The 43,856-nt window shown below is 63.7% G+C and carries 40 protein-coding genes and 2 pseudogenes; 14 read left to right on the top strand and 28 right to left on the bottom strand.

What is annotated here, in order from left to right; all coding sequences use genetic code 11:
* From ACFWAY_RS39910 to ACFWAY_RS39840, 15 genes are all read right to left on the bottom strand, one after another.
* A partial coding sequence (locus ACFWAY_RS39910) for an SDR family NAD(P)-dependent oxidoreductase (protein ID WP_378514442.1) occupies positions 1-358 on the bottom strand: 358 nt, incomplete at its 3' end.
* A gap of 286 nt (positions 359-644) precedes the next feature.
* Positions 645-1,403, bottom strand: a complete 759-nt coding sequence (locus ACFWAY_RS39905; RefSeq protein ID WP_378458340.1) for an SDR family NAD(P)-dependent oxidoreductase — start codon at positions 1,401-1,403, stop codon at positions 645-647.
* 25 nt (positions 1,404-1,428) lie between these two features.
* Positions 1,429-1,923, bottom strand: a complete 495-nt coding sequence (locus ACFWAY_RS39900) for a nuclear transport factor 2 family protein (protein ID WP_378514441.1) — start codon at positions 1,921-1,923, stop codon at positions 1,429-1,431.
* Positions 1,924-2,141: 218 nt separating this feature from the next.
* Positions 2,142-2,936, bottom strand: a complete 795-nt coding sequence (locus ACFWAY_RS39895; RefSeq protein ID WP_378514440.1) for an SDR family oxidoreductase — start codon at positions 2,934-2,936, stop codon at positions 2,142-2,144.
* Positions 2,933-3,430, bottom strand: coding sequence for a hypothetical protein (locus tag ACFWAY_RS39890; RefSeq protein WP_378514439.1), 498 nt, complete (start codon positions 3,428-3,430; stop codon positions 2,933-2,935). Before ACFWAY_RS39890 ends, ACFWAY_RS39895 begins: the two co-directional genes overlap by 4 nt.
* Positions 3,427-4,572: a thiolase family protein gene (locus ACFWAY_RS39885; RefSeq protein ID WP_378458336.1), complete on the bottom strand. Its 1,146-nt coding sequence runs from the start codon at positions 4,570-4,572 to the stop codon at positions 3,427-3,429. Before ACFWAY_RS39885 ends, ACFWAY_RS39890 begins: the two co-directional genes overlap by 4 nt.
* Positions 4,569-4,961, bottom strand: coding sequence for a Zn-ribbon domain-containing OB-fold protein (locus ACFWAY_RS39880; protein WP_378514438.1), 393 nt, complete (start codon positions 4,959-4,961; stop codon positions 4,569-4,571). Before ACFWAY_RS39880 ends, ACFWAY_RS39885 begins: the two co-directional genes overlap by 4 nt.
* Before the next feature lie 3 nt (positions 4,962-4,964).
* On the bottom strand, positions 4,965-6,131 hold the full coding sequence (locus ACFWAY_RS39875; RefSeq protein ID WP_378514437.1) for an acyl-CoA dehydrogenase family protein: 1,167 nt from the start codon (positions 6,129-6,131) through the stop codon (positions 4,965-4,967).
* A 3-nt stretch (positions 6,132-6,134) separates the two neighbouring features.
* On the bottom strand, positions 6,135-7,811 hold the full coding sequence (locus tag ACFWAY_RS39870; protein WP_378514436.1) for an AMP-binding protein: 1,677 nt from the start codon (positions 7,809-7,811) through the stop codon (positions 6,135-6,137).
* Positions 7,808-8,743 (bottom strand): SMP-30/gluconolactonase/LRE family protein, encoded by a 936-nt coding sequence (locus ACFWAY_RS39865; RefSeq protein ID WP_378458333.1) that lies wholly within the window; start codon positions 8,741-8,743, stop codon positions 7,808-7,810. Before ACFWAY_RS39865 ends, ACFWAY_RS39870 begins: the two co-directional genes overlap by 4 nt.
* Positions 8,743-9,876 (bottom strand): CaiB/BaiF CoA transferase family protein, encoded by a 1,134-nt coding sequence (locus tag ACFWAY_RS39860; protein ID WP_378458332.1) that lies wholly within the window; start codon positions 9,874-9,876, stop codon positions 8,743-8,745. The genes ACFWAY_RS39865 and ACFWAY_RS39860 overlap by 1 nt, the downstream gene beginning before the upstream one ends.
* A complete protein-coding gene (locus tag ACFWAY_RS39855; RefSeq protein WP_378514435.1) occupies positions 9,873-10,277 on the bottom strand; it encodes a Zn-ribbon domain-containing OB-fold protein in 405 nt (134 codons plus the stop codon). The genes ACFWAY_RS39860 and ACFWAY_RS39855 overlap by 4 nt, the downstream gene beginning before the upstream one ends.
* Positions 10,274-11,449, bottom strand: coding sequence for a thiolase family protein (locus ACFWAY_RS39850; RefSeq protein WP_378514434.1), 1,176 nt, complete (start codon positions 11,447-11,449; stop codon positions 10,274-10,276). Before ACFWAY_RS39850 ends, ACFWAY_RS39855 begins: the two co-directional genes overlap by 4 nt.
* 230 nt (positions 11,450-11,679) lie before the next feature.
* Positions 11,680-12,792: an NDMA-dependent alcohol dehydrogenase gene (locus ACFWAY_RS39845; protein WP_095869761.1), complete on the bottom strand. Its 1,113-nt coding sequence runs from the start codon at positions 12,790-12,792 to the stop codon at positions 11,680-11,682.
* A gap of 26 nt (positions 12,793-12,818) precedes the next feature.
* Positions 12,819-14,321, bottom strand: a complete 1,503-nt coding sequence (locus ACFWAY_RS39840; RefSeq protein ID WP_378458328.1) for an aldehyde dehydrogenase family protein — start codon at positions 14,319-14,321, stop codon at positions 12,819-12,821.
* 243 nt (positions 14,322-14,564) lie between these two features.
* Here ACFWAY_RS39840 and ACFWAY_RS39835 point away from each other — a divergent pair, with 243 nt between their 5' ends.
* On the top strand, positions 14,565-15,323 hold the full coding sequence (locus ACFWAY_RS39835) for a GntR family transcriptional regulator (protein WP_378458327.1): 759 nt from the start codon (positions 14,565-14,567) through the stop codon (positions 15,321-15,323).
* A gap of 94 nt (positions 15,324-15,417) precedes the next feature.
* On the opposite strand, the gene ACFWAY_RS39830 is transcribed toward ACFWAY_RS39835, so the two are convergent.
* On the bottom strand, positions 15,418-15,747 hold the full coding sequence (locus ACFWAY_RS39830) for a LuxR C-terminal-related transcriptional regulator (protein ID WP_378514433.1): 330 nt from the start codon (positions 15,745-15,747) through the stop codon (positions 15,418-15,420).
* A 350-nt stretch (positions 15,748-16,097) separates the two neighbouring features.
* Between ACFWAY_RS39830 and ACFWAY_RS39825 the strand changes: the two genes are divergently transcribed.
* The 3 genes from ACFWAY_RS39825 (at position 16,098) to ACFWAY_RS39815 (ending at position 19,879) form a co-directional block, all read left to right on the top strand.
* Positions 16,098-17,417 carry an MFS transporter gene (locus tag ACFWAY_RS39825; RefSeq protein WP_378514432.1) on the top strand — a complete coding sequence of 440 codons (1,320 nt, stop codon included), beginning with the start codon at positions 16,098-16,100 and terminating at the stop codon, positions 17,415-17,417.
* A gap of 126 nt (positions 17,418-17,543) precedes the next feature.
* The gene (locus ACFWAY_RS39820; protein ID WP_378458324.1) at positions 17,544-18,323 is read left to right on the top strand and encodes an alpha/beta fold hydrolase; all 780 of its coding nucleotides are present in this window, start codon (positions 17,544-17,546) and stop codon (positions 18,321-18,323) included.
* Between the two features lie 191 nt (positions 18,324-18,514).
* Positions 18,515-19,879 carry an MFS transporter gene (locus ACFWAY_RS39815; protein ID WP_378514431.1) on the top strand — a complete coding sequence of 455 codons (1,365 nt, stop codon included), beginning with the start codon at positions 18,515-18,517 and terminating at the stop codon, positions 19,877-19,879.
* A gap of 43 nt (positions 19,880-19,922) precedes the next feature.
* Here ACFWAY_RS39815 and alr read toward each other — a convergent pair whose 3' ends face one another.
* Entirely contained in the window at positions 19,923-21,116 is a 1,194-nt protein-coding gene (gene alr / locus ACFWAY_RS39810; protein WP_378514430.1) for an alanine racemase, read from the bottom strand.
* A gap of 243 nt (positions 21,117-21,359) precedes the next feature.
* On the opposite strand from alr, the gene ACFWAY_RS39805 reads away from it, so the two are divergent.
* Positions 21,360-24,842, top strand: a complete 3,483-nt coding sequence (locus ACFWAY_RS39805) for a protein kinase (protein ID WP_378514429.1) — start codon at positions 21,360-21,362, stop codon at positions 24,840-24,842.
* A gap of 5 nt (positions 24,843-24,847) precedes the next feature.
* Here ACFWAY_RS39805 and ACFWAY_RS39800 read toward each other — a convergent pair whose 3' ends face one another.
* The 3 genes from ACFWAY_RS39800 to ACFWAY_RS39790 form a co-directional block, all read right to left on the bottom strand.
* On the bottom strand, positions 24,848-26,107 hold the full coding sequence (locus ACFWAY_RS39800; RefSeq protein ID WP_378514428.1) for an MFS transporter: 1,260 nt from the start codon (positions 26,105-26,107) through the stop codon (positions 24,848-24,850).
* 88 nt (positions 26,108-26,195) lie between these two features.
* Positions 26,196-26,936 (bottom strand): GntR family transcriptional regulator, encoded by a 741-nt coding sequence (locus ACFWAY_RS39795; protein ID WP_378458651.1) that lies wholly within the window; start codon positions 26,934-26,936, stop codon positions 26,196-26,198.
* A 15-nt stretch (positions 26,937-26,951) separates the two neighbouring features.
* Positions 26,952-28,337, bottom strand: coding sequence for an MFS transporter (locus ACFWAY_RS39790; RefSeq protein WP_378458652.1), 1,386 nt, complete (start codon positions 28,335-28,337; stop codon positions 26,952-26,954).
* A gap of 445 nt (positions 28,338-28,782) precedes the next feature.
* On the opposite strand from ACFWAY_RS39790, the gene ACFWAY_RS39785 reads away from it, so the two are divergent.
* The 5 genes from ACFWAY_RS39785 (at position 28,783) to ACFWAY_RS39765 (ending at position 35,222) form a co-directional block, all read left to right on the top strand.
* Positions 28,783-30,153 (top strand): MmgE/PrpD family protein, encoded by a 1,371-nt coding sequence (locus ACFWAY_RS39785; protein WP_378458653.1) that lies wholly within the window; start codon positions 28,783-28,785, stop codon positions 30,151-30,153.
* Between the two features lie 110 nt (positions 30,154-30,263).
* A complete protein-coding gene (locus tag ACFWAY_RS39780; RefSeq protein WP_378514427.1) occupies positions 30,264-31,781 on the top strand; it encodes an aldehyde dehydrogenase in 1,518 nt (505 codons plus the stop codon).
* Positions 31,782-31,802: 21 nt separating this feature from the next.
* Entirely contained in the window at positions 31,803-32,954 is a 1,152-nt protein-coding gene (locus ACFWAY_RS39775) for a zinc-binding dehydrogenase (protein ID WP_378458655.1), read from the top strand.
* 1 nt (position 32,955) lies between these two features.
* Positions 32,956-34,122, top strand: coding sequence for a CaiB/BaiF CoA transferase family protein (locus tag ACFWAY_RS39770; RefSeq protein ID WP_378514426.1), 1,167 nt, complete (start codon positions 32,956-32,958; stop codon positions 34,120-34,122).
* Between the two features lie 344 nt (positions 34,123-34,466).
* Positions 34,467-35,222 carry a GntR family transcriptional regulator gene (locus tag ACFWAY_RS39765; protein ID WP_378514425.1) on the top strand — a complete coding sequence of 252 codons (756 nt, stop codon included), beginning with the start codon at positions 34,467-34,469 and terminating at the stop codon, positions 35,220-35,222.
* A 312-nt stretch (positions 35,223-35,534) separates the two neighbouring features.
* Here the strand turns inward: ACFWAY_RS39765 and ACFWAY_RS39760 are convergent, their stop codons facing one another.
* The 3 genes and pseudogenes from ACFWAY_RS39760 to ACFWAY_RS39750 form a co-directional block, all read right to left on the bottom strand.
* Positions 35,535-35,885: a hypothetical protein gene (locus ACFWAY_RS39760; protein WP_378514443.1), complete on the bottom strand. Its 351-nt coding sequence runs from the start codon at positions 35,883-35,885 to the stop codon at positions 35,535-35,537.
* Positions 35,886-35,946: 61 nt separating this feature from the next.
* Positions 35,947-37,029, bottom strand: a pseudogene (locus ACFWAY_RS39755) (Na+/H+ antiporter); the annotation flags it as partial.
* 303 nt (positions 37,030-37,332) lie between these two features.
* Positions 37,333-38,109, bottom strand: coding sequence for an SDR family oxidoreductase (locus ACFWAY_RS39750; RefSeq protein ID WP_378458658.1), 777 nt, complete (start codon positions 38,107-38,109; stop codon positions 37,333-37,335).
* Between the two features lie 400 nt (positions 38,110-38,509).
* On the opposite strand from ACFWAY_RS39750, the pseudogene ACFWAY_RS39745 reads away from it, so the two are divergent.
* A pseudogene (locus ACFWAY_RS39745) lies at positions 38,510-38,678 on the top strand (acyl dehydratase); the annotation flags it as partial.
* Positions 38,679-38,743: 65 nt separating this feature from the next.
* Here the strand turns inward: ACFWAY_RS39745 and ACFWAY_RS39740 are convergent.
* Positions 38,744-39,352 carry an XRE family transcriptional regulator gene (locus ACFWAY_RS39740; protein ID WP_378514424.1) on the bottom strand — a complete coding sequence of 203 codons (609 nt, stop codon included), beginning with the start codon at positions 39,350-39,352 and terminating at the stop codon, positions 38,744-38,746.
* Positions 39,289-39,618 (bottom strand): helix-turn-helix domain-containing protein, encoded by a 330-nt coding sequence (locus ACFWAY_RS39735; protein ID WP_378514423.1) that lies wholly within the window; start codon positions 39,616-39,618, stop codon positions 39,289-39,291. Before ACFWAY_RS39735 ends, ACFWAY_RS39740 begins: the two co-directional genes overlap by 64 nt.
* A gap of 114 nt (positions 39,619-39,732) precedes the next feature.
* Between ACFWAY_RS39735 and ACFWAY_RS39730 the strand changes: the two genes are divergently transcribed.
* Complete coding sequence (locus ACFWAY_RS39730) at positions 39,733-40,299, top strand: flavin reductase family protein (RefSeq protein WP_378514422.1); 567 nt, start codon at positions 39,733-39,735, stop codon at positions 40,297-40,299.
* A gap of 82 nt (positions 40,300-40,381) precedes the next feature.
* On the opposite strand, the gene ACFWAY_RS39725 is transcribed toward ACFWAY_RS39730, so the two are convergent.
* Positions 40,382-41,239, bottom strand: coding sequence for a helix-turn-helix transcriptional regulator (locus ACFWAY_RS39725; RefSeq protein ID WP_378458661.1), 858 nt, complete (start codon positions 41,237-41,239; stop codon positions 40,382-40,384).
* 158 nt (positions 41,240-41,397) lie between these two features.
* Here ACFWAY_RS39725 and ACFWAY_RS39720 point away from each other — a divergent pair, with 158 nt between their 5' ends.
* Positions 41,398-41,799, top strand: a complete 402-nt coding sequence (locus ACFWAY_RS39720; protein WP_378458662.1) for an SRPBCC family protein — start codon at positions 41,398-41,400, stop codon at positions 41,797-41,799.
* Positions 41,800-42,395: 596 nt separating this feature from the next.
* Here ACFWAY_RS39720 and ACFWAY_RS39715 read toward each other — a convergent pair.
* Together ACFWAY_RS39715 and ACFWAY_RS39710 are read right to left on the bottom strand one after the other, a co-directional pair.
* On the bottom strand, positions 42,396-43,127 hold the full coding sequence (locus ACFWAY_RS39715; protein ID WP_378458665.1) for an SDR family oxidoreductase: 732 nt from the start codon (positions 43,125-43,127) through the stop codon (positions 42,396-42,398).
* On the bottom strand, positions 43,124-43,393 hold the full coding sequence (locus ACFWAY_RS39710; protein ID WP_378458666.1) for an Atu4866 domain-containing protein: 270 nt from the start codon (positions 43,391-43,393) through the stop codon (positions 43,124-43,126). Before ACFWAY_RS39710 ends, ACFWAY_RS39715 begins: the two co-directional genes overlap by 4 nt.
* 174 nt (positions 43,394-43,567) lie before the next feature.
* On the opposite strand from ACFWAY_RS39710, the gene ACFWAY_RS39705 reads away from it, so the two are divergent.
* Positions 43,568-43,856: transposase (locus tag ACFWAY_RS39705; RefSeq protein WP_378514421.1), on the top strand; the 289-nt coding region annotated here is incomplete at its 3' end.

The raw sequence follows: 43,856 nt of genomic DNA, 5'->3' as shown, positions 1-43,856 counted from the left end.
CACGAGAGGTCGGACGATCACCGATGCCCGCACCCCACACGCTGCCGCACACCACATTCACACCGACCTCATCAGTTGATCGGTGCATCTGGGCTAAGTCTTCCCGGACTCGGGAGAGGAGTGTCTCCCAGGACTGTTCGGAGCTGACGTCGTGGGGCAAGTAGTGGCAGCCTAGCTCGGCGGCTAGGTCGCGGCCGTGTTTTTCCGAGCCGCCGGCGATCACGACAGTGGCTCGGGCACCTACAAGCGCTTTGACGATCGCAGCTCCGATGCCGCGGCTGCCGCCGGTGACGATGGCGGTCTCGGCGCTCAGGTCGGGCGTCGAGGCAGTTGTGTCTGTGGACGGATTGGCGTTCATTGACATTCCTCCCCAAGGGGTGATCGAGTCGAGGAAGGGTGGCTAGCGCTGCTGTGAGTGCGACCGCTGCCCTCGGTGACGAGATAGTTGGAGTTGGGTTGGCTATGGGCGCGAACGTGCCGTTGCGTAAGCACTCCGCGGCCGAGTGTGTGGTTTATAGCGAGCGCGGGACCGATGCCGACGGCGACGACGAATCGGGCGGTGGTTCCAGTGTCATCGAGCTCCGGATCAACAAGTTCTCGGCGACTCGACGTGGTGGCGGCCCGCCCCCTTCCGCACCTGGTCATCATCCGGCGGCGACGCTCATCCCGCCGTCGGCCATGACGATCGATCCGACGAGATACGCTGCTTGTTCCGAGGCCAGAAATGCTATGACTTGCGCGATTTCGCGTGGCTGGGCGGCGCGGCCGATCGGCGTCCCGCTGCCGTGCTCGGCGAGGAAGCCCGATCCGTCTTCGTGTATCTCATCGAGGATGTGGGTGATCACGTCGCCCGACCCGACGGCGTTGACGCGGATTCCGTGTTCGATGACTTCGAGGGCCAGCGCGCGAGTCAGCTGAGCGAGTGCGCCTTTCGAGGCTGCATATGCCGCGATTGTGGGAAAAGCTTGGAAGCACGCGTAGGAACCGACGTTGACAATCGCACCCGACTTCTGCGGCGTCATAGTCCGTACGGCTTCTCGGGAGTGCAGAAATGCGCCCGTGGCGTTGACCGCGAGTATCGAATTCCAGTCGTCGAGGGTCATATCGGCGACGGTTTTGTTGATGATGATCCCGGCGTTGTTGACCAGAATGTCGAGCCCGCCGAATCGCTGCTGGGCGAGCGCAACGGCACGGCGGGCACTGTCCTCGTCGGTGACATCGGCGACTAGCGGGGCGACGCTCGGGCTAGCTAGCGCCTCGACGGCAACGTTGCGGTCTTCAGCGACGACCCGGACCCCGCGCTCTACCAACAATTCCACGGTGGCTCGCCCAATACCGCTGGCTGCGCCGGTGACGATTGCGACTTTGTCACTGAGATCGTTTGTTTGGACGGGAGTAGTCATGTTGATGCCTTTCGTGTTGGTATGACTAGCGAGGGTCAGGTACCGACAGCGGAGTTGTTTCGCTGCCGTGCGCCGGTGTCCAGCTCTTGATCGGCGTGAAGTAGTGCAGGTCGAAGACACGCTCGACCATGCCCCATTGACCGTCTTGTCGCTCGAATCGGTCGTGGTAATTACCGCCCACCTGTGTAGGGCCCGACTCGATGTTGGTGACGAAGCAATCGAGGGCGGTCGTGGCTGTGGCAGTGTCGCCGTCGATGTCGATCACAGCGTTCGACATCCAATGATGCATCCGCGGGCTCTGGGACCAGAGCTGGTGGGCCGCGCCTACGATCGCATCCACACCTGTGAAGTTGCCGAAGGGTTCGCCGAGGCTTAGCGTTGCGCCTTCGTGCCAGATGCTTCGCAGTGTGTCGATGTCTTGCAGGTCAAAGGCATGGGCGTACTGCCCGATGAGGCGTTCGATGGCACGTTGGCTTTCAAGGCGGTCGATTCGGGCTTCAATGTCAGGAACTTGCGGCATCTCTTCCTCCGTGTCCTTAGGGTAGTTGGATTTCCGCGAACGATCGTGGCGTCGCCCAGACCACATACTTACTGTCAATCTCGTCGAGCGTGTAGCGACGGGCGGTCATTCGTCTCGCTCTAGCTGACCGTGCCTCGTTTATTCGCAGCACCAGGCGATGCAGTCCCTCGGGAGACTCGCCGAACACTTCGGCCTATTCATTCTCTGCACCCGTCTTGTTACGACGAAACGGTGTCTTTCCTCATCGAGCCGCTAATGCTTCGTCCTCCGCATACCGGAATGCTCTGCCCGGTAACGTAACCGGCATCGGCGTCGGCAAGGAACGCAACGGCCCGTGCGACATCGACGGGCTGTCCCACTCGGCCGACCGGGATGGATTGACGCACCCGCTCGATAATCTCGTCGGGCATCGAATTCGACATCGGTGTTTCGATGAACCCGGGCGCAATGCAGTTGACGGTGATGCCGTCGGTTGCAAGACCCAGCGAGAGGCTTCTACTCACGCCGGCGATCCCGCCCTTGGAGGCGGCGTAGTTGGTGGAGCCGAAGTTGCCCAGCCAGGCGCGTGAGGTCAGCGAAATGATACGGCCGGTTCCCGAGCGGCGCAGCGCCGGCAATGCGGCGGCAGTGGTGGTCAGCATTCCGATCAGATTGACCTCGAGAACCTGCCGGAAGACCGCGGGATCCATCTTCTCGATTCGGGCGTCCTTGAGGATCCCCGCACAGTTCACCAGAACATCGAGCCCACCGAGCCGGGAGACGGTGGCATCGACCGCGGCTTGCACGGATTCCCGGTCGGCGAGGTCCGCGGCGCGGACGGACACAGCGGCACCGGTGGCCTCAGTGATGTCGCTCGCTACTGCTCGCAATCCGGTTTCGGAGATGTCTGAAAGGCCGATGCTGTATCCGAGTTCGGCCAAGTGTTCGGCGATGCCCCGCCCGATACCGCCCGCAGCGCCGGTGATGAAGGCGACGCGAGGCCGTTCTGCAACTCTCTGGTCGTCGGATCTCATGGGTGCAGCCTTCCGAGGTCGGTGCCGTTGGCGGCGTAAATTTCCTGACCGGTCACCGTAGCGGCATGCTCGGCGGTGAGCGCCGCGATCAGCTCGGTAACGGCTGGTTCGTTGGGATCGGTGTCGTAGAAGACTGCGTTCGCGGCGCCGCCGTGCCGCTGCAACTCGATTGCGACAGACCGGACGAAACTGATCAGAGCCCCGGTAACCGCGCAGTCCAACGGCCTGAGCGGGTCTCCCAGTGCCGCCGTCGCCGGGGCGAGGACGACAACCCGGCCACGATGGCGTGCTTCGGTGATGGCCGGCCAGTGATGCTGAACGGCGGAAAAGGCAGCCATCAGCGGATGCGCCACCGTCTGCTCCAGGTCCGCGGTGTCGATCGTCTGGTCACTTTCTGTGCCGCGGTAGACGAGCACCACGACCGAGGAGGCGGGTGCGCCGGCGGGCCGGGCGGTGTCGGTGAGATCGATCGTGGTGAACGTGGAGGTGGTCATCGCGTCACCAGCAGTACTGTGACAGAGCCGCCGTCGGTGCCGCTGACGGTGCCTCCCTTGCAGTAGGCGAGCCCGATATTCGCTTTGTCGACCTGCCGTTGACCGGCACGGTCAGTGAGTTGCCAGGTGAGCTCGCAGATTTGCGCGACACCGGTGGCACCTACTGGGTGTCCACGACTGAGGAGGCCACCGCTGGCGTTGACGGGGAGTTTGCCGCCGATCGAGGTGTTACCGTTCTCGGCCCACCTACCTCCCTCGCCGACGGGGACAACGCCGAGGCCTTCCAGGCGGACGATCTCGGCGATCGTGAAGCAGTCGTGCATTTCTACCAGGTCGATGTCTTCGGGCCCGTATCCGCTGATGTCCCAGGCCTGTTCGCCCGCGCGGCGGGACACGTCCTCGTCGTTGAGGTTGGTGTCGGCAGTGACGACCTTGCCGCTGACCAGGGCACAGCCGGCGACGCGCGGAGCTGATGATCGCCCGAGTTTGGCGAGTCCGGCAGCACTGCACAGCACCACCGCGGCGGCGCCGTCGCTGATGGGACTGCAATCGAGCAGTCCCAGTGGATCGGCGATGGTGCGGGCGTCGACGACTTCCTGCAAACTGATCGGCCGCTGGTATTGAGCGAACGGGTTGTGTACCGAGTGGGCGTGATTTTTCACGGCCACCGCGGCAATCTGCTCGCGGGTGGCACCGTGGTCGGACATGTACCGCCGAGCGCTCATCCCGTGATTGGCGGCCATGACAAGGCCGTTGATGGCATCGAGGTCCGTGGGGTCGGGCATGACCCCACCGGAGACACGGTCGGTCATCTTCTCCGCACCGATGACCAGCACGATGTCGTACAGGCCGGCCTTGATTGCGATCCAGGCTTCGCGGATCGCGGTCGCACCGCTGGCGCAATAGTTTTCGTGGTTGGAGACGGGAAGTCCGCCCAGGCCCATCTGCGCCGCGACGCGTTGGCCGGCAACCGGACCGCCGAAGACATGCCCGACGTAGACGGATTCGATGTCCTTGGTGCTCACGCCCGCATCGGACATCGCTTCGCGCGCTGCGCCGACGGCAAGTTTCTCGAACGTGACGTCGACGGGGTACTTGCCGAATCGCACCATGCCGGCGCCGGCAATGTAAGTCTCGCTCATCGGTTCTCCTCGGTGCCCCGGAAGCGGTACCACCACAGTGGTTCTCCGGTGGAATCGGTCTTCAATGTGAACAACTCGACAGCAACTTCGTCGTCGATCTCGACGGCACCTGTCGCCGCGCCCAACAATCGGACACCGTCGTCGAGATCGACGGTCACCAGGGTGTACGGCGTCTGCAACGGCGGCGGGGCTTGGTGCACGACGGTCCAGCTGGTGACTCGACCCCGGCCGGCCAGCATGACGTTGTCGACAGCGTCAGACCCGCAATGAGGGCACAGTGACCGCTCCGGGAAGGAGCGTCGGCTGCACACCCGGCAGGCGACACCCTTGAGGCCCTGCGGCTCCAAACTGACGACATCGCTTCTCAGTGGTAAACCTATGGAAGTCATGGACTACACTCCGCCTCTCTGAACTAGCTGCGCTGCAATGACATTCTTCTGGATTTCGTTCGTGCCCTCACCGACGATCATCAAGGGGGCGTCGCGGAAGTACCGCTCGACGTCGTACTCGGTCGAGTAGCCGTATCCGCCGTGAATACGCAACGCGGACAATGCGATCTCCATCGCTGTCTCGGAGGCGAACAACTTCGCCATTCCAGCCTCCATATCACAGCGGAGCCCCGCGTCGAATCGACGTGCCGCGAACAGGGTCAGCTGACGTGCGGCGGTGAGTTTGGTTGCCATGTCGGCGAGTTGGTGACCGATGGCTTGATGCTTCCAGATCGGCTTACCGAATGACTGTCGATCCTGTGCGTATTGCAGTGCGTCTTCGAGCGCGGCGCGGCCAACACCAAGGGCGCGGGAGGCGACCTGGATGCGACCGGTCTCGAGGCCCTGCATCATCTGGGCGAAACCGTGTCCCTCGGCGCCGCCGAGTACCGCCGACGAGGGAACTCGGAAGTTGTCGAAGGAGATCTCGCAGGTCTCCACACCCTTGTACCCAAGCTTGGGGAGATCACGGGAGACGGTCAGACCGGGGCCGTGCTCGACGAGCAGGATGGAGATGCCCTTGTGCTTCGGGGTGGCCTGGGGGTCAGTCTTGCAGAGCAGGGCGATGAGCCCGGACCGGCGCGCATTGCTGATCCAGGTCTTCGAACCGCTGACGAGGTATTCGTCTCCGGCGAGGCGTGCATGGGTGCGCATCGCCTGGAGGTCGGAGCCGCCGCCGGGCTCGGTCAGGGCCATGGTCGCGCGCAGTTCGCCGGTGGCCATCCGCGGAAGGTAGGTGGCCTTCTGCTCGGCGGTTCCGAAGGTGGTGAGCAGTTTCGCGACGACGGTGTGACCGCCCATCGCGCCGGCCAAGCTCATCCAGCCGCGCGAGAGTTCCTCGGTGACCTGGACATAGCACGGCATCGAAACCGGGGCGCCCCCGAATTCTTCGGGAACGGCCAGCCCGTAGATGCCGATTTCCTTCATCTGTTCGATGAATTTCTCGGGGTACTCGTTCCGGTGTTCCATCTCGTTCACGACGGGCTTCACATCACGGTCGATGAAGTCGCGGACAGTCTGGATGAGGAGTTGTTCTTCCTCGGGGATTTCGAAATTCACGTGAGAGTCCATCTGTCAGTGGTCGGCGAGCGGAGCCGCCGGGGTGGGCATCCCGGTGGCGTCGAGCCCGAGTTCGATGAGCGCACGTTCGCGTAGCCGGGCCTTGGGTACCTTGCCGCTGGCGACCCGCGGGAAGCCGGCGCTGGTTCCGAAGATCACATGATGCGGGGCTTTGTACTTGGCGGCCTTGCTGCGGACGTGGTCCTGGATCCGGGCGAGGGTGACGTCGTCGCGGTCGGCGTCGACGAAGACGACGATCGCCTCACCGCGGACGATGTCGGGGATGCCCACGGCATGCACTTCACGGACGCCGGCGATCTCCCCGACCAGTAGTTCTACTTCGAGGGGGCTGACGTTGATGCCGCCGGGTTTCATCATCTCCGAGAGCCGGGAGTGGAAGTGCAGGTACCCGTGCCGGTCCATGTATCCGAGGTCGCCGGTGCGGAAGAAGCCGTCGGTGGTCATGACCTCGCGATTGCGGTCGGGATCCTTGTAATACCCGCGCATGACGTGTCCGCGGATCAGGATCTGTCCGATTTCACCGGCCGGTAGCGGGTCGTCGGTTTCCGGGTCGGCGACGCGGATGTCCCAGTCGGGGAGGGGGCGGCCGATGGTGCCCTCGGCCCGCTCGACGGGGTCGTGGGCATCGGTCAGCGCGCACAACCCGTAGGACTCGGTCAATCCGTAGATGCTGGTACCCAGGGTCAGTCCGAGTGCGGCGCGGGCGAGTTGACGGTCTGCTTTGCTCAGGCCGAGGACACCCTTGCGAAGGCTGAGTTGGCGGCGAGCGCGGTCGGGATGGTCGACGAGGCTCCGGGTCATGTTGCCCAATCCGTAGTAGGCGGTGCAGCGTTCACGTTCGAGCAGTTCGAGGGCTCGGCCGGGTTCGTACACCTCCATGAGAACCACGCACGCGCCGTGGGTCCAGGTCGCGCCGAGGGCCTGGACGACACCGAGTCCGTAGAACAGCGGTGTCGCGAGAAATGACCGGTCCTGCTCGTCGAGCGCCTGCCGTTCGCCGATGTTGAAGGTATTGACGATGGCGTGGTGGTGTTCGAGCGCGACACACTTCGGTCGCGCCGTGCTGCCACTGGTGTAGATGAGGTACACGAGGTCGTCCGGCTCGACAGCGGCTTCGGCGCCGGCCAGTACCGCATCGCTGATCTGCTCTCCGCGCCCGAGGAACTGGTGTAGCGGTACCGCAGCCGGGAGGCGGTGCTCTCCGAGCTCGACGACCTGGCGCAACGCCGGCAATGCCGTGTCGTGGAGTACGCCGTCGGTGCCGGGTTCCTTGGCGGCCGCCGCGACGGTGCCCGCGACGATGGGCACATAGTCCGTGCCGCGCAGCCGGTCGAAGAACAGCAGGGCCTTCACATCGCCGTGGTCGAGCGCGTACGAGAGCTCATCGGTCTTGTACCAGGTGTTGATCGGCACGACGGCGGCGCCTATCCGGGCCCCGGCCATCGCGGTGTACAGCCATTCGGGTCGGTTACCTGCCAAGATGGCGATCGAGTCACCGCGGCCGATCCCTATGGCTAGCAGTGCCTTCGACCATCGGCTGACCTCGTGATCGAGCTCGGCGAAGGTGATATCGGTGCCTTCGAAAGAGATCGCGGCGCGGGTGGGGAAGCGGTCGGCCATTTCGTGCAGCAATGCCCCCCAGGTGTGTGCGGTAGGAGCTGATGCGGTCATTGGAGTTCCTCGGGTTGTGCAGGCGATGAAACGATTGGGGCAGCTGCAGGTGGGGTGGGGGAGCCGGGGATTTCGACGGGAAAGGCGAGCACGCGCCCGCCCTTGGCGACGGTGACAATGAGACGGTCGAGCGCGGGGCCGGCGAAGCAGACGCTGGTGGGCATCGTTCCTTCACCGATCGCCAACTGCTCACGCATCTGCCCGGCCGGGTCGAAGTAGGTGACGGTTCCCGATTTGCTGCCCGCCACCCACAGCCCGCCCTGCGCGTCGATGGTGATGCCGTCGGGGGTGGAGACAGCGATCTGCGGGAAGTCATGATCGACGGTCGCGGTGTGGGCGGTGACCAGGTAGCGGCGTACCCGGTTTCGGGCGGTCTCGGCGACGTACAGGTGTTCCGGGTAGGGCCCGAACGCGATGCCATTGGGGAAGAAGACGTCGTCGAGAACGACTGTTGCGTGATCGGCCGCGGGATCGTATCTCCAGACGCGACCTGGCAGGGCCGCGTCGCCGAAGCCGTGTCCGTTCGGGTCGGTGAACCAGAGGGCGCCGTCCGGCCCGAACGTGCAGTCCGACGGGGCGTCTACATTTCCGCTGGAGATGATGCTCGGCGTGGCGGGAGCACGGTAGTCCCAGACTTGGATGGACGGAGAGACCGGCAGCTGTGATCGGGTAGGCATCACGTCGCCACCATTCTGGGTGATCCACAGTCGCCCGTCGCGCCCGAGCGTCATGCCGTTCGGTCCGCCACCGGTTTCGGCGGCCGCCACAGCCGGGCGACCGTCGAGGAAGACCTCGTACAGCGCGCCGCGGCTGAGGCTCGTGACGAACAATCGGCCGTCGGTGGTCCACACCGGTCCCTCGGTAAAGCCGATGTTCTCTGCGAGGGTCAGGCCATCGTCGATCGTTCTGGTGGTGATCGAGGGTGCCGCCATCAGTGCTGTCCTGTTCTGGTTGTCGCCGCCGTCGCGCAGATGGTCGACGCCCACTGCGTCATCAAGGTCTCTGCGGGCTTGCTCTCGCCGCCGTTGGCGGCGCCCGGTGTTCTGCTGTATCGGGGAGCGGGCGCCGGTTCGACGCGATCCTCCCGGAGAAGGGTGCCCCGGGACTGCATGTGCGGGTCGGTCACCGCCTCGTCGAGCGTGAGGACGGGGGATACGCACGCGTCGAGTTCGGCGAAGACCGCCGTCCATTCTTCGCGGGTTTTCGTCCGGAAGATACTCGCGAACCGATCCTTCATGGCCGGCCACTGCGCCTGGTCCTGTTGTGCCGGCAGGTCGGTGTCGGCGAGCCCGAGACCGCGGAGTAGCCGCTGGTAGAACTGCGGCTCGATACTGCCCACGGCCATGAAAGCGTCGTCTGCGGTTCGGTAGACGTTGTAGAAGTGCGAACCGCTGTCGATGCTGTTCGTGCCGGGTTCGCTCGACCAGTTCCCGGTGGACTTCCGATTCCAGATACCGCTCATCAGCAGGCTGGTTCCGTCGATCATCGCGGCGTCGACGACCTGACCGACATTGCTCGTCACCCGCTCGTAGAGCGCGGCGAGTATTCCTGTGACCAGAAGCATCCCGCCGCCGCCGTAATCACCTACGAGGTTGAGCGGCGGAACGGGAACTTCCCCCTGGCGGGTGATGGACCGGAGGGCACCGGTCAGCGCGAGATAGTTGATATCGTGCCCAGCGGTATTCGCGAGCGGTCCGTCCTGCCCCCAGCCGGTCATCCTGGCGTAGATCAATGCAGGATTTCGTCCCAGGCAGATGTCAGGCCCCAGTCCAAGACGTTCCATCACACCCGGCCGGAATCCTTCGATGAGCACGTCGGCGTGTCCGATGGCATCGAGAGCACGGTCGCGTTCGTGTGGATCCTTCAAATCGAGACTCAGTTCGCCGGCCCGGCATCGTCCGAGGATGCCGACGTCGTTTGTGTTCTGGCCGGGCCGGTTGATGCGCAAAACTTCCGCGCCGGCGTCGGCGAGCATCATCGCGGCGAACGGTGCCGACCCGAGCGCGGCGATCTCGACAACGCGTAATCCACGGAGCGGGCCGCGAGAGGGGGCTGTGTGGGTCATGTGCCTTCCTTGTCGGCTGGGACGAAGATCAGGTGTGACTCTCCGTCGTCGGTGGTAGTGAATTCGGCGCGGACTCGCTGCCCGATCCGGAGCGAGGAGGACGTTGGCACCCCGGCGAGGTTCCCGTAGATCTTGGCGCCCTCGTCGAGTTCGATGACTGCGACGACGTACGGGTTCGGTAGGTGGAAACCGGTCAGGTAGGTCTTGTGGAAGGTTGCACACGTCCACAACTGTCCCTCGCCGCTCACCCGGTTCCACCGGGGGCTCTCCGTGCTTCCGCATCGAGTGCAGACCGCTTTCGGCGGAAATTGCTGGGTTCCGCAGGCCGCGCAGATGCTGATCAACAGCTCATGGCGGGCCAGCCCCTCGAGGTGGGCGGTCAACAGATATCGGGGGTTCATGCCTGCGCTCCGTACACGACCGAGGTCACTACGGGAGCGGCGCACAGGTATTGGGCGATGGTCGCATCCTGTACCTGGCGGTCTCCGCAGGTTCTCCTCAGCTGGCGGACGGCCTCGACGTTCAGCGCCCACCCTTGCATGTAACTTTCCGACAGATGACCGCCGGAGGTGTTGATCGGCAGCTCACCGCGCAGCCCGATTCGGCCGTCTTGGATCCATGCTCCGGACTCGCCCGGTGCACAGAATCCGAGGCCCTCCAGGGTGAAAAGCACATTGGGGCTGAAGTTGTCGTATGCCATCAGGACATCGACGTCGGCCCGGCTGCAATCGGCCATTGTGTACGCCTGCTGCCCTGCGGTGGCGATCGCCTCGCGCCAGAAGTCGTCCGGGGGGAAATCGGAGTTGCGTAGCTGACCTTGTTGTCCGAACCCCAGGACATGCACGGGCGGTTGAGCGCAGTCTCGGGCTCTCTCAGCAGATGTGAGGATCATGGCCACCCCGCCGTCGTTGATCAGGCAGTAGTCGTAGATCTTCAGCGGTTCGACGATGAATCGGGACTCGAGGTAGATCTCGCGTGAGATGGGATCTTTGAACACGGCGTGCGGATTCAGCGATGCGTGGTCTCGCAGGGTGACCGCGACCTGCGCCAGTTGTTCGGCGGTGGTGCCGTACTGCGCACAGTGCCGCTGGAACATCATCGCGTAGAAAGCTCCGGGCGAGGTCATCCCGTACGGCAAGGTCAGCGCCGGATTGGTGCCGTATCCCTCGGCGGCCGCGCTGGCGCTCGCGCCGCCGCCTCCATAGGTGTGCCCACCCGAGCGCCCATTGTTGCCGTACACCAGCGCGATGGTGGAGGCCATTCCGGTCGTGATGGCCAGTACCGCCATCTGGATGGCGATGCCGGTCATACGTCCCTCTGCCGGCAGCTGCGCCGTCCAACGTGGCTCGATTCCCATCCGCGAGGCCACCGTCTCGTAACTGCTCACCCGGTTCACGATCAACCCGTCGAGGTCGCGCGCGGTCAATCCGGCATCGGCGAGTGCGGCCTCGAGTGCGGTCAAGGCCAAATCGTCGGCGGAGGAACCCGGTAGATTGCCGAATTCGGTCGTGCCGACCCCGACCACCGCGGTGGCCGCGCGAAGTGCGGCGCGATCTGCGCGATGAACCTGCACTGAAACTCCATTTGATAATTGATACATACGGACAACTTACAAATTACTGTGTCATTTCCGGCAGTGTTTCGCAAGAGGGGATGGGGTCGGTGGTGTTCCGAATACTTCTGTGCTGCTGGGGGATCGGCGCGCGGCAGAGTGGGGTTTACCGGGTTTACCGGATGCGCGGGCATGCCAAGGCGCCTCCCGGGCTAGAGGAGCCCGGAAGGCGCCGAAGTGCTGGCTGGCGCTCAGAGTGAGAAGTCGATGATTCCGCGGATGTTCTTTCCGTCCCGCAAGTCCTGATAGCCCTGGTTGATCTCGTCGAGCTTGTAGCGGGTGGTGATGAGCTCGTCGAGCTTGAGCTGACCTGCATCATAGAGTCGCAGCAGCCGGACGATGTCGTACTGCGGGTTCGACGAACCGAACAGAGTGCCCTTGATGGTCTTCTCCATGAACACCATTTCCTGGCCTGACACGTGGACAGTGAGGTTGGCGGCGTTGGACACGCCCGTGACCACCACTGTCGAGCCCTTTCCGATCACCTTGAATGCCGCCGTAATGGTTTCCTCGTCCATGGTGCCGATGAGCACGAGGGCCTGGTCGGCGCCCTGGCCCCAGGTGAGTTCGGTGACCTTTTCCTGTGCTTCCTCGGCGCTGGAGAAGACATGGGTCGCTCCGAATTTGAGCGCGGTGTCTCGCTTGAATTCGACCGGATCGACGCACACGACGTACTTCGCTCCGGCGTGCACCGCACCCTGGACCGCGTTGGTGCCCAGTCCGCCGATCCCGTAAATGACGGTGGTGTCTCCGGGGCGAACGTTGCCGGCGTTGACTGCGGTGCCCCATCCGGTCGGGACGCCGCACCCGACGAGCACCGCGCTGTCGAGTGGAAGCCAGTCGTCGACCTTTACGACCGAGTACTCAGACACGGTGGCGAATTCGGAGAAGGCCCCGAGCATGCAGAAGGCACTGTAGTCGGTGCCGTCCTTGTGCAGCCGGAAAGTGCCGTCCGGCATGCTGCCTTCGAGAATTGTGGATCCGGCATCGCAGAGGTTCTGGCGTCCGGTCGAGCAGTACCGGCAGATGCCGCAACTCGGTGTGAAGCTGCAGACCACATGGTCACCGACCACGACCTTCTTCACCCCGGGGCCGATCTTCTCGACGATGCCCGCTGCTTCGTGTCCGCCCACCATCGGATAGCGCACGGCTAGATCGCCGTCCATCATGTGCAGATCCGAATGGCACAGTCCGGCCGCAGACATCCGCAACATGACCTCCCCGGGGCCGGGATCGTCGATGTCCAGCTCCACGATCTCGAAGGGGGCGTGGGGTGCGGTCAGTACGGCAGCGCGTGTCTTCATTGTTCTTCCGATCGTTCGAGGGGGTTTCAGCTGTGCATGGTCCAGACGGACTTGGTTTCCAGATATCCGTCGAGGCTGTCAGGGCCCAGGTCACGGCCGTAGCCGGACTGGTGGTACCCACCGAAGGGAGCTGCTGGATCGGTCAAACCCCAGCCGTTGACGTAGACGGTCCCGGCCTGCAGTCGGCGTGTCATCGTCTGGACGGTGTTCACGTTCTTCGTCCAGATACCCGCGGCCAAGCCGTAGTCGCTGGCATTTGCTCGTTCGATGACCTCGTCGATGTGGTCGAAGGCAAGAACCACGAGGACCGGACCGAAGATCTCCTCGCGGACACATTCCATGTCGTCGGTCACGTTGGCGATGATCGTCGGGGGGTAGAAGTGTCCGGTCAGATCGGCGGGAACCTGCGCGGGCTGATAGACCGTGGCGCCCTCGTCCTTTGCACGTTGGACGTATCCCTGGACGCGCTCGAGTTGCGCACCGTTGGCGAGGGGCCCGAAGTCGACGCCCTCGTCGATTCCGTGTCCAATCCTCAACTGCCCTGCGATCGAGGTGAGCTGTTCGATTACCTCGTCGTGAATGTCCTTATGAACGAACAAACGGGATGGGGCACTGCAGGTCTGGCCGGAGTGCCAGAAGATGCCACCCGCAGAACCGGTCACCGCCTCCTCTACATCGGCGTCGGGGAGGATGATGTTGGCGGACTTGCCGCCCAGTTCCAGGGTTACCCGTTTGACGTCGTCTGCGGCTTGACGGGCGATGCGCTTGCCGACCTTCGTCGAACCGGTGAATGTGAGCTTATTGACCCCCGGATGGGCGACCAGTGCTTGACCAGCGGTGCCGCCGGTGCCCGGCACGACGTTGAGCACGCCGGGAGGCAGTCCGGCCTCGATGGCCAGCTCCGCCAGCCACAGCGCCGACAGGGGTGTTTCCTCGGAAGGCTTGAGGACCATCGTGCACCCGGACGCCAAGGCGGGACCGATCTTCCAACCGCACAGCAGAAGTGGGAAGTTCCACGCGGTGATCGCGCCCACCACTCCGACCGGTTCGCGTTCGGTGCGTAGGTGAATGTTGGGATGAGACACCGGGACGGTCGAACCGACGATCTTGGTGGGCCAGCCGGCGTAGTAGTGGAACGCCCGCGCGGCGAACTCGACATCGATGTTTCGTGCTGCGCCGAGAACCTTCCCCGCATCGAGGACCTCGAGCTGGGCGAAGTCGTCGGCGTGCTGGTAGATCAGATCGCCGATGCGATGAAGGATGCGTCCGCGGTCCAGTGGACTCATCTGCCGCCACGGGGCGGACTCGGTGAACGCGCGCCGGGCGGCATCGACCGCGGCGGCGACATCGTCCACTCCTCCGGAGGCCGTAACCGCGATCTGGCGGCCGGTTGCCGGGTCGAAGACGGGTATCTCCTCGCCGCTGAGCGCTGAGCGTCGTTCGCCGTCGATGAAAACGTGCGGAGCGGTTTTCAGACGCTCGACGACAGCGGAGGACAGAAGGTGATCAGTCGATGCGGTGATTGTCATCGTGCCTCTCAATGGATATGTGATACATCAGGTGTGACTCACGTTACGTCATCGAGGTGCTTCAAGTCGAGTCCGCCCAACCGCCCAGCGCGTCCGACACGCGGCCCTTCCGCCGCCTCGGCGGCACATAGGCAGAAGAGAGGCTGTTCAGGGCTATTTATCTGGTGCCACTGTTAGTGGGAGAAGCTGTCGGCTTATGACGTAACGCTGTGTCGGCGGACCGCGCTACACTAGCCAGTGTTGATGATTGATCAAATAAGGGGAGTCGATATGACAGCGTTCGACGCCGGAATCGATGTGCCGAGCAGTGCTGCACGGAACGGTGGCCGACGTGAGGACGCTCGTCCTCAGGTTCTGCGGCGGAACATGAGTGGTCAGGTCGTCGACTACATCAAGACGATGATCTTCGACGGGTCTCTGATCCGGGGGCAGCGAGTGCCCCAGGACCAAATCGCCAAAGATCTCGGGGTCAGTCGCCTGCCGGTTCGGGAAGCGCTCATCGCCCTCGAAGCCGAGGGATTGATCGACTCCGAACCGCATCGTGGTTCCTTCGTCGTTCCCATCCTGCGCGAGGACATCGACGATCACTACCGGATCTACGGAATGGTGCAGGGGCTCGCATCGCGCCGCGCCGCATCCCGGATCACCCAGCCAACGCTTGCACGGCTGCATGAGCTGCACGAACTCATGCAGAAGAGCGACGATCCTGAGCTTCTTCACAACCTGAACTGGGAGTTCCACGCCCTCATCAACCAAACGGGTGGCAGCCGGCGCCTACTGTCGGTGCTGCGGCAGCTTGCCAAGAACCTGCCACGGGCCGTATACGAGGCACCCCCCGGTGCGAGTCCCGAAGCCAATCGGAGTCACCAGAAGATGCTGGACGCTTTGGAGCGTGGGGACGGGGCAGGGGCAGACGCTGCATCGCGCGAACACGTTCAGTTCGAGGGGGAGTACGTGATCGCCAAGCTCAAGCGCGATGGGATCCTCGCCGACGACGACTAACGGCAGGCGAAAGACCAGTCAGTGGCCGGGATCACCGGACTTCCCCGTCGACGACGAGAAGAAATGGCCCTGGCGCTGGCGGGCGTCCGCCTTGTCAGTAAATCGGGTAGTCGAATCGCCGCTGGTTCAAGACGAGCGCAATGACTTCCGCCCGTGTCCGCATGCCCAGCTTGCGCAGGATGTGGCTCACATGAAAGCGCACGGTGCTCTCGGCAATGTAGAGCTGCTGTCCGATTTCTCGGTTGGACGAGCCGTCGACCAGGCACTCGAGCCCGTCGCGTTCTCGACCGCTCAATGATGCGCCGCGCGTTCCAGCGCCCCCGTCATCGGTGTCGCACGGAACGGCGATCAGCTGGCCGAGGATGTCGAGAGCTGCGCCACGGGCCGCGCGGTCATCCAGCCCATCTGATCGCAGTGCCGTCACGGCACGGTGGACAGCGAGCCACCCGGAGGCGCCGAGAACTGCCTCGTTCCGCGAATGGCAGCGGTCACGATCGGGAAGGGTTGTCGACACTTGCTCCTCTTTCAATGCTCGGACGCTCCTCGAATGTATCAAATCTATCCTTCCTCAACGATATCGTGGTGACACGTTCGGAAGACCTTTCCCCATATAGACGCAGGTAAAAGCAATTCTGAGAGAGTGCTTCGGGGGAATGTCTTGCCGAAAACGGCAGAAGACTTGATAAGTGATGCAAAAACCCGCAAACTATGTGGCGCACGCCACTGCGCGATCTCGCTCCTCCTTGAGCCCCTTTGACGTCACCAGGAGACCCCATGACAGAAATTGCCGTTGACGACGACGGTTTGCGCGAAAGACCACCAACCGCCACTCTTGCCGCGGATGATCGGCTGCGGCCCTATCACTGGGCTGTCATGGTGCTGGGGGTGCTCGGCTATGCGACCATCGCGGCCGACGCCGCAATTTTCCCCACCAGTTACCCCCTCGTCCAACAGAGCCTGGGTTTCTCCGACAGTGCCGTCGGATACATCTATGCAGGCGGATTCTTCACCTGCGGTGTCATCGCCATGTTCCTCATCGGCCCATTGACGGACCGATTCGGACGTAAACCGCTCTTCGTAGCGGCTATCGCGATTTGCTCGGCGTTCACTATTCTTACTGGATTCGCCTGGAACACAGCATCATTCGGAATTCTACGGTCGATTGCAACCATCGGTTATGTCTCGTGGGGACTGGCTACCGTCCTCATTGCGGAATCGGTACCCGCGAAGCATCGCGGATGGATGACCGGGACCGTACCAGTGGGGTGGGCCATCGGATTCGGATCATCGGCCTTCTTCTCCGAACACATCGCCGCCAGCATGGGATGGCGGGCGGTGTTCTGGATCGTCGGCATACTCCCCTTGGCCTTCGGTATCGCCGTCTCCTTCGTCATCAAGGAAACACCGCACTTCCAGGATCTCCAGCATGCCCGTCGAACTGGGGCGAGCAGGTTCCACATCGACGTCGCCAAGACGGAGAAAAGTGTGCTCTCCCAGCTGTGGGCGGCCGATATGCGTCGCCGCACCATCGGGGTGACCCTGTTCTTCCTCTTCGTCGTGCCCCAATACGCCATCATGTCCTACTTCGGACTGAGCTTCCTGCAGGGTAAGGACATTTCGTTCCTCGAGGCCAACCGGGCAATCACCTGGGCAAACTGGCTCGGGATCGTCACCATCCTCGCCGCCAGTTTCGTCACACGGGGCAAGGGTGCCCACTACACCCTCACCGCCGTCGGGGTGCTCGGATCCGTATGCGCAATCTTCATGGTGTACCTGGCGACACCGTCGACGATCGTGCCCTGGTTCATCGTGTACGTCTTGATCACCATCGGTCTCTGGGGCGGGTCCTCGAATTTTCTCCAGGAAGCCTTTCCCACGCGTATTCGTGGCACGGGCGGAGCATGGGGTTCGGGCATGTTGTGGACCAGCTACGGGACTCTCGCGCTCATCGTCGCCCCTCTGCTGACCATCTACAGCTGGAATGTGTTGGTCATCGTCTTCGGTGCCGTTCTACCGCTGATCGCGCTGATCGGCCTGCGGATGGTCCCCCGGCCGAAGGCACTCAACTCCAACCTCGAAGACCTGGTGCACTGACATGCGTTGCCGCGCAAACGGAACCAACCGGAGCCTTGCGCCCCCGTGGTCGAACGCCCTCTCCCCGACTCTCCCCACCGGCCTCCGGCCGAGCTACACGACGCACTGGTCCGAAGGAAAGAGCCGATGAACGATTTCGACGTCACAGACCATGGGCACGGCCCAGCCGTGCTCTTCAGCCACGGCACGCTCCTGGACCGGACCATGTACGCCGAGCAAACCGCTGCTCTGGCCGATCGCTACCGAACCATCGCCTACACCAGCAGGGCTGGAACGTCGGAATACGGCACTGAATACGACCTCGACTCCCTGGTCACCGATTGTCTGGAGGTCGCTGCCCGAGCAGGAGTCGACCGATTCGTACTGGTGGGAATGTCGGTGGGCGGTTTCATGGCGATCGAGTTGGCCCTGAAGTACCCGGATCGGCTGGCCGGGCTGGTCCTGATGGACACGATGGCAGACGCCTACACCAGCGAGGAGAAGGCTCAGTTCGCCGAAGTGTTCAGGCCCATGAAGAGCGAAGAGCCGATCTCCGCGAGCTTTGCACAGACCTTTGTTCCGATCATCTTCGGCCCGAAGGCCATCGCGAACCGTCCCGACTTGATCGATCGGTGGGTGCGCAAGTGGCGGACGAGATCGTCGCGGTCGGTATGGGGCGAGTACAACTCGTGGATCGGCAAGAGTGAACGCCTTTCCCGACTGTCCGAGATACAGATTCCGACCCTCATCGTGCACGGTGAGGACGACAACGGCATCGACGTCGCCGCAGCCGAACGGATGCATGCCCGGATACCGGGATCGGCTTTCGCCCGAATCCCCGGCGCGGGTCACTTGGTGACCGAGGAGAACCCCGACGCCGTGACAACGGCGCTGACCACTTTCCTAGAGGCCCTACCGCGGTGGTAGACCCAGCAGTTCAGATCTTGAGCATCCGTGGACTACCTGCTCTCCCGTCGAACGGCTTCGTCATTCGGCGCCGCGCCGAACTGGTGATCGACGGCGAGCTATCCGCATGAGTGTCGCTCGACTCCAGCCACCGTGGACCACGTCGCCGTGGCCCATCCCTCACGTTTACTGTTTTCTCTGGAGGAACCATCATGAGCGTGTCTGAAAAACGCTCCACCACAAAGATGCTGCGGGTTACCGCAGCAGGATTCGCCGGCACCGCCCTCGAATATTACGACTTCTTTCTCTACGGGACCGCCGCAGCCCTCGTGTTCGGACCGCTGTTCTTTCCGTCATACAGCCCGCTGGCGGGGACCCTCGCCTCCTTCGCGACCTTTGCGGTCGGGTTCCTGGCTAGGCCGTTGGGCAGCGTTCTCTTCGGTGGAATGGGTGACAAGGTCGGCCGGCGCAAGACGCTCGTGGTCTCGCTGTTGATGATGGGCACCGCGACGGTTCTCATCGGCGTGTTGCCGACATTCGAGCAAGTCGGCTGGTTTGCGCCGCTCCTGCTGGTCACCCTCCGATTCGTGCAAGGCATCGCGATGGGCGGGGAGTGGGGTGGAGCGGCACTGATGCTTGTCGAGCATTCACCTCCGCACAGGCGCGGGCTGTATGGCAGCACCGTCCAGATGGGGGTGCCCGGTGGACTCCTGTTGTCGACCATCGCCATCACGGTCAGTGATCACATTTCCGGCGACGCTTTCGACACCTGGGGATGGAGGATCCCGTTCCTGCTCAGCGGCGTCCTCTTCGCCATCTCGATGTTCATTCGTCTCGGCGTCGAGGAAACTCCGGACTTCACCGCACTGCAGTCCGCATCGGCCCAGCAAAGCACCCCGGTGCGTTCACTGCTGCGCAATCAATGGCGGGAAGTCGCTCTGGCTGCGGGCGTTATCGCCCCTGGAGGGATACTGTTCTATCTGGTTTCCACCTACGCCGTCTCCTACGGCACCACAGTCTTGGACCTCAGCCGCACCACGATGCTCAATGCGCTGCTCGCCGCCTCGCTCGTCTATCTGATCAGTCTGCCGGTATCCGGTCATCTGAGTGATCGGTTCTCCCGCCGTGCCGTTATTCTGACCGGGTGCGTCACCGCGCTGTTCGGAGGTTTCGTCTTGTTCGGGCTGATGAACACCGGGTCGGGCTGGGCCGCGTTCTTGGGTATCACCTTCATGCTGGCGGTGGTGCACTCGGCACTGCAAGCCCCGCAGCCGGCCTTCCTCGCGGAGCGATTCAGTGTCGATGTCCGGTTCAGCGGCGTCGCGTTGAGTCAGGCGCTGTCAGTCAGCGTCATCGGAGGCACCGCCCCGTTCATGGCGACGCTGTTCTACAGCTGGACACACTCGACCTGGCTGATCTGTACCTGGCTCGCACTCTGGAGCGTGGCTGGGGCCGTCTCGACGATCGCGCTCAGCAGGAGACCATGCGCGATCGACGATGCCGACCAGCTCCCGGCCGATACCGACCGGGACCCCCGACTCGGTGCGTCACGACAACTGACCGGCAACCACGAATAGTTCCGTGGATGCGGATAGCTCCGCGGATAGCACATCCGCGGAGCTATGCGCCGGGGGTGCCCAGCGCGCCACCGACATAACGCCACTCGATCCGGCCACGCAGCCCGCCGAGAATCTCATCCGGTGTCGTCCCGAGCGCGTGCGCCCACTCTTGCGCCCCCGCGGTGCCGCCCACAGTTCCCCCGAACAACACCGCGCGATCTCCCTCCGCGACATCGTTGTTCGTCCCGAGGTAGACCAGTATTTGATCCATGCACACCCGCCCGACCTGGGGTCGCCACCTGCCGCCCAGCAGCACCGACATACGGCCACCCAGTGCACGCGGAATCCCGTCCGCGTACCCCACAGGCAGCAGTGCGATCGAACAGTCCCTCTCTGCCACCCACCGGAACCCGTACGACACGCCGTCGCCCGCCGCGATCTTCTTCACCAGCGCCACCTCCGCCGACAAGGTCAGGGCCGGAACCAGTTCCGCTTCGAGGGCAGAACCCGTCGGCGCGACGCCGTACAGACCGAGGTCGGCGCGGACCAGGTCGAAGTGCAAGTCATTGCGCCTCAGCGTGTGTGCGCCGGCGAGATGGGCGATCTCGAAGGTCACACTGGCCGCGCGTGCGGACTGTAAGTATTCGAGAAAATGGTCGCGGTGTCGATCCATCACAGCGTCGGCATTCGTGTCGCCGCCGGTCGAGGAGTAGATGCCGCGAACGTGCACTATCCCCTCCGATTGAGCGGCGCGTAGCGACCGGAGCAGATTTGCCCAGTGCGGGACCCGGTGGGGGGAACGACCGCAGTCGACGGCTACCTGGACCGTCGCAGTTGTTCCTCGCCGTGCCGCCGCCGTCACGGCCGCCACCTGATCGGCGGATTCAACCGTTACTGCGATGCCGGTTCGGATTCCCGCATCGAGACAGTCGTCCCCGATCCCTTGTACGGGCGCGAACGCCAGGACTGGGGCGCCGATACCGGCCCGGTGAAGGGCGCACCCTTCGGCGATCGTCCGAACCCCCAGTTCCCGCGCTCCAGCCGCCAAGGCGGTGGCCGCGACCGGCACCGCACCGTGGCCGTACGCGTCAGCCTCGACTACCGCCATCAACGGCGCCGTCCCGGCCCGAGCGGTCAGTGCTCTCGTGTTCCGGGAGACGGCGTCGAGGTCGACACAGGCCTCGATGGCAGGTCGCCGGCCTTCGGGAGATGCGGCGCTGCGAGCGATATCTGTTTTCGAGTGGAAGGCTGACATGGTTAGGGCCCTCGATTCGATGGCAAGCGGCCACCCGCATAGGGGGGTGGGGGAGGACGGGCAGTGCCTCGGACGAGGCTGCGAATTCTGCCTGACACCTTACTCGGCCACTACTTCGGTCATCGGGCGTGCAATTGACCGCGTTCGGCGCCAGGTCGGTCGGCGACCAGATTATCCTCGATGCAGTAGGCGAGGTGGGTGATGAGCCGTTTCAAGGCGCCAGGTGCCGGTTCGAGGTTGTAGATGGCCGAGACCGATCCGGGGGCAACACAGCGTGACGAGACTTCAGAGATCGCCGCGGAGCTGGCGGCGGAGGGATTCGAGTGCGCCAGCGAGATCGGACGGGGCGGCTTCGGGGTGGTGTACCGCTGCGATGAGCGGACTCTCGATCGCGTCGTCGCGGTGAAGGTGCTCACCACCTATCACGACCCGGAAGGTGTGGCCCGCTTTCTCCGTGAGCAGAAAGCAATGGGACGCCTGTGCGGGCACCCCAACATCGTCACGATCTATCGTGTCGGAACGACGAGCACCGGCCGCCCGTACCTCGTCATGCACTACCACGAGCCTGGCTCCCTCCAGGCACTGATCGCGTCGGGTCCGATTCCCTGGACCCGTGTCCTGCACCTCGGTATCGAGGTGGCCGGCGCGCTCGAGGCGGCCCACCAGCAATCCGTCCTGCACCGAGACATCAAACCCGCGAACATCTTGATCGACACCTTCGGAGAGCCGCAGCTGACAGATTTCGGCATCGCCCGCATTACCGGCGGATTCGAGACCACGGCCGGTGTGGTGACCGGATCACCCGCCTATACCGACCCCGACGTGCTGCTCGGGGATCCCCCCAGCCCGGCCAGCGATATCTATAGCCTCGGAGCGACCCTGTTCTGCGCGCTCACCGGGCACGCAGCCTTCGAGCGGCGCAGCGGAGAGCCTCTGATCGCCCAGTTCCGGCGCGTCACCAGTCCGACCGGCCCCGTGCTACGCGACTGGCAGGAAGGCATCCCCGAGGAGCTCCGCACCACGATCGAGCACGCCATGGCCCGCGATCGCGGCAACCGTCCCCGCTCGGCTGCCGACTTTGCAAACCAGTTACGCCGCGCCCACCACAACGTCGAGCGAAGCGCACCCGAGGGGATCGCGCCAGAATTGAGTGCCGATCCGGAATACACGTCACCAGCGTCCGGGTTCCGATCCCCGGCACCGCACTTGCGGACCCCGACACACTCCGGTCGGTACTCGGCACCTCCCACACCCTCGACCAGATTCCGACCACCACCACCGAGCCGAATCCTGGTCACCCGTGCCCGCCTGATGCAGGCCCTCCACACCGATCGACGGCGGCGCCTGACCGTGATCCACGCACCCACCGGCTACGGAAAGAGCACCGCCGCGGCGCAGTGGCTCCGCCGGCTCGCCGATGAGAACATCGCCACCGCATGGTTGACCATCGACCGAGACGACAACAATCCCCTCTGGTTCCTCGCACATCTCATCGAAGCCGTCACCACTCCATTGCCGGACTTGGCGACCGAATTGCGTGACACCTTCGAAGCGCACGGTGACCACGCGTGCCCGCACGTGCTGACAACGTTGATCAACACACTGCACGACCAAGACCAACGCCTGGCCCTCGTCATAGACGACTGGCATCGGGTCTCGGATCCCTCGAGTGTGGCGACTCTGACGTACCTACTGGACAACGGTTGCCACCACATCCAGGTCATCGTGACCAGTCGCGCCAAAACAGGACTGCCGATGAGCCGGATGCGCGTTCACGACGAACTCGTCGAGATCGATTCGGCAGCATTACGATTCGACGAAGAAGAAACACAAAACTTCCTTACCGAAACGTCGGGACTGGATTTGGCAACAGTCGACATCGCCAACCTGGCGAGGTCGACCGACGGCTGGGCCGCCGCCATACAGCTGGCGTCGATCTCCCTGCGCTCCTCCGCGGACCCCACCCAGTTCATCGCCCACCTCTCGGGCCGCCACCAAGCGATCGGGGATTTCCTCGCCGAGAACGTCCTCGACTCCATCGACACCGACACGCGCGCATTTCTGCTGGCCACCGCCATCCCCGACCGCATCTGCGCCGACCTGGCTTCAACCCTGACCGACGTGCGCCGCGGTCAGGCGATGCTCGAGCGGATCGAAGAGCGCGACCTGTTCCTGCGCCGAGTCGACGACGAAGGACACTGGTTCCGTTACCACCACATGTTCGCCGAATTCCTGCGGGGCCGCCTCGACACCGACTTTCCCGGGCGATCGACGCAGTTGCATCGATCCGCATCCACCTGGTTCGCCGAGCACCACTTCCTCAGCGAAGCGGTCGATCACTCACTGCGTGCCGGTGATACGGCCGGTGCGGTGGAACTGGTCGAACGCGACGGGACGAATCTGCTCGAGCACTCGCAGATGTCGACGTTGCGTGGACTTGTCGACAAGCTGCCGACCGACAGCACAATATCGAATCCGCGGTTGCAGCTCGCCGCCGCGTGGTCAAACATCCTGCTCTACAACCCCGACCCCGCTCTGCAAGCACTCGACCGCGTCGATGCAGCGCTCATCCACCTCGACGACGCGGAGTCCTCCGCGCTGGCTGCCGAAGCGTCGGTGATCAGAGCAGTCGTGGAATTGCGCGCCGACCGAGCCTCTCGCATAGACGACTTGGTGCGTCAGTGTCTCGATCACCCCGATGACCTCAGGCCATGGGTCGTATCCGTCGCGGCGAACGTCGCGACGTTCGCGAAGATCTGCCGGGCGGACTACCGCGCTGCCCACGCCCTCCAGCAGTGGGCCGCAACGTATCACCAGCGGAACAACGGACCGTACAACTCGGTGCACGGACACTGCTGGGTCGGTATAGCCGCCTTCGAGCAACTCGATGTGAACTTGGCGGAGTCGAGTTTCCGGACCGCGATGAAGATCGCTCAGCAAGTGGATGGACGTCGGTCCTACACAGCTCGGTTAGCTGGCGGGCTCCTCGGTGAAGTTCTGTACGAAAGGGGCGAGATTGTCGAGGCCGAGCGGCTACTCGACGACGGATACGATCTCGGACCGCACGCGGGCGCCGTCGATTTGAAGATCGCCCGGTACGTCGTCGGAGCCCGGATCAAAGCGCTTCGGGGCGACCGGCAGGCGGCGGTCCAACGACTGGACGAGGGAGCACGATTCTCCACGCAGATGCATCTGCCGAGGCTCTACAGCGCCATCGTCAACGAAGCGGCGCGCCTGGACCTTGTCCTGCCGTCCTCAGGTGTCTCACAACCTGCGGATCTCACCTACGCCGAACGGGCGGAGCAGGTGTCCGGTCTCGATGGGGTGATCGCGCAGAACGAGGAGGAGGCGGCAATCCGGCGGTTGGTGCGAACCGGATCGTCGGCGAATGCGGGCCTCGCATGTCAGTGGGCGGGAGAGTGGGCGGACCGCCTGGCGGACAGCGAACGCCACCGGGCTGCACTGCGAGCCCGCCGGCTGCTCGCCGGCTGCCTCGCCGCATCCGGCCGCAGCGCAGAGGCCCGAAATGTGCTCACCGGGGTAGTAGTTCGATGCTCGAAGGCCGGGTTGGTGCGTTTTCTCGCCGATGGGGGCGTACACGTCATGGACACCCTCCGGCACATCGTCGACAACGGCCGTCCGCCTACCGATCCGCCGCCGCTGTCGTCGGACGTTCCACGCGACTTCCTGTTGGCCGCGCTCGCGGCTGATGCCAGCCTGCCGTGAGCCCGTTACCGTAGGGATGACACCGCACCCTCGGTGCTGTGTTGAATCGATCGGCGGGCCGCGGTTCCCGCGGAAGAGGCGAGGATCAAGCCGGCCCCGATGGCGAGCCAGATGGCTGCGACAAGCATGCCGATCCGGAAACCCCACGGGCTGACCACCGAGGCGAGGGCAGGTCCGGCGCTGGCACCGAGAAAGGTGAAGGATCCGTATAGTGCCGTTGCACCGCCCGTTTCTTCCGGACGTATTTGCGCTAGAAGTGATTCGACGATGGCCGACGCCGTGACGGAGACGGCCGCCACGAGCAGCGGCACCGTGATCGACAATGCCGTCAGGGAGTCCGACGACATCGATCCGGCGGCCACGGACATCGCCGCCACACCCAACGCCGCCGCGCCCCGGCGGGCCGGTCGCCACCGCCGCAACACTCGACCCAGAAATGGAATGACGAGCAGCGCCGGCACGGTGATCAAGCGCAGCACCTGCAAGGCCTCGGGGTTTTCGGCAACCGACGGCGGGCCCACCAGCGAGATGGTGGTGAAGACGCTGACATACCCCCCGAGGAAAGTGGCCGCAGCACCAAACAGCGCGACCAACCGCCATCTGCCCAGAATCGTCACCAACACCCGGAAAAGTTGCGCACCACGGGCGTGGTCCATGGGCCGCGGCCGCGGAACCAACACGACAACGGCCGCGGCCGCGAGCATGAGCGCGGCCGCACCGACCACAAAGACGACACGCCAGCCCGCAGCAGCTGCGATCATCTGCGCGGCGACAGGAACGACCGCCGCGGCGCCGAGGAAACCGCTGGTCAACCAACTCAAAGCAACCAGGCGGTGGCGCGGATCCAAGCTCTCGGCGATATATGTGAAGGCGGCGGGGGCGAAGGCGGCGGCCGCGCAACCCTGCCCCGCTCGAGCGACCAACTCCAGAAGGAGTGTGGAAGGTAGAGCTGCCAGCACCGTGGTGACCGCCGCGGCGCACAGTCCCACGGACATCACGGTATGAGGCCCGAACCGCGACGCCAGCGGCCCCGCGGCGAGGAAGCCGACAGCATAGGCGACCCCGAACACAGTCGAGGTAGCTGTCACGCGTGCAGAATCGACATCGAAGGAGGCGGCCATCTGCGGTAACAACGCCAGCACCGAGTACATCTGTCCTACTGCGGCGATGGCTGTAGTGGTGAGAATGACGATGACTCGTCCGGGCGGCGCATATCGAACAGGGATGCCGATCGAACCGATATCGGTGCTCGGCTTCAGGCCCACACCGCCTCCTTTGGGTTTCCTGATGGGCGAGCTGTGGGATAGACGCCCTCGAACGGGGCCGGCCCAGTACCGGACAGTGCCCTGCCGATCACCGTTGCCTGCGTAGGTCCATGCGGTAGGTGTAGCGGCGGGGATTGAGACGGGAGGCGGTGAACTCGACCGGCCGCCCCCCGGCGTCGTGGTACAGCCGCTCGATGAGCAAGACGGCGTCCCCCTCCGAGCATCCGATCAATTCGCTCTCCGCCTCTTCGGCTTGGGTGGCGTGGATGCTCTGAGTTGCCGAGACGATGCCCTCGGGCAGTATCCGCTCCGCCGATTGAATGATCGTGCTGTCGGTCTCCCATACTCCCTGCTCGATCACGTTGTCCGCCAGTGAGGAAGCCATGTAATGCCGGGTCAAGGCGAAAGGCGCATGGTTGTAGCAGCGTTGGACGAGTGCGCAGCGGACGTCTGAGCTATCGACGCCAAGGTCACGGGCGATCGCGGGCTCGTTCACCCCGCGCCGGAAAGGTTCGAGTAACCGAGTGGTGGTGCCGGGCCAGCTCATGATTTCGTCGAGCGATCCGATCGCACGCTGATAGCGACCTGAGTTCGTCTCGTGCCCAATCAAGTACGTGCCACTGCCCTGAATGCGGTGCACCATGCCTTCCTCGACCAGGTGACCGATCGCTTGCCGGATCGTGTGTCTGCTGACACCGAAACTCTGCCGAAGTTGGTCTTCGGTGGGCAGCTTGTCTCCCACGGCGTACTCACCGCGTTCGGCTCGCCGCCGAAGTTGTTCGGCGACGAGCCGGTACGCGGGACGCTTCAGATACGAATGCGTCTCCACAATCAGGCCTGTCTGTCAGTTCCTCGCGGAGGGTGCTTCGTCACTGAACAGCGACACCCCACGGGTCTCGGGCAGATACCGCAGCAGGAGCATGAACGACAGCGCTGCGATCGCGACGAGGTAGAAGGCGGGGGCGACGACGAGCGCTGCTGCTGCCGCGATGGCGGTAGCGATGAACGGGCCGGGACCGCCGATGAGAGCCTGCGCGACGTTGAAGCCGATCGAGCTACCCGTCACCCGCAGTCGGGCCGGGAAGAGCTCGACCATGACAACTCCGAGCATTACATTGGCCAGTGCCTCGAAGGCCGCGAAAATCACCAGGCCGATCAAGGCGAGGTACCAGGTGCCGGTCGAGAGCAGCGCGAAGCAGGGGACCGCGGTCAGCGCAATGCCGCCGGCGCCGAGCAGCATCGTGCGTCGTCGGCCGATGCGGTCGCCGATCATCCCGGCCACGGGGCACATGAGTGAGTAGATGAGCAACCCGAGCACCGCGAGTTCGAGGGCGGAGGTCTTGGTCATGTGGACCTCGACAGTGAGGAAGGTGACCACGAAGGTTGCGAGGTAGTAGAAGCCGAGGCCGGTCACCGCGGTGCAGACGAAAACCAGCAGGATTCCGGATCGGCTGTGCTTGCCCGCGTTCCGCAGCGGGGCGTGCTCGACCTCGTGAGCGCGCTGGAGCTCCTTGAACACGGGAGTGTCCTCGAGGCGGAGGCGGACGTAAAGGCCGAGGACCGCCAGCGGGCCCGCGACGAGGAAAGGGACACGCCAACCCCACGTGGTCATCTGGTCGTCGGACAACAGGGTGGTCAGCAGCAAGGTCACCGCACCCCCGGCCATGACCCCGATGCCGGCGCCGGCGGAGACCACACTGCTCCACAGCCCGCGCCGGCGGGCCGGTGCATATTCGACGAGGAAGGCAGCTGCGCCGGCGTACTCGCCACCCGCGGAGAAACCCTGGGCGCACCGAAGGAGCACCAGAAGAGCGGGAGCAGCGAGGCCGATGGTGGCGTAGGTCGGCAGGATACCGATGCCGATGGTGCAGATACCCATGACGACGATTGAGAGTGAGAGCGCCGCGCGGCGACCGGCGCGATCGCCGAAAGCTCCGATCAGCAGCCCCCCGAGCGGACGAAAGAGGAACGCGACGCCGAAAACGGCGAGGGAGGCCAAAAGCGACGTCGTGGCGTCGCCGGAGGGAAAGAAGAGCGCTCCGATGGTCGCGGCCAGAAACCCGTACACCGCGAAGTCGAACCACTCGAGGAAGTGGCCGATGCCCGCGGCAATGGCGACGCGTCGGGACACCTTGGGTGCCAGGGTCCCCGATGTGGTCAGCGCATCAGTCGTCGGTGCATCTCCCGGAATCGTGGGGGGTAACGGCGATACGGGGGGTGGGTTCGTCATCGAGGTCTCCTCGGGAAGCGTCGTGGATTTCTTTCGCCACGACGTGAATTTGGTCCTGCGGGAATCTGATCGGTGTTTCGGCGCGCCCATGATCCTCCGCCTGGTAACCACAGTGAAGTGGGCCACAGTTGTACGGATGACTTGAAGTTAGTCAGGGTTGGTGCTTGCGTCAACCCCTCGTAGGTTGCGGGCTGGTTCCGGCATGAAAACCAGACGAATGAAATACTGTGACCTGGGTATTTACTGCAAGTGGCAGCTAGGTCATAGGCGCAACGGGGAGGGGTCGGGTTCGATTCGCGTCGCGATTGACAGATGCGAGGGTTCGCAATAGTGTTTCAAGTCATACGGACAAATTCTTGCGAGGGCGGTGGTTGGATCCGCGTCCGCGGGCCCCTCCCGCAGCAACCGCAACTGACGTGTCCACGATCATGGAAAGGATGTGCGCATGGCTGGCAGCACGATCGCCGAACGACTCGGCGTCTTCGCCGCGGGTCTGGAGGTCGATGCGATTCCACTACCGGTCATCGAGCGGGCCACAGGGTGCCTCCTCCACGCCTTGGCGGTGGGAATGGCCGGCTCGGCCGCCGGCTTCGGGCTACAGGCTGAGCAGGCCAGCCCTGGTGTGAGCTCGCCGCCGATCAAGGAGGGATACGCCCGCTCACTGGTGACCGGGCAGTGGCATCCGGCCTCGACGGCGGCCTTCATCAACGGAGTGCATCTGCATGCCCGGGCGCAGGAAGACACACACGGCACGTTCCATCCAGGTGTGAGCGTCATACCCGCCGCCCTGGCGGCCGCAGAGTCCAGCGCTGTCGACGGCCGCACTCTGCTGGCGTCGGTTGTCGCAGGCTACGAGGTGGGCATTGCACTGTCGGGGCCGCTCACGGACCTGACCACCCCGCCCTTTCGCGCGACGGCGGTCTTCGGTCCGGTGGCTGCCGCTGCTGCCGTCGGACGGATCCGCGGACTGAACGGCGAACGCATGACCGCCGCATTGGCGATCGCCGCATCGATCTCGGGTGGCACGTCCGAATCGTTCGGTGCGGGAACCGACGAGTGGCACTTCCAGTCGGGGATCGCGGCGACGAGCGGGCTGATGGCGGCGCAACTCGCCGAAACCGGGGTCACGGGGTCACGGACGGCGTTCGAAGCCGAAGCGGGATTCCTCGACTGCTTCTCGCGATCGCGGGAGTCTGCGGAAACGCTCGCCCGCGAGCTCGGGCGGTCCTGGAACACACTCGCAGTGACCTTCAAGCCGTACCCGGTGTGTGCGTTCAATCAGGCGCCGGCCATGCTCGCAGTGCGGCTTCGCGAGTCCGGTCTCCACGCCGACGAGGTCGCGTCGATCCGGCTGCGGATGAACGAACGCGAAGCCACCTATCCGGGCATGCCCTCGCGGGGGCCCTTCACCAGTACCGCACAGACACTGATGAGCGCCAGATTCGCCTTCGCGACCGGTCTCGTCCACGGCGACATCACCTACGACCTGCTGCAACACTTCACCGATCCCCAGGTACTCGACCTCATCGGCAAGATCGACCTCGTAGCCGGGCCGGGACGCCCAGCGAAAACCGCACACGCCACCGTGATCCTGGTCGACGGGACCACGGTCCACGACGCCATCGAGGACTCCGACGCAATGCTGTCGTGGGACATGGACGGCGTCATGCGCAATGCCGAACGCCTCGCATCCGAGATCCCGCTGTCAACAGAGGAATTAGAGACCTTGGTTGACAGCGTGGCCACATTGCCGCAGGCCACTTCCGTCGACCCGTTGATCCGGGCGACATTGGCGGGAATCTCCGTCGGAACGTGAAGACTCCATTCCCTCACCTGCTTAACGTGCGCGGTACATCGAAGCCGCCACCGCCCCCCCATGTGACAGTGCCGGGCACTCGGTCCGGCCGTGAAACGAGAAAGAGCACAATGACCGAGAACGTCGTCGCCATCGCCGACAGGCGAAACAGCGAACTCCAACACCGAAAGATGTACATCGACGGCAATTGGGTCGATGCGATCTCCGGAGAGGTTTTCGAGACCATCAACCCGTACAACGGGCAGGCCTGGGCCACCGCGCCACTCGCTGGACCGGCCGACGTGAAGAAGGCGGTCGACGCCGCACGCCGAGCCCTGTCCGGGCCGTGGGGATCGATGTCCGCGGCGCAGCGAGGCGTCCTGATCCGCAGGCTGGCCGCGCTGATCGAACCCCACGCAGACGAGCTCGCGCGCATCGAGACCACCGACAACGGCAAGGTCATCCGCGAGACCCGCGGTCAGATGGCCGGGCTACCGGCGACCTACGAATTCTTCGCCGGCGCTGCCGACAAGATTTTCGGTGACACCATCTCGGCGCCCCAGACGAACTTCTTCACCTACACACGCCGCGAGCCGATCGGCGTGGTCGCCGCAATCCTGCCCTGGAACAGCCCACTGTTCCTTTTGGCAAGCAAGCTCGCGCCCGCATTGGCCGCCGGTTGCACATTTGTCGCCAAGCCGGCGGAGCAGACGCCGTCCTCGACCCTCGAGTTCGCCAAACTCATTGATGAAGCCGGTTTCCCGCCGGGAGTGTTCAACGTCGTCACCGGCGCCGGGGACACAGGAGCCGCGCTGACCGCCGAACCCGGGGTGGACAAAGTCACCTTCACCGGATCGACTGCCACCGGAATCGCGGTCATGAAGAGCGCCGCGGACCACATCGCGGAAGTCACCCTCGAGCTCGGCGGCAAGTCCCCGAACATCATCTTCCCGGACGCCGACATCGATGCGGCCGTCAACGGGGTGATGGCAGGGATCTTCGCGGCCACCGGTCAGACCTGCATCGCAGGAAGTCGGTTGTTGGTCCACGAATCGATCCGCGACGCCGTCGTCGAACGGCTCGCTCAACGCGCACCCCAGATCAAGATGGGTGATCCGCTCGACATCGAAACCGAGATGGGCCCCATCGCTTTCGCCGAGCAACTCGAGAAGGTTCGCTTTTACGTCGACCTGGGTGTCAGCGAAGGCGCCACGGTGGTGTGCGGCGGAGAGCGTCCACAGGACACCGATCTCGCCGACGGATACTTCTTCCAGCCCACCATCCTCAGCGGCGTCGACAATTCGATGCGCGTGGCACGGGAAGAAATCTTCGGACCGGTGCTGTCGGTCATCACCTTCACCTCGGAAGAAGAGGCGGTCCAGATCGGCAACGACACGACCTACGGACTCGCCGCGGCGGTGTGGACCAAAGACGTCCAACGCGCACACCGAGTGGCGCACCGCCTCAACGCCGGCACGATCTGGATCAACTCCTACCGTGTGCTCGCCAACAACGTCCCCTACGGCGGCTTCGGGCAGAGCGGCATCGGCCGCGAAAACGGCATCGAAGGCCTCGACGCATACCTGCAGACCAAATCCATCTGGGTCGAACTCACCGGCGAAAGCCGCGACCCCTTCAAACTCGGCTGAGCGCACAAGGAGCACAAACTGATGACTACCACCTTCGACATCCCCAAGACCAGCCGGGCGGCGGTGCTGACCAAGCACAGCGAGCCGCTCGAGATCCGCGAAATTCCTGTGCCTCAGACCCTCGAACCGGGCGCACTCCTGGTCCGGGTCGAAGCCGCGACGGTGTGCGGATCAGACCTGCACCTGTGGGATGGCTCCCTCGGCGGCAGCCAAGCGCTGGATCTGCCCGTCATCCCCGGACACGAAATGGTCGGCAAGGTGATCGCATTCGGCGACGGGGCCGAGCGGGACACCTTCGGTACACCGCTCGAGATCGGCGATCGCATCTGCTTCACCCACGCTTCGTGCAACCAGTGTGACCACTGCCGGTTCGACAACCAGCCCACCCTGTGCACCAACCGTCAGTACTACATGTTCACCAACTGTGAGCGTCCCCCCTATCTAGTCGGCGGCTTCGCCGAGTACGCCTACGTCTTCCCCAACTCGGGACGAGTGCGGGTGCCGGACGAGGTGGAAACCTCCTGGGCATCGGCGGCCAGCTGCGCATTGCGAACAGTCGTGCACTCGTTCGAGCGCATCGGCAAGATGAACCCTTGGGAAACCGTCGTTATCCAGGGCGCCGGCCCGCTCGGTCTGTTCGCGACCGCCCTCGCCGATCATCTCGGCGCCGGGCGAATCATCACCATCGGAGCTCCCGACAACCGCCTCGCCATCGCCAAGCAGTACGGGGCCACCGACCTCGTCTCCGTCGCCGAACATCCCGAACCCGAAGACCGGATCGCCGCGGTGCGCGACCTGCTCGGCGGCCACGGCGCCGAAGTGGTGTTCGAGTTCTCCGGTGCACGCACCGCGTTCACTGAAGGTCTGGGAATGATCAAGGAAGGTGGCCGCTACATGGTCACCGGCCAGATCGACGGCCCCGGCAAGGAAGTCCCGGTCCGTCCCGGCTTCATCACCCGACAGCAGCTGACCATCATGGGGACCTGGTCCGGACACATCGCCGAGTACCGCAAGGCTCTCGAATTCATGAAGAACACGCACGGCAAGTACGACTTCGGCGCACTGGTCCCGAACCGGTACCGGCTCGACCAGGCGACCGAGGCGCTGACGCGGATGCGGGCGCAGGAGGACATCAAGCCGATGCTCGTCCCGCACGGAACCGAAGGAATCTGACGTGAGGCCCCTCGACGGCATTCGGGTGCTCGAGATGGGCCAGTACATCGCCGCCCCCTACTGCGCGATGATGCTGGCCGACCTGGGCGCGGAGGTCATCAAGATCGAGCGGCCCGACGGCGGCGATCCGCGCAGAATCTACGATCCGCTCGAGCAGACCGAGACCGGGTCCATGAGCGGCGGGTTCCTGAGTTACAACCGCAACAAGAAGTCCGTCACCCTGGACTTGCGTGAAGAAGGCGACCGGGCGCGGTACCGGGCATTGGCGGCGACCGCCGACGTCGTCGTGGAGAACCTCCGTCCGGGGGCAGTCGACCGCATGGGCGTGGGGTACGACGCGCTCAGGGAGGTCAATCCACGCCTGATCTACTGCGCCATCAGCGGATACGGCCGGTTGTCGACACATCGGGGTGAATTCGCCGAACGGCCGGCCTTCGACACCGCAATCCAGGCGATCGGCGGGCTGATGGCGGTGACCGGAGAACCGGGGGGCCCGCCGCTTCCGACGGTGACCGGATTCGCAGACGTCTTCACTGCGGTTCATGCCACCGTCAGCGTGCTCGCCGCCCTTCAGGGACGTCAGCAGACCGGTACGGGTGCGTTCGTCGATCAGAGCATGTACGACTCGGTGGCGTCCTTGCTCGAACGCGAACTCATGCTGTGGGATTTCACGGGCGAGCATCGAGTGCGCGGGGTGGATCGCTATTCTCCACTCGGGGCCCTCGAAGCCGAGGATGGTTATGTTGCACTGATTCTGCCCACCCATGAGATGTGGCGGCGGCTGTGTGTGGCAATCGAGCGGCCCGACCTGCTCGACCATCCGCTGCTGGACTCGGTCATTCACCGGGCCGAGAACTTCGCATCGGTGATCCGCCCCGAAGCTGAACGGTGGACACGGTCCCGCACGCGCCGTGAGATCGTCGAGCATTTCGCCTCGCATGGGCTTCCCGCCGGAGAAAGCCAGACCATCGACGAGCTCTACCAGTGCCCACACCTCGACGCGCGTCGCATGTTCCTCGAGATCGACGATCCGTATGCCGGTCGTCGTCGGATGATCCGGACACCGTTCCTGACCGACACCTACGAGGAGCCACGTACCGACTCGGCACCGCAGCTCGGCGAGCATAACGACGAACTGCTTACGGAGGTGGAACCGACCACCGCCTGACGCACCCCACCGACATGGGTCGGCGGGGGCACCAGCACCGCCGCGATAGGGCCGACATCGGTATCGCTGGTGTGCTCTGGTGACAGACATCCGCCGGTTGCCCAACTCCGGCGGCGGAAGGACGAGTATGGAGGTGCGATCGCAAACGGTCTCACCTCCATACTCGATTGATCGGTATCAATTCTTGAACTACAAATGACGAGACGGTGCCTGTCGCCTCGAATAGTCCAGTGTCGCAGTAGATCAGCAATGACGAGTGACCTCCGTTGAAGATTCATCCGGACGAGCGCTAGTGTGGTGGATGGAACCCTGCCGATTGCAGCAGGGAGAAGGAGGGCCCCGTGGTGACGAACAAGGTAACTCCCGCGGAGCGTGGTGTCCCGGCATACAAAGTGTTGGCCGAGAAGTTGCGGACCGACATCGAGGCAGGTGTCTACTCGGTCGGAAGAAAGATGCCCACCGAAAGCGTGCTGCAGTCGGTCCACAACGTCAGCCGCCACACGGTGCGCGAAGCCCTGCAGATTCTGCTCTCCGACGGGCTTATCTACCGCGTGCAAGGCAGCGGAACCTACGTGAGCGGCCGCCAACAGGACACCCGGGGCCGCTACGTCCGCTCGATCGGCTCCCTCGACGAAATCATCGTCTGGCCCGACACGAACACCGAGGTGATCGAACCATTCACGGTCGTCGTTGAGCCCTCCATCGCGTCCCGATTGGAATTGCCGTACATCGAGGTCAGCAAGGCCACCGTTCGTCGCTCCTTCGAGGGGATCCCCTTTGTCCTGACACGCCACTACGTCGAACCCGACCTCGGGGCGAAACTGGCCGCGGACGGGGTCCCGTCGGTCGGCGAGGGAACCGTGATCGGGGCCGCCGAAAAATTTCTCACCAAGCCGATCATGGGCGCACGGCAAGAGATCACCGCCATGAACGCCCCGGAGCACGAAGCCGAGCTGATCGGATGCCAGGCAGGAGAAGCCATACTGCTTATCGAGCGCCTCTACTACGACGCCGACGGGAAATTCGTGGAATTCACGTCCTCTCACTTCAATCCGCGCCGGTACTCGTACCGCATGGAATTGCGGCGGCGAGGATCCTGAGAACGAGGAACTGAACCTGTGGCTCGCCGCGGCCGAGCGGGGCGAGCCGACACATCCGGTTTCCGCGACTGCGGCAGGGTTGCCTGGCCAGGGCGTGAGGAACCTCCGGGCGCGATAGGTTGCCGAATTCGACCGTGATCTGGATCAAGGCCTTGTTCTCCGTGGCAATGGCGGTCCGGTGTTCGTCCCAGGCAGAATGCTCGCCACTGGCCCGGGTTATCGGCTTCGTGCAAAGTCCGAAGTCCCACTGGTCTCGACATCGTTCGCCTTCCAGCACATCTCGACGAGCAGGAGCCGTCACAGAGATGGTTGCTACGGCTCCACGATCGGCCTATTCACAAAGGACGTCACCGTCGAGCTCAGTGTCGCCTCGGTGGTATCCAGCAGCGACTGGACCCGCAAGAACGCGGAGTCGTCGATCTCGTGTCGTTCGAACGTGGTCAGAAGCCGACTGCACTGGACAGTGAGAATCGCCTGCTGCATCGTCTGTATCTGTATCTGTATCTGCAGCGACACTGGATCCTCCTGCCGGACCGTCAAGGCACGCAGATGCTCCCGCAACTCGGCGCCGAGCCGATCGGCGGGAAGGAGGGCGCGGTCGTGCTGAGCCGGATCCGTCACATACCGCAGCCCGCTGTCCGGCAGATTCGTCGATAGGGTCATAGCGAGCCCATGTGATCACGCGCGGCAGGGACATGCCCTGCCCGAACAGGGTCACGACAATCACACCAGCAGTGATGAACACGATCAGACTCTTGTACTCGAAGGGGCGCCCATCTGCCATCGTGTCTGGACCTGCGAGCGCGGCGGCCAGTGACACCCCTCCACGGACACCGGACCATGCGAGCGGAAAACGCTCCCGCGCACTGATCCGGCGTGAAACCTGACTACCGCGGCGGTCGATGGCCCGAAACACGGAAGGCACCGTGTAGAAGTACAGCAGCCGACAACCGAACACACCGAGACCGGCCAAGCCCACCGCCGCCAACCCCAACGTCAACGATTGAGGCGCCAGATCAGCGACAACAGAGGGGATTTGCGTCCCCACCAACACGAACAGTGCCGAGTTGAGCACATAGGTCGTCAGTGACCAAAACGGCTGGGTTTGCATTCGAGTGGCTGGCGGAATGACATGCGGCCCACGCCGGGCCAGCAGGAAACCCGCCGTCACCACGGCAATGACACCCGAGGTATGTATCTGATCGGCAAGCAGATACACCACAAACGGCGTCAAGACACTGAGCACACTCGAGAGCATCCAGTCGCGGAGAAACTGGTGAGCGATCAGCGCGGCCCCCGCGACGGCGGCACCGAACACCACTCCACCGAGATAGCTTGCGGTGAACTTCCAGCCGATGTGCAGCAGATCGAAATGGTGCGCGCCGATCGCGACCGGGACGGCGGTGGCCAGAAGAGCCAGCGCAGTCCCGTCGTTGATGAGGCTCTCAGCTCGAAGCAACGTCATGAATCGTGGCGGAAGGAGGTGCGCGAGGGCGGCAATGGCGGCGGCATCGGTCGGGGCGAGGACGGCCCCGATGACGAACGCAACAGACAACGGAGTGTGCAGGATCCAATGCAGGCAGGCGGCCACCGCGACAGTCGTGGCAACCACGAGCACGACCGCCAGCAAGACTACAGAGCGGGCATCCTTACTGGCGGTTCGCGTGGAGGTCGTCAGAGCCTCCCAATACAAGATCGCCGGAAGGAAAAGGACGAGTACCCACTCGGGTGGCAGCTCGAAAGCAGCGACTGTGGGGTTCAAACCCAGCAGGCATCCACCAAGGAGCAGGGCGGCTGGTTGCACCATCCGAATCCGGGCGCCCCATGCGGTAAAGATGATGACTGTGCCGAGGACTGCGACGAGTAGCTGAATCGACTGCAATGGTCACCTCATGACTGGTAGGCGAGTTGTGGGTCCGTGCTGACACCGCTGACGGAAGGATGCGGGTCGGCGCTAGGCAGAGGGCGTCTGATCACGCCCGGCATCCCCGGAAATGAGACTGCACGACGGAGGTCGGAGAACTACGTCGTGCTCGTCCGTTGCTCGAACTAATGGAGACCGTTCCCGCCCTCGGGTACCAGGGGGCGGGAACGGTGGTGTGTGGGTGGGTTAGATGGCTTGGGCGGTGGGGAGGATGGTGATTTCGGTGAGGTTGACGTGTTTGGGGACGGCGGTGAGGAAGGCGACGGTTTCGGCGACGTCTTCGGATTGGAGGACGTCGATCTGGTCGATGAGGTCGGCCATGAGTTTGCTGGCGTCGGGGTCGGTGACGTGGTCGGGTAGTTCGGTGTCGACCATGCCGGGTTCGATGGTGGCGACGCGGACGTTTTTGCTGCCGAGTTCGGTGCGCAGCAGGCGGGTGAGCTGGCTGATGTAGGCCTTGGTGCCGGAGTAGACCTGGAACTTTTCGAGGACGCGGGTGGCGGCGATGGAGGAGGTGGTGATCAGGTCGGCGGGCTTGCCGTCGGCGGCGGCGGCGGTGAGGGGGCCGACGAAGGCCTGGATGGTGTTCATGACGCCCTTGATGTTGAGGTCGATCTGGGTGTCCCAGTCGTCGACCTTGAGGTCGACGATTTCGGAGATCAGCTGGACGCCGGCGTTGGCGAAGACGAGGTCGACGGGGCCGAGTTCGGTGGTGATGCGGTCGGCGGCGGCTTGCAGGGCGGTGCGGTCGGTGACGTCGGTGGTGACGGCGATCGCGGTGCCGCCGGCGGCGTTGATGCGGTCGGCGGTGGTGGTGATGCGGTCGGTGCGGCGGGCGAGGAGGGCGACCTTGGCGCCGAGTTGGGCGAGTCGTTCGGCGGTAGCTTCGCCGATTCCGCTGGAGGCGCCGGTGACGACGGCGATGCGGCCGGTGAGGGGGGTTCCGGTGAGGACCTGGCTCATGGGGTGTGTCTCCTTGACGGTGGTGTGTTCGAGGTGTGTTCCTCGGGGTACGGATTCCATCGTCGGCGTGATCGGGGTGGGCGAACAGGCCGCGATCTGCCTAGGTGCACCACACCCAGGCAACCACACAACGATGTATATTCATCCGTATGTTTTCATCGATTGGTCGCGATGCGATTCGCGATGAAGTGCATGAACCTGTTGCCTTGTACAGCATTTGACTTATGGGTCTATGTTGTCTCTCACTTCCAAGCGCGCGCTGCACCGAAGAAAACAACCGGATGAATAGGGCGAAGGAGAGTGAGGTAAATAAGATGACTACCCGGCGACGGTCAATGCTGATCGCGCCCGGGTCTTACGAACAAAAGGCAGGTGAACGGGCTACCTGGCAACGGCGCGCAACATCGCCGCCACCCACCAAGACGAACATGTCGGCGCCGCTGGCCGATTCGTGTACGGCGGGCACACCATCGGCATCGCCCAAGTCGCCCGCCGTCCCAAACCTGGTGACGGTGTCCGCCACCGACATCCCAGTCCTCGACTGGCGGTTCTCCGCCCTCACGGCCTGAGTCTGATGTGCACGACCCCGATGAAGCCGCTGCTTGGTTCGGCGCTGCTCGGCCTGCTATCGGATCTAATCCATTGACGCGGTTGGTGGGTGGGCCTGCCCAGCGGGCTGTCCGCTACGTACACCGGCATCGATGCGGTGTGTCGCCAGGTCGAGCAGTCGAATCTCGCCGACCGAGCCAGGCTCGACCTGGTACACAAGAAGCTGATGGCCGGGCGCGCTTGGGACACCGAATGCGTGAAATTCGATCGGGAGCTCGCCGGCGGTGGAATGGCGCAGCTGTTTGACTTCATGAGTTTTCGGCTGTACCTCATGTCGAGCCCACAGCTCGCAGAAACGGGGGCTCGCGGCCTCGAGCCGGGCGATGAGGTCGGTGAACCGGTGAGGAGTCGAGGAGAACTTGGCGGTCGCTCGTAGACTGGCGACCGTTGACTTCGCCGACTCCTCCCAATCGACAAAGAACTCACGGGCAGCGGGATCGCAGAAAACCATCTCCACGAGATTGGTCGTATCAGCGAACGGTTCGAACAACGCCACCGCCAGGGAGTTCATCGCCGAGATATCCAAGACCGGATCGAGTACGAACGCGCCGGAGCGCTCCCAGGACTCCATCAAACGCAGTAACGCGGGATCGACCTCCCGGCGAAGCTCGGCACCGTCGAGTCGCCACGCCACACCTGCCAGCGAATAAAGGTGCCGACGTTCCTCGAAAGTAAGAACCAGGCCTTACTGAGCCCCTCGAGGACCGCTTGGGACGGGTGGCGTTCACGGCCCTGCTCCAGCCGGCGGTAGTAGTCAGGACTGACATCGGCCAGCATGGCCACTTCGTCCCGGCGTAACCCCGGAACGCGCCGAGGTCCCGCGGACGCAAACGGAACAGAATCCGGTGATGCGGCAGCGCGTCGGGCCCGCAGAAATTCCCCCAACTCAGTGCTCGCCATGGCTTGATTCTAAGGCAACCGGTCAAGTCCAAAGGGGGTGCGAAAGGGCCACGCGACCATCAGCTGAACCCTGAAAACTATAGGTAATCAACCCTGATCGGAAGGAAGAACCGCATGACTGGTCTGAATGCATTCTCGACGTACCCAATTTTCAAGGTGCACAGGTTGATTGAGCCAGGTCCCGTGATCATGATTTCGACGTCCGACGGACTGCATGACAATCTGATGACAAATGGTTTCAACATGCCCGTGCAACATGGCGGTCTCATCGGATTCGTGCTCGGACCGTGGGACTACAGCTTCGACACGCTGCGCGACACCCGTGAGTGTGTCATTGCAATCCCGGCCGTCGAACTCGCTGAGCAGGTCGTCGATATCGGGAACGTATCCGGTGCGGAGGTTGATAAGTGGGAGCGTTTCGGCCTCACCCCGCTGGCAGCGGCATCCGTTGCGGCGCCTCTCGTCGCGGAGTGCTTCGCGAATATCGAATGCCGCGTCGTCGACGATCGCCTCGTCGATGACTACAGACTCTGGATTGTCCAGGCCCAGCGTGTGTGGGTGGATGATTCGAAGCGAGGCACGGGGGAGATCCATCACCGCGGAGATGGAACGTTCTCCGAGAACGGTGAGGCGATCGACCTCCGTGAGCGGATGACGAAGTGGACATCGCTGATCGACTAGTCAATGTCTCGGTAACCGTGTGCGGCCTGGCTTCACGCTGGGCGAAAGGGAGCGTGACTGGTGGTCGGGAGCTTCGCGAGTGTCAGTCGGTCGAACTTGCTTCCGCGTCCCGCCGCTCCCGGTCCCTGGTCGCGGTGAGCGAACCGAGCAACTTCAGTGCCTGATCACTCGGGGACCCCGGATCCGCCTGGTAGATCACCAACTGTTGTCCCGGCTTGTCACGCACATCGAAAGCTTGAAAGGTCAAACTCAATGTGCCCACATCGGGATGGACGAGTTCCTTCGCATCCAGTGTCTTGCCCCGCACATGACCCTCTTCCCAGTACTGGCGAAACGCGGGGCTGGCCGCCGCCAGCTCACTGACCAACTGGGTGAGACGAGCATTATTCGGGTCGTGGCCGACGGCCAAACGCAATGTTGCGACGGTGGCCTGTGCCGCGCGATGCCACTCGGCATAGAAGGACGCTCCCGCTGGATCGGTAAACACCATCCGCAGCAGATTGTCAGCAGCGGTGAACGGCGAGAAGAGCGCTTCGGCGAGCCGGTTGCACGCCAGAATGTCGAGTGTCCGATTCAAGACGAACGCCGGAGTCGAGTCGTAGATATCCATCAACCGGAGAAGGGTCGGACTGACCGACTCTCGTGCACTGGACCCGCGGGCGCTCGGCACCAGGCGGGCCAACCGGTACAGGTGCATTTCCTGGTCGGCATCGAGCCGCAACGCGCGCGTGAGAGCATCGAGCACCTGAGCGGACGGATTACGTTCTCGCCCTTGCTCTAAGCGGGTGTAGTAGTCGGAGCTCAGTCCCGCAAGGATCGCGACTTCCTCACGTCGAAGGCCTGAAACTCTTCGAGTGCCATAGCTGTGAATCCCCGCGTCCTTCGGTGAAACCTGAGCACGACGTGACCGAAGGAAATCTCCAAGTTCGCTGGAAGGCATTTCTCAATGTTAGTTCTGGATCGCCTGGTAGTGGGTGGGTGCAATGCACCCACGACAGACGAGCGGGCCTTCGGCGACAGTGGAACTGTTACCGACACCAGCGTCGATGGCGCGGAGCACCACACGACCCGTAGCAAACCCGAAGGGATCCGAGGAGCATGTTGACAGTTCATGCAGAAGTTCGCACGCCGCTGGACCAGAAGCTGGTGTGGGGGAGGATCGGAGACTTCTTCGCCATTGACGGATGGCATCCCGATGCCGAACGCACTGCACGCGACGGCAGCCGGAACTCTGTCCGGCGAGTGGCCCTGCGCGGTGGTGGGGAGGCGATCGAAGAACTGATCAACCAGACCGAGCAGTCGTACAGTTACAAAATGGTCGGTGGGTCCATTCCCGTACGCAACTACCAGGCGACCGTCGCCGTCACCCGGGACGTCGAGTCAGGGGAGACTGTTGTTTCCTGGGACGCCGAATTCGACGCCGACGGAATCCCTGCCGAACAGGCTCGCCAGCTCATCACCGGCTTCTACGAAGGCGGGTTGGCTGCCGCCGTGAGCTGACGTTCCGGAGCCATCCGCGACCCGAGAGGACCTCGTCCTTCACGAACTGTCCGCAATGATCATCACGGCCACCCCGTCCTGATCTGGTGGCTATACCGATCTGAGTGCCAGGCGAGGACACCCGTCAGTCTGCAAGCCAGGTCCCGCGCAGAACGGTGCGCGGCGCCCAGCGTGTGCCCGCCCGCCGCAGCAGACGACAGATCGGGCTGGACCGGCCGCGGGCGACACGCGTCAACTCCCCGCTGTACTCACAGCGGGGAGTTCGACCGTCGTCGGCTCTGTCTGTCATAGCGAACGGCCCTGTCAAAATGGCCGCGGATACGCCATCATGTCCGGGGCAACCGATTTCGGGTTCGTCATCCGCGGTGTGCTTAGTTCCTTGTACTGCGGGTGCTGGCGGCAGATCAGAAGTGGACGTGCGCGCACCGATGCCACCGACACGTCCAACTACGCCGCCCAGCCGGGCCGCAGCGGCCGTCAAAGGATGCCGCGTGTCTGGAGGGCGCCAGTGGCCGTCGGCATGAAGACATCCGGAATTGGCGAGTGGATTAAGGTGGCCGTCTCGTACGGGAGACGACCACCTCGGTCCGACCGAACTACTGTGCGCTCGCGGCGGGGCGAACGATGATCTCGTTGACGTCCACATCCGCCGGCTGATCGATGGCGAACGCGATCGCGTTGGCGATCGCCGCGGCCGGAAGTGCGACGGCGCGGTATGCCTTCATGTCTTCGCGTGCATTGTCGTCCGAAATGCTGTCCGCTAATTCAGATTCCGTTACACCTGGCGATACGACGGTAACACGGACATCGCCTGACGATTCTTGGCGCAGCCCTTCGGAGATCGCGCGCACCGCAAACTTCGTCGCGCAGTAGACCGCCGCTGTCGGTACAACCTCGTATGCCCCGACAGATGCGATGTTGACGAAATGTCCGCCACCTTGTGATTGCATGACCGGTAGTGCTGCGGCGATGCCATTAAGAACGCCACGAACGTTCACGTCGAGCATCCGGTTCCACTCGTCGATCTTCAGCGCGGCCAGCGGCGACAGGGGCATAACTCCTGCGTTGTTGACCACAACATCGACGCGACCGAAACGCTTACGGGCAGCCTCGACGAAGGCCTGGACGTCGGCTACTTCAGTGACGTCCAACTTGCGGAATGCTGCACTGCCGCTGGCATCTCCAATCTCCTGGACCAAGTGCTCGAGTCGTTCTGTGCGCCGTGCGCCGAGAAAGACTTGGTGGCCGTCGGCAGCTAACTTCCGCGTTGTCGCCTCTCCAATCCCGCTACTTGCTCCTGTGATCAGGACTACTTTGCGCTCGCTCATGACTGTTTGTCCTCTCGGTATAGGACGAGATGCTCGTGGTACAGCACCCCGCCAAAAATGTCTCCTGTTGCGGTAAAACCAAGGTCGTCGAGGTAGTCGAGATGGTTTCCTGTCACTGTGTAACGTCCGGTATATGCACACTGCCGTGCGCCACGCGCCTCGTCGTAGCGCCCATCGGCACGCAACTCCTGCCGAATGAAGCCGTCAGCTGTCACCCACATCCCGATTACACCTGCCCGGTCGATCGTGGTTCCGGATTCATCCATCACAATCCTCCCTCGCAACTTGGTGCTCTAATTCTTGCGAGACACGCGGAGGGTAGCCAGGACGCAACTCGACTAGGTGCCGCGCACCCAGTCACGCCGCATCGGCTCGCGTCGCGCGGACAACTACTGGTGTGTCTCGCAAATAATTCTTGATCGATTCGATAGAATCCGTACATGAGGAACCCGGTACCCGCTTTGGAGATTTCCGATGGGCAGCGCGTTGTGCTCGAGTCGTTGGCGCGCTCGCAGTCGGGTGCACATCGGGAGGTGGTGCGGGCCAAGGCGTTGTTGATGGCGGCCGAGGGCATGGCTAACACGGCTATCGCGCAGGCGTTGTCGGTATCGCCGGGATCGGTGGCGAACTGGAGGGCACGGTTCGCCGAGGACGGGATGGCGCGGTTGGGAGAGGTACGTAAGGGTCGTGGCCGCAAGCCCTCGATCCCACAGGAAACGATCGAGAAGA

This window comes from Rhodococcus sp. NPDC059968, from assembly GCF_042738615.1.
Taxonomy (GTDB): domain Bacteria; phylum Actinomycetota; class Actinomycetes; order Mycobacteriales; family Mycobacteriaceae; genus Rhodococcus_F.
The sequence above is the reverse complement of the archived record's forward strand: the minus strand, read 5'-3'. Positions and strand labels throughout refer to the sequence as shown.

Coding starts and splice junctions, on each gene's coding strand:
- ACFWAY_RS39905 (WP_378458340.1), bottom strand. CDS start 1,403: ATGACTACTCCCGTCCAAACAAACGATCTCAGTGACAAAGTCGCAATC.
- ACFWAY_RS39900 (WP_378514441.1), bottom strand. CDS start 1,923: ATGCCGCAAGTTCCTGACATTGAAGCCCGAATCGACCGCCTTGAAAGC.
- ACFWAY_RS39895 (WP_378514440.1), bottom strand. CDS start 2,936: ATGAGATCCGACGACCAGAGAGTTGCAGAACGGCCTCGCGTCGCCTTC.
- ACFWAY_RS39890 (WP_378514439.1), bottom strand. CDS start 3,430: ATGACCACCTCCACGTTCACCACGATCGATCTCACCGACACCGCCCGG.
- ACFWAY_RS39885 (WP_378458336.1), bottom strand. CDS start 4,572: ATGAGCGAGACTTACATTGCCGGCGCCGGCATGGTGCGATTCGGCAAG.
- ACFWAY_RS39880 (WP_378514438.1), bottom strand. CDS start 4,961: ATGACTTCCATAGGTTTACCACTGAGAAGCGATGTCGTCAGTTTGGAG.
- ACFWAY_RS39875 (WP_378514437.1), bottom strand. CDS start 6,131: ATGGACTCTCACGTGAATTTCGAAATCCCCGAGGAAGAACAACTCCTC.
- ACFWAY_RS39870 (WP_378514436.1), bottom strand. CDS start 7,811: ATGACCGCATCAGCTCCTACCGCACACACCTGGGGGGCATTGCTGCAC.
- ACFWAY_RS39865 (WP_378458333.1), bottom strand. CDS start 8,743: ATGGCGGCACCCTCGATCACCACCAGAACGATCGACGATGGCCTGACC.
- ACFWAY_RS39860 (WP_378458332.1), bottom strand. CDS start 9,876: ATGACCCACACAGCCCCCTCTCGCGGCCCGCTCCGTGGATTACGCGTT.
- ACFWAY_RS39855 (WP_378514435.1), bottom strand. CDS start 10,277: ATGAACCCCCGATATCTGTTGACCGCCCACCTCGAGGGGCTGGCCCGC.
- ACFWAY_RS39845 (WP_095869761.1), bottom strand. CDS start 12,792: ATGAAGACACGCGCTGCCGTACTGACCGCACCCCACGCCCCCTTCGAG.
- ACFWAY_RS39840 (WP_378458328.1), bottom strand. CDS start 14,321: ATGACAATCACCGCATCGACTGATCACCTTCTGTCCTCCGCTGTCGTC.
- ACFWAY_RS39835 (WP_378458327.1), top strand. CDS start 14,565: ATGATTGATCAAATAAGGGGAGTCGATATGACAGCGTTCGACGCCGGA.
- ACFWAY_RS39825 (WP_378514432.1), top strand. CDS start 16,098: ATGACAGAAATTGCCGTTGACGACGACGGTTTGCGCGAAAGACCACCA.
- ACFWAY_RS39820 (WP_378458324.1), top strand. CDS start 17,544: ATGAACGATTTCGACGTCACAGACCATGGGCACGGCCCAGCCGTGCTC.
- ACFWAY_RS39815 (WP_378514431.1), top strand. CDS start 18,515: ATGAGCGTGTCTGAAAAACGCTCCACCACAAAGATGCTGCGGGTTACC.
- alr (WP_378514430.1), bottom strand. CDS start 21,116: ATGTCAGCCTTCCACTCGAAAACAGATATCGCTCGCAGCGCCGCATCT.
- ACFWAY_RS39805 (WP_378514429.1), top strand. CDS start 21,360: ATGGCCGAGACCGATCCGGGGGCAACACAGCGTGACGAGACTTCAGAG.
- ACFWAY_RS39790 (WP_378458652.1), bottom strand. CDS start 28,337: ATGACGAACCCACCCCCCGTATCGCCGTTACCCCCCACGATTCCGGGA.
- ACFWAY_RS39785 (WP_378458653.1), top strand. CDS start 28,783: ATGGCTGGCAGCACGATCGCCGAACGACTCGGCGTCTTCGCCGCGGGT.
- ACFWAY_RS39780 (WP_378514427.1), top strand. CDS start 30,264: ATGACCGAGAACGTCGTCGCCATCGCCGACAGGCGAAACAGCGAACTC.
- ACFWAY_RS39775 (WP_378458655.1), top strand. CDS start 31,803: ATGACTACCACCTTCGACATCCCCAAGACCAGCCGGGCGGCGGTGCTG.
- ACFWAY_RS39760 (WP_378514443.1), bottom strand. CDS start 35,885: ATGACCCTATCGACGAATCTGCCGGACAGCGGGCTGCGGTATGTGACG.
- ACFWAY_RS39750 (WP_378458658.1), bottom strand. CDS start 38,109: ATGAGCCAGGTCCTCACCGGAACCCCCCTCACCGGCCGCATCGCCGTC.
- ACFWAY_RS39735 (WP_378514423.1), bottom strand. CDS start 39,618: ATGGCGAGCACTGAGTTGGGGGAATTTCTGCGGGCCCGACGCGCTGCC.
- ACFWAY_RS39730 (WP_378514422.1), top strand. CDS start 39,733: ATGACTGGTCTGAATGCATTCTCGACGTACCCAATTTTCAAGGTGCAC.
- ACFWAY_RS39725 (WP_378458661.1), bottom strand. CDS start 41,239: ATGCCTTCCAGCGAACTTGGAGATTTCCTTCGGTCACGTCGTGCTCAG.
- ACFWAY_RS39720 (WP_378458662.1), top strand. CDS start 41,398: ATGTTGACAGTTCATGCAGAAGTTCGCACGCCGCTGGACCAGAAGCTG.
- ACFWAY_RS39715 (WP_378458665.1), bottom strand. CDS start 43,127: ATGAGCGAGCGCAAAGTAGTCCTGATCACAGGAGCAAGTAGCGGGATT.
- ACFWAY_RS39710 (WP_378458666.1), bottom strand. CDS start 43,393: ATGGATGAATCCGGAACCACGATCGACCGGGCAGGTGTAATCGGGATG.